The sequence below is a fragment of the Superficieibacter sp. HKU1 genome, from assembly GCF_029319185.1.
Lineage (GTDB): Bacteria > Pseudomonadota > Gammaproteobacteria > Enterobacterales > Enterobacteriaceae > Superficieibacter.
In genome coordinates, this window is the sequence record NZ_CP119754.1 from 3,397,124 (window position 1) to 3,454,794 (window position 57,671).

The following is a 57,671-nucleotide window of genomic DNA, read 5'->3' on the forward strand; positions in this document are numbered from 1 at the left end:
AGTCGACATCGTTTACGGCGTGGACTACCAGGGTATCTAATCCTGTTTGCTCCCCACGCTTTCGCACCTGAGCGTCAGTCTTTGTCCAGGGGGCCGCCTTCGCCACCGGTATTCCTCCAGATCTCTACGCATTTCACCGCTACACCTGGAATTCTACCCCCCTCTACAAGACTCCAGTCTGACAGTTTCGAATGCAGTTCCCGGGTTGAGCCCGGGGATTTCACATCCGACTTGTCAGACCGCCTGCGTGCGCTTTACGCCCAGTAATTCCGATTAACGCTTGCACCCTCCGTATTACCGCGGCTGCTGGCACGGAGTTAGCCGGTGCTTCTTCTGCGGGTAACGTCAATCAACGTGGTTATTAACCACATCGCCTTCCTCCCCGCTGAAAGTACTTTACAACCCGAAGGCCTTCTTCATACACGCGGCATGGCTGCATCAGGCTTGCGCCCATTGTGCAATATTCCCCACTGCTGCCTCCCGTAGGAGTCTGGACCGTGTCTCAGTTCCAGTGTGGCTGGTCATCCTCTCAGACCAGCTAGGGATCGTCGCCTTGGTGAGCCGTTACCCCACCAACCAGCTAATCCCATCTGGGCACATCCGATGGCAAGAGGCCCGAAGGTCCCCCTCTTTGGTCCGAAGACGTTATGCGGTATTAGCTACCGTTTCCAGTAGTTATCCCCCTCCATCAGGCAGTTTCCCAGACATTACTCACCCGTCCGCCACTCGTCAGCGAAGCAGCAAGCTGCTTCCTGTTACCGTTCGACTTGCATGTGTTAGGCCTGCCGCCAGCGTTCAATCTGAGCCATGATCAAACTCTTCAATTTAAGTTTGATGCTCAAAGAATTAAACTTCGTAATGAATTACGTGTTCACTCTGAGACTTGGTATTTCTTTTTGCCTTTCGGCATTTAAGAATCCGTATCTTCGAGTGCCCACACAGATTGTCTGATAAATTGTTAAAGAGCAGTTGCGACGCGGCTTACAGCTCACCGTCGCGAGGTGGCGTATATTACGCTTTCCTCTTTCAGAGTCAAGCATTTATTTTTGCTTTTCTTTGTCGGCGTTCTCAGTTGAACCCCGCTGACCCGGCGGCTTGCGTGCCGTTGTTCCGTGTCAGTGGAGGCGCATTATAGGGAGTTATTCCGGGCTGACAAGTATAAACTTCGAAAAAATTACCGTTTGCTTATTTTCCAGGCAAGAACAGCTTAAAAGCTCTTTAATTGCGGTTTATTTAAACAAAAACGGGCCCAAAGGGCCCGTTTTCTCTTTTTCTACTACTTACTGTACGGCAGCGATACGCTCATCCTGTACCACCAGCTTGATAGCCTTACCCGGTATTAACGCCCCGGAAAGGATCTGCTGCGCCAGCGGGTTTTCGATCTGCTGCTGAATAGCACGTTTTAAAGGACGTGCACCATACACCGGATCGTAACCATTCTGGCTAAGCAATTGCAGCGCCTCGTCAGAGATGTGAACTTCATAGCCACGCTCCTCCAGACGTTTATACAAACGTTGCAGCTGGATCTGCGCAATCGACGCGATGTGTTTTTCACCTAATGGATGGAACACAACCACTTCATCGATACGGTTAATGAATTCCGGCCGGAAGTTATGGCTGACCACCCCAAGCACCAGTTCCTTCATGCTGCCATAGTCCAGATCGCCAAAGCGTTCCTGAATCAGGTCGGATCCCAGGTTTGACGTCATAATCACTACCGTATTACGGAAGTCGACCGTTCTCCCCTGCCCGTCAGTCAGACGTCCATCGTCAAGTACCTGTAGCAGAATGTTGAATACGTCCGGATGCGCCTTCTCTACTTCATCCAGCAGGATGACGGAATAAGGACGACGACGCACCGCTTCCGTCAGATACCCACCCTCTTCATAGCCGACGTATCCCGGAGGCGCACCGACCAGCCGTGAAACAGAGTGTTTCTCCATAAACTCGGACATATCGATACGCACCATTGCGTCATCGCTGTCGAACATAAAGTTAGCCAGCGCTTTACACAGCTCCGTTTTACCCACGCCGGTCGGCCCCAGAAACAGGAACGAACCAATCGGACGGTTTGGATCGGACAGGCCTGCACGGCTACGGCGAATGGCGTTCGACACAGCCTCAACGGCTTCATTCTGCCCAATCACACGGCTATGCAGCTCCTGCTCCATACGCAGCAGTTTCTCACGCTCGCCTTCGAGCATTCTGGCGACGGGGATTCCCGTCCAGCGCGCCAGCACCTCGGCAATTTCTGCATCGGTGACTTTATTACGCAGCAGGCGCATGGTTCTACCTTCAGACTGGGTCGCTGCCGCCAGCTGTTTTTCCAGTTCGGGAATTTTGCCGTACTGAAGTTCGGACATCCGCGCCAGATCGCCCACGCGCCGCGCCTGTTCGATGGCGATTTTCGCCTGCTCCAGTTCGGCTTTGATGGTCTGGGTTCCGGAAAGAGAGGCTTTCTCCGCTTTCCACTCTTCTTCCAGTTCAGAATACTGACGCTCTTTCTCACTCAACTCTTCGTTAAGCATATCCAGACGCTTCAGACTGGCATCATCTGACTCTTTTTTCAGCGCCTGCTGTTCCAGCTTCAACTGAATGATGCGGCGATCCAGACGGTCCAGCTCTTCGGGCTTCGAGTCGATCTGCATACGAATGCTGGATGCGGCTTCGTCAATCAGGTCGATTGCTTTATCCGGCAGTTGGCGGTCCGCAATATAGCGATGCGATAACGTGGCCGCCGCAACAATTGCCGGGTCGGTGATCTGCACGTGATGGTGCAGTTCATAACGTTCTTTCAGGCCGCGCAGGATCGCGATGGTGTCTTCCACCGACGGCTCGGCAACGAACACCTTCTGGAAACGACGTTCCAGCGCCGCATCTTTTTCAATGTACTGACGATATTCGTCCAGCGTCGTGGCACCCACGCAGTGCAGCTCGCCGCGGGCCAGCGCTGGTTTGAGCATGTTACCGGCGTCCATCGCGCCGTCCGCTTTCCCTGCGCCAACCATGGTGTGCAGTTCGTCGATAAACAGGATCACATTGCCTTCCTGTTTTGACAGATCGTTAAGCACGCCTTTCAACCGCTCTTCGAATTCGCCGCGGTATTTTGCCCCCGCCACCAGCGCACCCATATCCAGCGCCAGCACCCGACGGCCTTTTAAGCCCTCCGGCACTTCGCCGTTAACGATACGCTGCGCCAGTCCTTCCACAATGGCGGTTTTACCGACCCCAGGCTCACCAATCAATACCGGGTTATTTTTGGTACGTCGTTGCAGAACCTGGATCGTACGGCGTATTTCTTCATCGCGGCCAATGACCGGATCAAGTTTGCCCTGCTCGGCACGTTCGGTCAGATCGACGGTATATTTTTTCAGGGCCTGACGCTGGTCTTCGGCCCCCTGATCGTTCACGCTGTCACCTCCGCGCATGTGTTCAATCGCCTGCGTCACATTCGCCGTCGTCGCCCCGGCCGATTTTAGCAGGTCGGTCAGCGTACCGCGTGATTCAAGCGCCGCCAGAACAAACAGTTCCGACGAGATAAAGTTGTCACCCCGTTTTTGCGCCAGCTTGTCGCAAAGATTCAGTACGCGCACCAGATCCTGAGACGGTTGCACGTCGCCGCCGGTGCCTTCCACCTGCGGTAAACGGCTTAACGCCTGATCGATAGCCGTACGAAGCTGACCGGCATTTACGCCAGCCGAAGTGAGTAAAGGACGCACCGATCCCCCTTCCTGATTCAGCAAGGCGCTCATTAAGTGCAGGGGTTCGATAAACTGGTTGTCTTGCCCAAGTGCAAGAGACTGGGCATCGGCAAGAGCAAGCTGGAATTTGTTGGTAAGACGATCCAGACGCATGATTCCTCCCATAACAGGTCAAATTTGCTACTGGAGATTAAATGAGGTCATCCCTCAATTATTCAAGGTTAAAGACCTGAATATGTGAAAAAAAAGTTACGTCTGGATCGTCTTGATTCTATAGGTTATCTCAGCCAAATGAAACTTGCCATTCGGCCCGTTGTTTTGTCGCGTCGATAAGAGAAAAATTTCTGCTTTTCATTAAACGTGCAGCGGTCCCCGCCATAGAGGTGAGTCACCCCGGCGCGAGCCAGCCGCTGGCGGGCCAGCAGGTATATATCGGCGAAATATTTCTCACCGGCGGGACGAAATGCACTGTCGGCTTCAGCCGCTTTTGCCATAAAAGCCTCACGCACTTCTGCGCCGACTTCAAACGCCTCAGGACCGATAGCCGGCCCAAGCCAGGCCAGAATATTTTCTGGCTTGTCACGAAAGCATGCAATGGTCTCTTCCAGCACGCCTTCACATAACCCGCGCCACCCTGCATGCGCCGCGGCCACTTCGGTTCCTGCCCGATTACAGAACAAAACAGGCAGGCAATCCGCAGTCATGACCGCACACACGGTGCCGGGCGTCGCGCTATACGACGCGTCAGCACGTTTAGAAGGATATGGCCCGCCGGTCAGCGGCAACACCGCCGTACCGTGACCCTGTTCAAGCCAGACGGGCTTTGAAGGCAGACCGCCCGCAGCGAACAGCCGTCTGCGATTCTCCTCAACGTGTTCCGGGTTGTCGCCACAGTGAGCGCCCAGATTCAGAGAGTCATACGGCGGCAGGCTGACGCCGCCGATGCGCGTAGAGCTACAGGCCCCCACGCCTTCCGGCGCGGGCCATTGCGGGACGATCACATTTGTCATAGCCAGGCAACATCATCCTTATGTTCTTCAAAATCGGCGCGCATAGCGGCAATAAGATCGATCATATCCTGCGGGATCGGCGCATGCCATTCCATCTCAATCCCGCTGATGGGATGATACAGACGCAACATGGTCGCGTGCAGCGCCTGACGATCGAATTTGCGCAGTTCGCTAATAAATGCGTCCGAGGCGCCTTTCGGCGGACGCGGGCGACCACCGTAGAGCTGATCGCCGACCAGTGGATGTGTGATGTGCGACATATGCACGCGGATCTGGTGAGTACGGCCGGTTTCCAGACGCAAACGCAGGCGCGTATGAATGCGGAAATGTTCCATGATGCGATAGTGCGTGACCGCTGGTTTGCCCATCGGATGAACGGACATATGGGTACGTTTCGTCGGGTGACGGCTGATCGGCTCGCTTACCGTCCCGCCCGCCGTCATATGGCCAATCGCCACCGCTTCGTATTCGCGGGTAATTTCCCGCAGCTGCAGCGACTCCACCAGCCGGGTTTGCGCCGGGACCGTTTTTGCCACTACCATCAGACCGGTAGTGTCTTTATCCAGACGGTGAACGATACCCGCACGCGGAACATCGACAATCGGCGGATAGTAATGCAGCAGCGCATTCAGTACTGTCCCATCCGGGTTGCCCGCGCCAGGGTGGACCACGAAATCGCGCGGTTTATTAATAACAAGGATGTCGTCGTCTTCGTAGACGATATTCAGCGGGATATCCTGCGGCTCGAAGCGGGCTTCCTCTTCAATTTCAGCATTGATGGCGACGCTTTCGCCACCCAACACTTTTTCTTTCGGTTTGTCGCAAATTTTGCCGTTGACCTGCACTTGTTGACCGAGGATCCAATCTTTTATTCGCGATCGCGAATAATCAGGGAACAATTCGGCCAAAGCCTGATCTAAGCGTTGACCGAGTTGAGTTTCGGACACCGTTGCGGTGAGTTGTACTAGTTGTGCCATAGACAGCTTCTTCGTTTAACGTTGGGTTTTACGGCTTTGCCGTATAATATAGTGTGCTATTGTAGCTGGTCTTAATCGGGAGCAGGAACAGTTAATCTCCCGCATAAACATTCTGAGGAAGTCAAAACGTCATGACGCGCATGAAATATCTGGTGGCAGCAGCCACACTGAGCCTGGCTTTGGTGGGGTGCTCCGGCTCAAAGGAAGAGGTACCTGATAATCCGCCAGCGGAAATCTACGCGACTGCTCAGCAAAAACTGCAGGACGGTAACTGGAAACAAGCAATAACGCAACTGGAAGCGCTGGATAATCGTTATCCCTTCGGTCCTTACTCTCAGCAAGTGCAGTTGGATCTGATCTACGCATATTATAAGAATGCGGATCTGCCGCTGGCCCAGGCCTCTATCGATCGCTTTATGCGTCTGAATCCAACCCATCCTAACATCGACTATGTGATGTATATGCGTGGATTAACCAATATGGCGCTGGACGATAGCGCACTTCAGGGCTTCTTCGGCGTCGATCGTAGCGATCGCGATCCGCTGCATGCCCGCGATGCGTTTAACGATTTCTCTAAACTGGTGCGTGGTTACCCGAACAGCCAGTATGTGACCGATGCCACTAAGCGTCTGGTGTTCCTGAAAGATCGTCTGTCTAAGTATGAATACTCCGTTGCGGAATATTATACCCAGCGTGGCGCGTGGGTCGCCGTCGTTAACCGTGTGGAGGGTATGCTGCGCGACTATCCTGATACCCAGGCCACTCGCGACGCTCTGCCGTTGATGGAAAACGCTTACCGTGAAATGCAGATGAATACTCAGGCTGAGAAAGTGGCGAAAATTATTGCCGCCAACAGCAGCAACACCTGATTTCCCCCGGAAAGACAAAACGGCAGCCCGGAGGCTGCCGTTTTTTTTACCGTTTGCTGAGCGTTTCCACTCAAATCATCCCATCAAATATGGCGGGTAATTTACGTGACTTCAAGCAAAAAAACGCCTCTCCATGTTCTGCCTCACAAAAAGTCGTCGTTGACAAAAAGTGACAAAAAAATGTGATTTTAATCACGCAAATTGCAATTAGGAACGTTATGCTGAAGTTACCAAGACGGAAAGACAAGAGGTAAAATTTATGACAGTGAACATTACCAGCAAGCAAATGGAAATCACCCCGGCAATACGCCAACATGTCGCCGACCGTCTCGCCAAACTTGATAAATGGCAAACTCACCTGATAAACCCGCACATTATTCTGTCAAAAGAACCGCAGGGGTTTACTGCTGATGCAACAATGAATACGCCTAATGGACACCTTGTTGCCAGCGCCAAACATGGAGATATGTACGCCGCCATTAACGAATTGATCAACAAGCTGGAACGGCAGCTCAATAAAGTGCAGCACAAAGGCGAAGCGCGCCGTGCCACCACGTCGGTGAGAGACGCCAACTTCGTTGAAGAAGAAGTTGAAGAAGAAGAGAAGTAATCCCTTATATTGAGTGTATCGCCAACGCGCCTCCGGGCGCGTTTTTTGTTGACAGAGTGAAAACAGAGCGGGTACTTTACGTAAACCGACATCAGGAATTCACTATGAAAATCATCCCGTTTTTCTTCGCATTCTTTTTTACCTTCCCCTGAACGGGAGGCGTTTCGTCGTATGATAAAGAATGCGAAGACGAACAATAAGGCCTCCCACTCCGGGGGGCCTTTTTTATGGACATGAGACAGGCGAGATTATGACTGAGGAAAACCCGTTACTGACCCTGCGCGATAAAATCAGCGCGCTGGATGAACAATTACTGGCATTACTGGCCGAGCGCCGTGGGCTGGCCGTGGAAGTGGGCAAAGCGAAGCTTACTTCCCATCGCCCGGTGCGTGATATCGACCGCGAGCGTGCGTTGCTGGAGAGGCTCATTCAGCTTGGAAAAACCCACCAACTTGACGCCCATTACATTACCCGTCTGTTCCATCTGATTATTGAAGATTCCGTCCTGACTCAGCAGGCTCTCCTTCAGCAGCACCTGAATAAAACCAATCCGCATTCGGCACGTGTTGCCTTTCTGGGTCCCAAAGGCTCTTATTCTCATCTGGCGGCGCGTCAGTATGCCGCGCGCCACTTTGCTCAGTTTATTGAAAGCGGCTGTGCGAAATTCGCCGACATTTTTAATCAGGTCGAAACCGGGCAAGCTGATTACGCGGTGGTGCCGATTGAAAATACCAGCTCCGGCTCGATCAACGATGTTTACGATCTGCTCCAGCACACTTCGCTCTCTATTGTCGGGGAAATGACGGTGACTATCGATCACTGCCTGCTGGTTTCGGCCACCACTGACGTTAATAAAATCAAGACGGTTTACAGCCATCCGCAGCCGTTCCAGCAGTGCAGTCAATTTATTAATCGCTATCCACACTGGAAGATTGAATATACCGAAAGCACGTCGGCAGCAATGGAGAAAGTGGCGCAGGCGGCATCCGGTGAGGCGGCCGCACTCGGTAGCGAAGCGGGCGGCGCGCTTTACGGTTTGCAGGTGCTGGAGCGTATCCAGGCTAATCAGAGCCAGAATTTCACCCGCTTTGTGGTACTGGCGCGCAAGGCCATCGACGTTTCAGAGCAGGTGCCGGCGAAAACCACGCTGCTGATCGCCACCGGCCAGCAGGCTGGCGCGCTGGTGGAGGCGTTACTGGTGCTGCGCAACCACAATTTGATCATGACCAAACTGGAATCGCGGCCGATTTACGGCAACCCGTGGGAAGAGATGTTTTATCTGGATATCCAGGCCAATCTCGAATCACGGCCGATGCAGGACGCGCTTAAAGAGCTGGCTGCAATCACCCGTTCTATGAAAGTGTTAGGCTGCTATCCGAGTGAAAACGTGGTGCCGGTCGATCCGGTTTAACCTTCAATAAACGGCCGTTTCTTCACCCCTGCCACATTCACAGGCAGGGTGAAGATCGCGCCGGAGAGCGGATATTGCGCCACTTCCTGCGCGTCCATATTTTCCCGCGTGGTGGTAATAAACAGCGTTTTCATCTCCGGACCGCCAAAGCAGATCATCGTCGGACAGCGCACAGGTAGCCGGTACTCCTCCAGCTGTTCGCCCTGCGGTGAAAAGCGGGCAATGCGCCAGCCGTCAAACATCGCACTCCAGTAGCAACCCTCAACATCTACCGCCGCGCCGTCCGGACTCCCCTCCCCCTCCGCGAACTGACGGAAGATTTCACGCTGCCCCGGCCTACCCTGGTGGTCCAGCGGCGTACGGTAAATAACGTTATTGGGCGTATCGGAGCTGTACATCCACTTTTCATCTTCGCTAAAAGCAAGTCCGTTGGCACCCCGAATATCGCTCTGGATCACATGCGGGGTGAGATCGTTATCCACTCTCACCAGCAGCGCACCGTTATAATCGCCGGGAGACCAGAACGTGCCCGCATAAAAACGCCCGTTCCGATCGGTGCCACCGTCATTGAAACGCGCCAGTTGGGGGTTGGATGGGTTATCACACACCTTGTGCGTCAGCAGGCCGCGCGCATCCGTCAGCCAGATAGCATTGCGTAACGCAACGATGAAACCACCCTTCTCCCTGAGCGCAAAACAGCCCACTTCTTCAGGAAAGCAAAGCACCTGATGATCACCACTTTGCGGGTGAAAACGATGAATTTCGCCTTCAATAATATCGGCCCAGTAGAGCGCCTGTTCCTCTTCGCTCCAGGTCGGGCATTCCGGCAGATGCCCGGTATATTCAAACAGTGGTTGCAGTACAGCCATGTCTTCTCCCTAATAAAAAAGCCAGCGGGTCTCCCCTCTGGCTTTTGAGTATATACAGGATTTTTAATTACTGACGGCTATCATTCGCCTGGCGCAGTAGACCCCGGCTTTCGCTCTGGAAACGCTGCGCGTAATCGCCGAACCAGTGTTCAACTTTGCGAAAGCTGTCGATAAAGGCTTGCTTGTCGCCATGTTCCAGAAGCTGAATGGCATCGCCAAAGCGCTGGTAGTAACGCTTGATGAGCGCAAGGTTATCGCCTGACGCCATAATAATGTCGGCGTAAAGCTGCGGGTCCTGGGCAAACAGGCGTCCCACCATAGCCAGTTCCAGACGATAAATCGGCGAAGAGAGCGCGAGAAGCTGCTCCAGCTGCACGTTCTCTTCCGCCAGATGCAGCCCATAGGCGAACGTCGCAAAGTGGCGCAGCGCCTGGATAAACGCCATGTTCTGATCGTGTTCCACCGCGCTGATACGGTGCAATCGCGCGCCCCAGACCTGGATTTGCTCAAGGAACCACTGGTAGGCTTCCGGCTGACGGCCATCGCACCACACCACCACCTGCTTGGCAAGGCTACCGCTGTCCGGGCCAAACATTGGATGCAGCCCGAGCACCGGACCTTTATGCGCGGCGAGCATCGCCTGCAACGGCCCGTTTTTCACCGAGGCCAGGTCCACCAGGATACAGTCTTCCGGCAGCGTCGGCAGCTGGTGAATAATCTGCTCCGTCGCATGGATTGGCACGCTGACAATCACCATTCCCGCATCGGCGACAATCTCCTCCGCCCGCGCCCAGTCCTCTTTTTCAAGGATTTTTACCCGGTAGCCGGAGAGGGTGAGCATTTTTTCAAACAGGCGTCCCATTTGACCCGCGCCGCCGACGATGACTACCGGCCGCAGCGTCGGACAGAGCGTTTTGAAGCCTTTGTCGTTTTCGCTGGAATAGGATTCCCGCATCACGCGGCGCAGCACATCTTCGATCAAATCCGGCGGCACGCCCAGCGTCTCAGCTTCTTTACGCCGCGAGGCGAGCATGGAGGCTTCACGCTCAGGAACATAAATCGGCAGGCCGAACTGGCTTTTTACTTCACCCACTTCGGCTACCAGCGCCAGACGCTTAGCCAGCAGCCCCAGCAGCGCCTTATCCACTTCATCAATTTGATCGCGTAACGCGGTCAACTCAGCAACCATAACCAACCTCTTATGCCAGACGCGCCGCCATGTGGCCCTTCAAATCGCGATCGATTTCGCGCAGTAACGCATCGGTCGTTTCCCAACTGATGCAGGCATCGGTGACGGAAACGCCGTATTGCATTGCGCTACGCGGCTGCTCAGAAGACTGGTTCCCTTCATGAATATTACTTTCAATCATCAGGCCGATGATGGAACGGTTACCATCTTTGATTTGTGCAACCGCGGATTCCGCAACTGCGGGCTGACGGCGGTAGTCCTTATTAGAATTCCCATGGCTGCAATCTATCATCAGAGAGGGCTTGAGTCCCGCCTGAGCCATCTCTTTTTCACACTGCGCCACGTCTGCCGGACTGTAGTTCGGCGCTTTGCCGCCGCGCAGGATCACGTGACCATCCGGGTTGCCCTGGGTTTGCAGCAGACAGACCTGGCCCGCCTGGTTAATCCCGACAAAGCGGTGGGATTGCGCCGCAGCACGCATCGCGTTAATGGCGGTTGCCAGACTGCCGTCGGTGCCGTTCTTAAAGCCCACCGGCATGGATAAACCAGACGCCATTTCGCGGTGAGTTTGCGATTCGGTCGTGCGTGCGCCGATGGCTGACCAGCTAAACAGATCGCCCAGGTACTGCGGGCTATTAGGATCCAGCGCTTCGGTTGCCAGCGGCAGCCCCATATTGACCAGATCCACCAGCAGGTGACGCGCAATTTTCAGACCGGCTTCAACATCAAACGAACCATCCATGTGTGGATCGTTAATCAATCCTTTCCAGCCGACGGTGGTACGGGGTTTCTCAAAATAGACGCGCATTACCAGGTAGAGGCTATCGCTGACCTCTGCGGCAAGGGTTTTAAATCGACGAGCGTATTCCAGTGCCGTTTCCGGATCGTGAATAGAACAGGGGCCGCACACTACCAGTAAACGAGGATCGCGTCCGGCAATGATGTCGGAGATGGTTTTACGCGATTGCGCGATCTGCGCTTCCTGCGCTGCGCTGAGCGGGAACTCGGCTTTCAGCTGATCCGGGGTAATTAAAATCTGTTCGTCGGCGATATGTACGTTGTTCAGCGCGTCTTTTTGCATGATGGCAATCCTGTCTGGCTCGTTTGCGATAAAAGGATCCTCAGCAGAGGAGAAATTCACGATACCACAAACGGTAAAGAATTCAATACAAAATACGTACACTTTAGTTTACACAAGTAAAATAATCTCCTTTTCAGGCTATCAATACTGTAACCAATACTTTACATCATTAATGTGCAAAAGCCTGAGCCGGTCTCTCAGGCTTCGCACATCAGAAGTCTTATACGCTTTGACTGGCTATCCGTTGACTGCTTTTTCTCCAGCGCAGATAGTCAATCAACACAAAAATCAGCAAACTGGCGCCCATTACCGGCATCGCCGTTCCCAGCGCAAGCGCGCCGATCAGCATACACACCCGCCCCGCTATGGATAGCTGCGCCACGCTTTGCCATAGTGGGGTTAATGCACCAGCAGCCGGACGGCGGATCCACCATAAGCGGTAGCCAACAACAATGCTCACGCACAGCGCGATGCCAAAGGCGATCAGCAGCAGCTGGTTAGGCAGACCAAATAAAATACCCATATGAAAATCCACGCCCCAGCGCGTCAGCTTCGCCATCAGCGGGAAGTCAGAAAAATGGGTACTGTCGACGATCTGCATGGTTCCACTGTCCACCGCGACGGCGTCTACCTGCGTCGGCCAGCGACGGTCAATTTCGGTGACGGTCCACGCACGATCGGCGCTACGGGCCGGACGAATTTCGACGTTATTAGCCTCGATCCCGGCGGACTGCGCGACATGCAGTACCGCATCAAAATTAGCCAGAGAAGGTTTATCATCCGCCATGACCATTCCACCGTGATGCATATGGTGTTCCGCATGCGGATCGTGAACGTCGGCCTTTCCCTGAAGCTGAGTATTCACCTGCGGCGTCAGCCAGTTAAACGCAGCACGCATTTTATCGACGTTTGCTCCCGCCCACTGCGACCATGTCAGGCCAGTCGCAGAGAACAGCAGCATGCCCGCCAGTAGCAACCAGCCAAGCGTGACATGCAGGCGGCGAGTGTTCTGGACCCGATTGTTGAGTCGACGTTTAGGACGGGTAAAAAACCACAGCGTGATCCCTCCCAGCGCTGCAATCCACATCCACGATGCGGCCAGCTCGCTGTAGTTTCTGCCGATATCGCCGAGCAGCAACGAGCGGTGCGCGTAGTCGATCCACTGACGGAACGGTAAAATGCCGCTGGTGCCGTAAACCGTCATATCCCCTTTCACCGCAAGCGTCACCGGATCGATAAAAATCGCCCGGCTTTCAGACACGCCTGATGCAGGATCGACATACATCACCCGGGTCGTTTCGCCCGCCTCCAGCCCGGGTCGCACTGCCTGGATGGGCAAATGTCCGCCTGTCACCTGCTCTGCAATCGCAATCTGCTGCGCAAGCGACTGTTTGTCGCCCTGCACAGTCCCGTGTAGCGCATCGGCATAGATCCACGCCTCAAGCTGAGGCGTGGCGACGTAGAGCGTTCCGGTTAAGGCCGCAACAAAAATAAAGGGGCCGACAAACAGGCCAATATAGAAATGAAGACGCCGCAGCAGGGTGATCCATACCGCGCGTGGGGTGCAGGTTGTCATACTTTTCCTCAGATAAAGTCAAAAAGCGCTATACGCAGGCGCGCATAAACGTCAGATCAGAATTGGGGTAAAGCAGACGCACGCGGCGGCGCGCGGGTATCGGGATACAACCAGGGAAAGAAATACCAGTGTTTAACGGTCGGGCGCGGCGGTTGCGTCTTCTGTCTGAGCAGCACAGCGCACAGCAGGATGGTCAGCGCCAGAAGCAGCCCAGGAACGTGCGCCAGCAGCACACAGTAGCCGCAGGCTTCGCCATGATCGACAGGCATCGTTGTCGGCGCATTATGCTCACCATGGTCGGCCATCATGCTCATATCATGATGCATTCCTGGCATGGCACTCATGGGATCCTGTTGCAGAGAGACGGAAATCAGCGGAGCGACGACGATCAGCAGGATCGCAAACAGCGCGAGCCATGCCGCTGTGCGTGTCTTACCTGGCTGACGTAGTGCGTTGTTAATCACTTACCCTCCCGCTGCGAGCGGACATTGTAAATGATTTATGTCGAAACAGTTAACGCAATGCGTTCTCAATGGATGAAAAAAGGGCCAGCCCACTGGCCAGCCCTTTTATATGGATGTCGCGAAAGCGATATCTTAGTTAAGACGCTCTTTGATACGAGCAGACTTACCAGTACGCTCACGCAGGTAGTACAGTTTAGCTTTACGTACAGCACCACGACGTTTAACAGCAATGCTGTCAACTACCGGAGAGTGAGTCTGGAAGACACGCTCAACGCCTTCGCCGTTGGAGATTTTGCGAACAGTGAATGCAGAGTGCAGACCGCGGCTACGAATAGCGATAACCACGCCCTCAAATGCCTGCAGACGTTTTTTGGAACCTTCAACAACCCATACTTTCACTTCCACGGTATCACCCGGACGGAAGGAAGGTACGTCCTGCTTCATCTGCTCTTGTTCAAGTTGCTTAATAATGTTGCTCATAATTTAATCTCTTATCCTGGGTAAACTGATATTTGGGGGCTTACGCCTGCCCATCATGTCTATGTTGCCGTTACGCGTGCTCTTTTTTGAACTCCGCCAGCAACCTTGCTTGCTCTTCAGTCAGAGCCAGGTTTTCCAGAAGTTCAGGTCTTCTAAGCCAGGTGCGGCCCAGCGACTGTTTCAAACGCCAGCGACGTATCTCAGCATGGTTTCCCGACAGTAAAACCGGCGGTACTTCCATCCCTTCTAACACTTCAGGACGCGTGTAGTGGGGGCAATCCAGCAACCCGTCAGCAAAGGAATCTTCCGTTGCTGATGCTTCATGACCCAGAACCCCCGGAATAAACCGGGCGACCGAATCAATCAGCGTCATTGCGGGTAACTCACCACCGCTGAGAACGTAATCGCCGATAGACCATTCTTCGTCAATCTCGGTTTGAATTACGCGCTCATCTACGCCTTCGTAGCGACCACACACCAGAATCAGTTTCTGATTCGTTGCCAGTTCGCTGACGCCCGCTTGATCAAGCTTGCGTCCCTGAGGTGACAGATAAATTACCTTAGCGCCTTCCCCTGCCGCTTCTTTTGCTGCATGAATGGCATCCCGTAAAGGTTGCACCATCATTAACATCCCCGGTCCGCCGCCGTAAGGACGTTCGTCCACGGTACGGTGCCGGTCATGCGCGAAATCGCGAGGACTCCAGCTCTGGATGTTCAGCAGGCCATTTTTTACAGCCCGGCCAGTTACCCCGTAATCGGTAATTGCGCGAAACATTTCAGGAAACAGGCTAACAATACCTATAAACACAAGCCTATCCCCACTACGCCGTCATTTACCGTTTATCCGGTGGTTTAAAAACCAGGATCCCAATCTACTTCAATAGTACGAGTAGCGAGATCGACTTTCTTGATAACCTGTCCATCGAGGAACGGTACGAGACGTTCCTTGATACCAAACGCATCTTTCAGGTTTGCCTTAATGACGATCACGTCATTTGAGCCGGTTTCCATCATATCGACGACTTTACCCAGCTCATAGCCTTCAGTGGTGACTACCTGGCAACCCATAAGGTCTTTCCAGTAGTAGCTACCGTCTTCAAGCGCAGGCAACTGCGAGGAATCTACGACAATTTCACAATTAGTCAGTACATTCGCGGCATCACGATCGTCAATGCCTTGCAGCTTGATGATCAAATCCTGATTGTGGTGCTTCCAGCTTTCCAGCTGTATTTGCTGCCACTGACCCGCCTTCTGGATAAACCAGGGCTGATAGTCAAAAATGCTTTCGGCCTCTTCGGTGGAAGAAAACACTCTGAGCCAACCACGAATTCCGTAGGGAGAACCCATTTTTCCCAGTACAACCGGTTCAACGGGAACTTGTGCGGCAAGTTGTTTGCTCATCATGACCACCGTGACAGATTAAGCTGCTTTTTTTGCTTCTTTGATCAGCGCAGCAACGCGATCGGAAAGGGTCGCGCCCAGACCAACCCAGTGAGCGATGCGATCCAGATCCAGGCGAGTGCCTTCTTCTTTTTCGCTGGCGATCGGGTTGAAGAAGCCAACGCGCTCGATGAAGCGACCGTTGCGTGCATTACGGCTGTCGGTGACAACAACCTGGTAGAACGGACGCTTTTTAGCGCCGTGACGAGCTAAACGAATAGTTACCATAACATCCTCTTGTGTGAATAAAACACCGGGTCCCATCGAGGGAAGGGACCCGGTGTTATATTAAAAGCCCGAAAATTTTACTGATTTTTGGGGAAATTGCAATCAACAGTTGAAACTCTATTGCAGAAGGCCGTCTGCGGTGTAGGCGTGCGCGCAGCTACCGGAGCGTACACGAAGTACGTGAGGGTGGCGAGCACACCCCGGAGCCACTATGACAAACAAGCCAGCCCGGTTAACGACCCGGGAAACCTGGCGGCATCATCCCTTTCATCCCGCGCATCATCCCTTTCATCCCACCCTTCTTCATCTTCTTCATCATGCGCTGCATGTCGTCGAACTGTTTCAGAAGGCGGTTAACGTCCTGCACCTGCATACCGCAGCCCTGAGCGATACGGCGTTTACGGGAACCTTTAATGATCTCCGGCTTCGCACGCTCTTTCAGGGTCATTGAGTTAATGATGGCTTCCATACGCACCAGGACTTTATCGTCCATCTGCGACTTAACGTTGTCCGGAATTTGCCCCATGCCTGGCAGCTTGCCCATCAGGCTTGCCATGCCGCCCATGTTTTTCATCTGCTTAAGCTGTTCAAGGAAGTCGTTCAGGTCGAAACCGTCACCTTTCTTCAGCTTGCTGGCTAATTTCTCGGCTTGCGCACGGTCGACTTTGCTTTCGATATCTTCAATCAGCGACAGCACGTCGCCCATACCGAGAATACGGGAGGCGATACGATCCGGATGGAACGGCTCCAGCGCTTCGGTCTTCTCGCCGACGCCGAGGAATTTAATTGGTTTACCGGTGATATGACGAATCGAGAGCGCCGCACCGCCACGGGCATCACCGTCGACTTTGGTCAGCACCACGCCGGTTAACGGCAGCGCTTCGTTAAACGCTTTCGCGGTATTGGCCGCATCCTGACCGGTCATGGCGTCGACGACAAACAGCGTTTCTACCGGATTGATAGAAGCGTGAACCTGCTTGATCTCATCCATCATCGCTTCGTCTACGTGCAGACGACCAGCGGTATCCACCAGCAGCACATCGTAGAATTTCAGCTTCGCTTCTTTCAGCGCGGCATTGACGATGTCGACAGGCTTCTGCCCGACGTCAGACGGGAAGAAATCGACGCCGACCTGCTGGGCCAGCGTTTCCAGCTGTTTGATGGCCGCCGGACGATAAACGTCGGCAGAAACGACCAGCACTTTCTTCTTGTGCTTCTCGCGCAGGAACTTACCCAGCTTACCGACGCTGGTGGTTTTACCGGCCCCTTGCAGGCCAGCCATCAGCACCACGGCGGGCGGCTGCGCGGCCAGATTCAGCACCTGGTTTTCTTCGCCCATCGCCGCAACCAGCTCGTTGCGCACGATCTTGACGAACTCCTGACCCGGCGTCAGGCTTTTATTGACTTCATGACCAACCGCTTTCTCTTTTACGCGATTGATGAACTCACGCACTACCGGCAGCGCAACGTCAGCCTCCAGCAGCGCCATACGCACTTCACGCAGCGTCTCTTTAACGTTCTCTTCAGTAAGGCGTCCACGGCCACTGATATTGCGCAGCGTGCGCGACAAACGATCGGTTAAATTATCAAACATTGTCTCTCGCCTGAGGTGGAAACGGTCGGTCGCTCACGCGACACGTCTACAGAATTTTGCCGCAGTATAACATGAAGCCGCCTTTGTTGTTATGCAACGGTTGGAGCGGAGGTCACGTAACGTTATACTGACGTTCTTTCTTCCCAGTGAACCGTCAATACACCTATGCCTGTTTTTGCGCTGCTCGCTCTTGTTGCCTATTCATTCAGCCTGGCGCTGATTATCCCCGGCCTGCTTCAGAAAAATAGCGGCTGGCGGCGCATGGCGATGCTTTCAGCGGTTATCGCGCTGGTTTGTCACGCTTTTGCTCTGGAAGCGCGCATTTTCCCTGATGGAAACGGTGGCCAGAATCTTAGCCTGCTAAACGTGGGGTCGTTGGTCAGCCTGATGATTTGTACGGTGATGACCATTGTCGCCTCGCGTAATCGCGGCTGGCTGCTGCTGCCCATTGTGTATGCGTTTGCGTTTATCAATCTCGCTTTCGCCACCTTCGTACCGAACGAATTCATCACCCATCTGGAGACGACCCCGGGGATGATGATCCACATTGGGATGTCGCTGTTTTCCTACGCCACGCTGATTATTGCCGCGCTGTATGCACTACAGCTGGCCTGGATCGATTACCAGTTAAAAAATAAGAAGCTGGTCTTCAACAGTGAAATGCCGCCGCTGATGAGTATTGAGCGCAAAATGTTCCACATTACCCAAATTGGCGTCGTGCTGCTCACCCTGACGCTGTGTACAGGGTTGTTCTACATGCATAACCTTTTCAGCGTGGAGAATATCGACAAAGCGGTGCTTTCCATTATTGCGTGGTTTGTTTATATCGTTCTGTTGTGGGGCCACTATCATAAAGGATGGCGCGGCCGTCGCGTTGTCTGGTTTAACGTTGCGGGCGCGTGCATTCTGACCCTGGCCTACTTTGGTAGCCGTGTCGTGCAGCAGTTCGTAAGCTAAGGAGTCCCTTCTGGAACACATCTCTACCACCACGCTGATCGTTACCCTGATCGTCATGGTGGTCATCTCCGCTTATTTCTCCGGTTCTGAAACCGGCATGATGACGCTGAACCGCTATCGTCTGAGGCATCTGGCGAAAAAAGGTTATCGCCCGGCAAAGCGCGTGGAAGCCCTTTTACGCAAACCTGACCGACTGATAAGCCTGGTGTTGATTGGTAACAATTTGGTCAATATCCTGGCCTCTGCACTGGGAACCATTGTCGGGATGCGTCTTTATGGTGACGCAGGCGTAGCAATTGCCACCGGTATCCTCACGTTCGTGGTGCTGGTATTTGCTGAGGTGCTGCCTAAAACCATCGCCGCGCTCTACCCTGAAAAAGTGGCTTACCCGAGTAGCGTCCTGCTGGCCCCCTTACAGATCCTGATGATGCCATTGGTCTGGCTTCTCAACACCATTACCCGACTACTGATGCGCATGATGGGTATCAAAACGGATGTGGTGATTAGCGGTTCGCTCAGCAAAGATGAACTGCGCACGCTGGTCAACGAATCCCGCTCGCAGATCTCACGGCGTAATCAGGACATGCTACTGTCGATACTGGATCTGGAGAAGATCAGCGTGGACGACATTATGGTCCCGCGCAACGAGATCGTTGGCATCGACATTAACGACGACTGGAAATCCATCGTCCGTCAGCTTACCCACTCTCCTCACGGACGAATCGTGCTGTATCGCGATTCACTGGATGACACCATCAGCATGCTGCGGGTACGCGAGGCCTGGCGGCTGATGCAGGAAAAGAAAGAGTTCACCAAAGAGGTCATGCTGCGCGCGGCAGATGAAATCTACTACGTGCCGGAAGGTACCCCGCTCAGCACGCAACTGGTTAAATTCCAGCGCAATAAAAAGAAAGTGGGCCTGGTGGTAGATGAATACGGCGATATTCAGGGGCTGGTGACGGTTGAAGATATTCTCGAAGAGATCGTCGGCGATTTCACCACCTCGATGTCGCCGACGCTGGCGGAAGAAGTCACCCCACAAAACGACGGTTCGGTGATCATCGACGGCAGCGCCAACGTGCGCGAACTCAATAAAGCCTTTAACTGGCATCTGCCGGAAGAGGATGCGCGTACTGTAAACGGCATGTTGCTGGAAGCGCTGGAGGAGATCCCGGCGGCTGAAACACGGGTACGCATTGGTCAGTACGATATTGATATTCTGGACGTGCAGGACAATATGATTAAGCAGGTGCGGGTGATCCCGGTGAAGCCGCTGCGCGAGAGTGTGAAAGAATAGTGTGAATAAATGGGCCGGGTAAACCCGGCCCGCAAGGTTACGCTTTCGCTTTCGCGACCGTCACCATCGCTGCACGAATTGTACGACCGTTCAGCGTATAACCTTTCTGCATCACCATCAGCACGTTACCGGCAGCAACTTCTTCAGATTCTACCATCGCAATCGCCTGGTGTACGTTCGGGTCCAGCGGTACGTTAGTATCAGCGATAACTTCAACGCCGAACTTACGCACGACATCCAGCATCGACTTCAGCGTCAGCTCAATACCTTCAACCATCGGAGCCAGATCCGGGTTCGCTTTGTCTGCCACTTCCAGCGCGCGATCCAGACTATCCACCACCGGCAGCAGTTCGTTGACAAATTTTTCCAGCGCGAATTTGTGCGCTTTCTCAATGTCCAGTTCAGTACGACGACGCAGGTTTTCCATTTCCGCTTTGCTGCGCAGCAAACTTTCGCGTTCGCGCGTCTGCGCTTCTGCTAACTGCGCTTCAAGGCTCGCAATTTTTTCATCGCGCGGATCCACCTGCTCAGCAGAAGCCTCTGGTTCAACGGCCTCAACGTCTTCGTGCTGATCCATGATAATTTCTTCCGGGGCTTGCCCCTCAGGCGTTTTCTGTTCTTTACTACTCATGAATTTCTCCGCGTTTTTTTCGCATTCATCTCGCTAACTTCGCTTATTATGGGGATCGGTTTCCCGGTTTCAAGGGAAGCACTCACATTGTCATCAATCATTGGCACAAGGACCACCAGAAAATGAACACTCATTTCAAGTGCATTGGTATTGTCGGACATCCGCGTCACCCTACCGCGCTCACCACACATGAAATGCTCTATCGCTGGCTTTGCTCCCGGGGCTATGAGGTCATTATCGAGCAGCAAATTGCCCGTGAACTTAAATTAAGTGAAGTACGCACGGGAACGCTGGCGGAAATCGGTCAACAGGCGGACCTGGCGGTGGTGGTCGGCGGCGATGGCAATATGCTGGGCGCGGCGCGCACGCTGGCGCGTTACGACATCAAGGTCATCGGTATCAACCGTGGCAATCTGGGCTTTCTTACCGATCTTGACCCGGATAACGCCCATCAGCAACTGGCCGATGTGCTGGAAGGCGATTACATTACCGAGAAACGCTTTCTGCTCGAAGCGCAGGTATGCCAGAAAGCGTGCCAGAAGCGGATCAGCACGGCGATTAATGAGGTGGTCCTGCACCCTGGTAAGGTTGCCCATATGATTGAGTTCGAAGTGTATATTGATGAAGTGTTTGCCTTCTCGCAACGCTCGGACGGTCTGATTATTTCTACGCCTACCGGCTCCACGGCCTACTCACTTTCCGCCGGAGGCCCCATTTTAACCCCGTCACTGGACGCGATAACGCTGGTGCCGATGTTTCCCCATACGCTTTCCGCCCGCCCGCTGGTTATTAACAGCAGTAGCACTATTCGCCTGCGCTTTTCACAGCATGGCAGCGATCTTGAAATCAGCTGCGATAGCCAAATCGCGCTGCCGATTCAGGAAGATGAAGATGTGTTAATCCGCCGTAGCGATTACCATCTCAACCTAATCCATCCTAAAGATTACAATTATTTCAATACGCTAAGCACCAAACTCGGCTGGTCAAAAAAATTATTCTGATTTCGCGCTGCGGATCTTTACTGGATAAAAAACCAGTTTATACTGTACGTAAACACAGTTATGGTTTTTCATACAGGAAGGCAGCTATGTTGGCACAACTTACCATCAGCAATTTTGCCATCGTTCGTGAGCTTGAAATCGATTTTCACAGCGGGATGACCGCTATCACCGGTGAGACCGGCGCGGGTAAATCTATTGCGATTGATGCGTTAGGATTGTGCCTTGGTGGCCGCGCCGAGGCCGACATGGTCCGCGCAGGGGCCAGCCGCGCTGATCTCTGCGCCCGTTTTTCCCTGAAAGACACCCCTGCTGCACTGCGCTGGCTCGAAGCAAACCAGCTTGAAGATGGCCGCGAGTGCTTACTGCGTCGCGTTATCAGCAGCGACGGGCGCTCACGTGGTTTCATTAACGGTACTGCCGTTCCCCTGTCACAGCTGCGTGAACTGGGTCAACTTCTGATCCAAATTCACGGCCAGCACGCCCATCAGCTTCTGATTAAGCCCGATCATCAAAAAAATCTGCTGGATGGTTACGCAGGCGAGGTTGAGCTCACCCAGCGGATGACAGAGCATTATCGTCAGTGGCACCAAAGCTGCCGCGCGCTGGCGCAGCACCAGCAACAAAGCCATGACCGCGCCGCGCGTGCGGAACTGCTTCAGTATCAGCTTAAAGAGCTTAATGAATTTCATCCGCAGGCGGGTGAATTCGAACAGATCGATGAAGAGTACAAGCGCCTCGCCAACAGCGGTCAACTGCTCAGCACCAGCCAGCAGGCCCTGAATCTGCTGGCAGACGGTGAAGATACCAATCTGCAAAGCCAGCTGTACGCGGCAAAGCAGCTGGTTAGCGAGCTGGTCAGCATGGATAACAAGCTCTCAGGCATACTGGATATGCTTGAAGAAGCCACCATCCAGATCGGCGAAGCCAGCGAAGAACTGCGTCACTACAGCGACCGTCTGGATCTCGACCCTAATCGTCTGTTTGAGCTGGAACAACGTCTCTCCCGGCAAATTAACCTGGCGCGCAAACATCACGTCAGCCCGGAAGAACTGCCAGCGTTTCATCAGTCGCTGCTTGATGAACAGCAACAGCTCGACGATCAGGCTGACTCGCTGGAGACATTGACCCTGGCGGTTAATAAGCATCATCAACTAGCACTGGAAACCGCCCGGCAGCTCCATCAGCGCAGAATAGTCAGCGCGCAGGAACTGGCAACGCTTATCACGGACAGCATGCATACCCTTTCAATGCCGCACGGTCAGTTTACTATCGACGTGAGTTTTGATGAGCATCACCTGACGGCTGACGGCGCGGATCGGATTGAATTCCGGGTCACCACCAACCCCGGTCAGCCACTGCAATCTATTGCGAAAGTGGCCTCCGGTGGCGAGTTGTCACGTATCGCCTTAGCCATTCAGGTGATCACGGCGCGTAAAATGGAAACCCCGGCGCTGATTTTCGATGAAGTTGATGTCGGTATCAGCGGTCCTACCGCAGCCGTGGTCGGTAAACTTCTGCGCCAGCTGGGCGAATCCACCCAGGTAATGTGCGTGACTCACCTGCCGCAGGTCGCGGGCTGTGGACATCACCACTTCGTCGTCAGCAAAGAAACCGATGGCGAAATGACCGAAACTCATATGCAGCCGCTGGATAAACGCGCTCGTTTGCAGGAACTGGCGCGCCTGCTGGGGGGTAGCGAAGTCACGCGCAATACCCTGGCAAATGCGAAAGAACTGCTGGCAGCGTAAACTTTTTTGATATCCGGGAGTCTGAGTTCACGATAAAATCGCCGTATGACCAGGTATCAAAGGTTTTAAAGTGGTTAAAGGTCTATTATCATCGGCATATTACATATGAGCCGCGTACTGCTCGGGCCCGAAAAGGAATCAAATCACTATGCGCTGTAAAACGCTGACTGCTGCCGCAGCGGTTCTTCTGATGTTGACCGCAGGCTGTTCCACTCTGGAGCGAGTGGTTTACCGCCCTGACATCAACCAGGGAAACTATCTGGCACCTAACGATGTATCAAAAATTCGTGTCGGTATGATGCAACAGCAGGTTGCTTATGCACTGGGTACACCGATGATGTCCGATCCGTTTGGCACTAACACCTGGTTCTACGTATTCCGCCAGCAGCCAGGACATGAAGATGTGACTCAGCAGACGCTGACCCTGACCTTTAACAGCAGCGGCACGTTGACGAATATCGACAATAAACCCGCGCTTACGAACGACAAATAAAGCGAAAAAAGGTGCCTTTCGGCACCTTTTTGTTAAAACCGCTGGCACTCATTATTTAACGCTATTTATTCGCCGCCGACTTATCCGCACGCTGACGACGCAGTTCTTTAGGATCGGCAATCAGCGGACGATAAACCTCAACGCGATCGCCATCGTGGACAGGGTCCTGTAATTTTACCGGACGGCTGTATATCCCCACTTTACTCTGACTGAGATCGATCTCAGTGCGCAGCGCCAGCAGGCCTGAAGCGCGGATAGCGTCTTCTACCGTAGCGCCTTCTTCCAGCGTCACCTTCAGCAAGTACTGCTTCTCAGGAAAGCCGTAGGCAACAGCCACCTCGATCTTACCCGGCACTGTAAACCTCTTTCGCGCGCGTCGTAAAAGCCTGCACCATGCTGGCCGCCAGCTCTTTGAAAATACGGCCGAACGCCAGTTCAATCAGCATATTGGTAAACTCAAAATCGAGCTGAAACTCAATTTTGCAGGCATCCTGACCGAGCGGCGTAAACTTCCAGCCGCCGATAAGTTTTTTGAACGGCCCATCAACCAGATGCATCAGAATACTTTGATTGCTGTTAAGCGTATTACGGGTAGTAAAGGTTTTGCTGATCCCGGCTTTCGAGACATCAACGGCCGCCGTCATTTGCGTTGGCCCGGACTCAAGCACCCGGCTACCGGTACACCCCGGAATAAACTCAGGATATGAGTCCACATCATTTACTAGCTTGTACATCTGCTCCGCGCTGAAAGGGACCAGAGCAGTACGATTAATCTGTGGCATAGCGATTCCCAGGAACTTACACACCAGAATAATAACATTTATCACACGTTAAAAAAAACGCTCTGCCGCAACTCGTGCTAAGATACCTCATTACGCCTCGAAGGAGAGTTGAGGCCGATTAAGATCAGATTAGCGATGTTCAGGATACTATGACCAAGAAAAAATCCCACAAACCTGGATCAGCCACCATTGCGCTGAATAAACGCGCCCGTCACGAATATTTTATCGAAGATGAATTTGAAGCGGGCCTGGCGCTACAAGGCTGGGAAGTAAAATCCCTGCGTGCAGGCAAGGCTAACATCAGCGATAGCTATGTTATTTTGAAAGAGGGCGAAGCGTACCTGTTTGGTGCGAACTTTACGCCGTTGATGGTTGCCTCATCACACGTCGTCTGCGATCCGACACGCACCCGTAAACTGCTGCTGAACCAGCGCGAACTGGATACATTGTATGGCCGGGTGAATCGGGAAGGTCACACGGTCGTTGCGCTCTCGTTGTACTGGAAAAATGCCTGGTGCAAAGTCAAAATCGGCGTAGCGAAAGGTAAGAAACAGCATGATAAGCGTTCGGATATCAAAGAGCGTGAATGGCAGGTCGACAAAGCCCGCATCATGAAACATGCAGGACGTTAAGTCCGTCACCCGGTCGTCAGGGCTTTACGACCGGGTCGACTTTTGTACCGTTATGCCACGTCCTTAAATCCTTTTATCTTTGTTAAATCTGCGCTTATCTCTTTGTAACCTCTACTTTTTGTACACTTATTAAGCAAAAATAAATGCTTATAAACCACGTGACAGAGACTGGCATCAAACGTCACAAATCTGTTATACTCAACGTAACACATTGGGGCTGATTCTGGATTCGACGGGATTTGCGAAACCCAAGGTGCATGCCGAGGGGCGGTTGGCCTCGTAAAAAGCCGCAAAAAAATAGTCGCAAACGACGAAAACTACGCTTTAGCAGCTTAATAACCTGCTAAGAGCCCTCTCTCCCTAGCTTCCGCTCTTAAGACGGGGATCAAAGAGAGGTCAAACCCAAAAGAGATCGCGTGGATGCCTTGCCTGGGGTTGAAGCGTTAAAACTAATCAGGCTAGTCTGGTAGTGGCGTGTCTGTCCGCAGGTGCCTGGCGAATGTAAAGACTGACTAAGCATGTAGTACCGAGGATGTAGGAATTTCGGACGCGGGTTCAACTCCCGCCAGCTCCACCACTTTTGATAGGACTGCACCCGGACAGTGACTTTATAAACAGGCACTTACGGACACTGACCAGACAGTAAGCAGACCGAGAAAAGACAAAAACATGCACGTGAAATGCACGTGCACTTAGATAAACGCCTCATGATTCACGTCTGGGGCGTTTCTATTTGTAACAAATGGTAACTTTTAAACAGCTTTGACAACGGGTAAATCGCTTATGCGCGTTGTATAGCAAGGTGATAACATCTCCCGCTTCATCTTCCAGGCCTGCTGGATGCCCTGCCCGGCAAAATAAAGTGTCCCGCGCCCCTGTTTGTTCAACTTGTCCATCAGCGCCATTAATGCGTCGCTGTCCGCGCGCGGGGCGATATCATCGAACAAGTTCAACTGAGCCACACCCTGACTGAAGAAATCACCAAGCATGATCCCGGCTTTCTGATACCGATGTCCGTCCCGCCAGATGGCATCAAGACAGCGCGTCGCGGCGGCGATGATGTCGCGGGTATCCTGCGTCGGCGTCAGCAGCTTCATGCCCGCGCTGTTCCCGTAATATGGCTGGCTGGCGAATGGCGACGTTTTGACGAACGCTGAAACGTACCGGCAGTACTGATGCTCTTCCCGCAGCTTTTCCGCGGCGCGGGCCGCGTAACTGCATATTGCCTGGCGCATCGCTTCATAGTCAGTAATTTTCTCACCGAAAGAACGGCTGCACACTAGTTCCTGTTTTGCGGGTGCGAACTCTTCAAGCTCCAGACATGGCTCGCCGCGCAGTTCCCGCACCGTGCGTTCCAGGACAACATTGAAATGCTTTCTGATAAAGCGGATGTCAGCATCAGCCAGTTGCAGGACATTTTTGATGCCCATCGCCTCGAGCTTTTTTCCAATGCGCCTACCCACGCCCCACACTTCGTCGATCGGCATAATCGCCATGAGGCGTCGCTGGCGCGCCTCGTTCGACAAATCCACTACACCGCCCGTCTTATGCCATTGCTTCGCCGCATGATTTGCAAGCTTCGCCAGCGTCTTTGTCGGCGCGATGCCGACGCCGACGGTCAGCCTGGTGTTTCGCCTGATGGTCTCGCGGATCTCCTTCCCAAAGTCTTCCAGGTTGCGACAATTCCTGACGCCGGTTAGATCACAAAATGCTTCATCAATGCTATACACCTCGACGCGCGGGCATAGCATTTCCAGCGTATCCATAACCCGCTGGCTCATATCGCCGTAAAGCTCATAGTTGCTGGAGAAAGCGATTACCCGTTCAGGAAACTGCATTTCGCGCAACTGAAACCAGGGCAACCCCATTTTGATTCCCAGCTTTTTGGCTTCCGCGCTGCGCGCAATAACGCATCCATCGTTATTTGACAGCACAACCACCGGACGGCCGGCAAGATCCGGACGCCAGGCAGTTTCGCAGCTCGCGTAAAACGAATTAACATCAACGAGGGCGAACATTTCGATTCAGCGTGTTAATAACAGTGATCACCACGCCGACGATCTTAAGATCTTCGCCGTCATGAATAGGAATTGAGGGATAGGCGGGATTTTCTGCCCTGAGCTGGGCGTAAGGATGGGTGACAAGCCGCTTTACGGTGAATTCGCCGCCAATATTGGCAACGACAATATCGTTATGCTGTGCGTGAAGACTGAAATCCACCAGCAGAAAGGAGCCATCAAGGATACCCGCATTCACCATAGAATCACCAGCCACTTTTAATGCGTAAGTCGATGACGGTCGGGCAATTAAATACGAAACAAGATCTATTCCGCTGTCTATATAATCAGCAGCCGGACTCGGGAAACCTGCGGAAACGACATCATTATAAACTGGGATGCCAGCCGGTTTTATCGGCTGGCTAATTGGTTGGAATTGCATCATATGCCTCCTTCTTATTATTACTGTGTATACATACAGTAGTTTTTAAACAAAAGGAGATCAATACGGCGGCGGCTATTAATTCTCAGCACTGAAGCATGTCACTATGCATAAGTTAACGGTCAGCCATGACCCCGGAAGTGCGTATCAACCTTGTGATTTCGGCAAAGAGAGTTACTCTTAAAATTCCTGCCAGGCTTTCGAGAAATGTCGTTAGTAAAACAGATGTCTGCATGGACATCCTGACAGTCTTAAGTGAAGCCACAGACAGATACCTATCTGCCCAAACTTTTCTTCCTGAGTTCACCGTATTACACCTAATAAGTGGCTGTTATGTATAAAGAAGACAAAAAGCTTACTGACATTATTCTTGGCGAAGCTGTGATTAATATACTGGATTCTGACGCGCCGGTTAGTTTTGAAGCTCTTCTGACTGAACTGGAATCCATGTTGATGGCTGAAAGAATTGCTGAAAGGAAAAAAGCAATCCTTTCGGCCATTAACTTAGTAAAGGCTAATCTGCCAAAAACTGATGCATCAACATCCAGAAGGATGAGTATAGGGAAGGAGATTGTGTTTTTTTCTACATATTTACCCACAAATATACCAGTGTAATAGCCAGCTTTTAACAACTCCCGATTTGCCATGGATGGCTGGAGTATTTTAAAAGTGGATGATTTATTTGGAGTAAGATATCGACGAGTTTACTGCCGGGAATCAAGCTGAGTTTTCAAATCGTTAACGGTGTTTTGCAGGTCGATAATCTGGTCTTCCATCGCCTGCATCGCTAACGTCATTTTTGCCATCATTGCCACGGTGTCCAGGCTAAACGCTTTTGTCGGGTCGAGTTCATCACCTTCTGCCAGCCCTTCACCTTCGACACACTCCGGGCTGACTTCTTTCAGGTCGTTAGCGATGAAGCCCAGTTTAGTGTCCGATTCAGGGATGAGACCATCGCCGCGCGCCTTGAATTTAAAAGTGGCCGTGGCCCACTGCATTAGTTCACCCAGCGCCACCAGTCGAGCTTTTTTCGGCGTGTATTTGATGAGCTTCTTAAGCTGCCGATCCGATGAGGATTGCATAGCAAGGAAGCCGATAGTCGAGCTATCAACGTATAGCCCCATCTTTGCGGTGCTTTCCCACCCGAAAGAATAAAGGTTCCCGGTTACGGCGCTATTTTGTCCTACACCTTTTCGTGACGCGTAACCACGAACGCAATCTATTCGTCCGTTGTTATAAAGTCCGTCGCCGTCGAGTTGAATTGCGTCAAAATTCCCGCCAACCGTAAACGTCATGCTGTTTTCGGTATTAGAGGTGATTTTCGCTTTTCCGTCACGGATATGAATCTGGTTAGGGAAAACGACTTTCCCGGTAAATACCGGGTCGTTGGTAAAGGCCAGCTTTTGCCAGGTCGTCCATGATGCGATCCCGCTGGCGTTTGCGTTGCCAGTCCTGACCCATACATTTTGGTTGTTAAAGGGGAAATATAGCTGAGTGCATCCAGCGAGGCCGTTTGCAGCGTTCTGCATAACCAGAAGGTTACCTGCGACGTATTCAGGGTAATTTCGCGCCGCGGTCGCATTGGCTGAAGCAGGCTGAATCCAGAACCCTTCGTTCCTGCCGTCAACTTCGTTAAGCAGCCGGGTCCCAAGATTACCATTTTGCTTAATGGTCCCGACAGTTGCGGCCATCATTTTTGCCCACGTTGACGCCGCGAACGTGGAACCGTCGGCGCGAGTTAACGTTACGTCGGTCTGAGCGCTGGAAAACATCTTGTCCTGATTCTGTAAATCAAGCTGAGCGAGCTGAAGAATCTTTGTCAGCCCTGCAGCCAGTTCATCGGAAATAGTTGCCATTTTTTATTCCTCAAAAAAGGGAGGCAAGAGCCTCCCGTTAAATGGTTTATTTAACTGAAATATTTATCAGCTTTTCACTACCAGAAAGGTGTAATTCTGAGGAAAGCCGGACGGCCCCACGCCACCGCTGGCACGATAGGTCACTTCATAGTAAACACCCGCGTTAAGGAGCCAGGTTCCTTCTGCAACGTCAAAAACGGTCTGGTTTGAGTTGCTGGCGGATATATGCTTTTCAAAAATATTGGCGGTCCCGCCGTCACCCGCAAAAAGTTGCAGGGTCATATGCGCCTGGCCATACAGGTAAGTAACCGTACTGTTTTCAATCCTGGTCGCTGTGGCTGCCATCATGGGTGCGCTTATCGCAACGATCCTGCGCGGATAAGGCGCGGCTTCGATTTTAGCGATTCCGTTTATGCCTATAGTGAACGACTTAACGACATCCCCTTCCAGCTTCTCCGCATAAACGGTTCCCTTAAACCAGCCGTCATTGGCTTCAATACGGCCCTGAACGGTGCAGGTCTCTTTGATGAGGATATTATTCATCTCGCCGGCATTCGCGTAAACCGTACCGCGAATGGTGACATTGTTCAGTTCAGCATTGCCGTTCTTTGGCAGGTTCCACCCCTGCTGTCCCGAAACAAAGTTTGTGGAGCGCAGCGTGTCACTGATTTTGCCGAAATCGATGCTTAAATCCTGAATCATTGCCGCACGAAGGTATGCGGTCGCACCACTCACAGCAAATGCCAGTACGCGTCCGCCATCTGCATTCGGGTTGTAAATCCCGAACGTGTCAGCATCGATGAGAAACGCGGAGGTGCCTCCGGAGCCATCAATACCCAGCTGAATACCGGCGGCATAGCGGTTACCGTTCGAATCCACCTGGATTTTAACGCCCCACTGCGCCGACAGTTTGCCGGACACATCCGCCAGCGCGGAGGACGTCACCTGGATAGCGGCAGAATTCTCCCCGACGCTGGCCTGCAACGTGTTCATCTGCTGCGTCAGCGCGCCGGTCTCGTTCGCGATAGTCACGTTGACTTCATTGATGGAAGCGGTGATTTTCGTGTCGTTGCTGACAATTTCGGCATGCTGCTCGTAGAAGCTGCGGAACTGTGCAAGCCCGGCCTGAGCTATGGATTCAAATGTCTGGTTCAGCCCTGCCTCTGCGCCCTCAACGCGCGTTTTCAGGTCACTGACAGATTTGGTCGTGGCGGTAATATCCTTGCCCTGCTGCGTTACCTTCGCAATAGTGTCATTAAGCGCCTTCGCTTCAGCCTTTTCACCCAGGCTGGTATTCAGCCCCTGGATACTTTCAGCCTGAGACGTCAGCGTATCGCCATGCTCCTCAACGGCGGTCTTTAACTGAGTGATGGCGGTTGCAGTATTTTTACTGAACTCGTTCAGCTCTGACTTGAGCTGTGTCGTCGCCGTTGCGTTGGCAACCGTATCCTGCCGGATGGTGGTCGGCACCACGACGGACGACGAGCCAACCTCGAACGTATTTATTGTCTGACTGGAAAGGGTGTAAGCCCCTGTCCGCAGAACCGGCGTCACGTTAAATGGCGTCGAAACGTCATACTGAGATCCGCCGCGCAGATAGATATACTCGGTTGAAGAGTTGGTCATCTGCCCCACGTTCACAACCGGCGCTACACCATCGGTGATCCAGTTCGTCCTGTACTGATACTCGTATACATTACGCTCAATGTCGTTAGCCCCCCAGCCGCTACCAATCACCGTCCATTCCATCGACGCATTGAACCCGTTGGCATGCAAAGCCCAGTCCGGGTTTTTATACGTGCCGTCAGCCTGCTTAATTCCAAAGTCTTTTTGCAGCGGCCGCGCCACCCTGATCCGCGTCGGGCCTTTAGATATTCCGTTTGACGGGATCTGCATCGTCACCGGGTAGTACGTGTTCTGGTCCAGCGCGGTCAGGTCAACGCGGGTTGTTTTCAGATCGATGGTGTCAATCCGCTCGCCCTGTCCTTTGACCGTCGTTTCCAGCGTGCTGAACGCACTGGCGTCAGCTTTATTTTTGAGGCTGTTATCCAGCCCGGTGATCGCCGTCTGCTGGCTTTCAATGTCGCCTTCCGTATCGGTTACACGCTGGGTCAGCTGGCGTAATGCCTGCTGGCTGGCCTTGTCTCCCACATCCGTTTTCAGCTGAGTGATGGCGTCACTCTGGGCACTGATATCCTTCCCGTTCTGCGTCACCTTCGCATCAAGCGCGGTCGTGGCGGAGGCGTTAGCATTGGCAATCGCCGATGCGCCAGCGCCCAGACCAACCATCGTCCCGTTAACGAACTCAATGGCCGCAAAAACGCGTGCGTCGGCTGAACCGCCCACCGGGCTGACGAGTTCCTGCCCGTTGCCTTTGCCGATGCCTTTACAGCCCAGCAGGATGTACGCGCTGCGGGAAACCATCAGATTCATCGCTTCACGATTGCCGCCCAGGCTTTCGATTGCATCATAAATCCGCGACTTGCTGCCGTTTGGCTCGTCGTAAGTAGTCACGGCTACATATGTCCCGTTGGCCAGTGCCGCTACCATATCGTTAAATGCCGCTGACGCTGCTGCCGCGTTGCCATAAAGATCAAAGTTCGTGGCGGTGAATGAAGTGGAACCGTCCGCATTGGTTCTGAAAACTGACAGCATGTATGACCGCGCCGGTGTCGCCAGCTTAGTGCCATCTTCCTTAAAAATACCCGCTGCACCGATGCCACCAGTGCCGCCACTACCGACCGATACGGCACGGTAGACAGTACGGCGGCCGATGCTGGCCTGCACCTGTGTTAACGCGGTGCCCTGAGCATCCACTGTATCGCCGATAGCTTTTACTTTCCCGTCCAGCGTGGATACAGCGCCAGCGTCGGCTTTCGTCTCAATGGCTTTAACATCGGTGATATCCATAACCCGGACGAAATCCACATCCATGGTACCTGCTGAAAGATAGGATGACACCGCAACGCATACTGTTATATCAGCACCGCTGACCGTATATTCCAGGCTTTTTTCTGTCCATACAACCGGCCCTTTGCCTGATGAGTCAAGGAATGCCACGGCTCGCAACAGGTTGTCGTTGTTATTGTCCCTTAAGGATATCTTGGTGTTGTCTGCACCTCCGGTGGCATCAGAGGAGAACTTAAAGACGGCCGACAGACGATATGTTCGTCCTTTCAGCAGCAAAATATTTTTCTGAGTGATACGGGAAGCATTAGCGTTGGCGGCAAAGCGAAGCACTTTGTCACCGCTGTACGCGCCGCCATTGATGATGCTCTGAGCCTGCGGATAATCGCGTTTGTCCCAGAAATCAAAATCAGACTCAAACGAGCCGTTGGTCAACAGATTATCACCGTCGATATTGCTGTATTTCAGCGCGACGTTGATATTGGTGATCGCTTTCCCCTGGGACGTCTGTGCGTCGGTCAGCGTGGACAGCGACTGCTGCACTGCCGCCTGGTTGTCGTTGAAGTTCGCCTCCAGCGCGACAACATCCTCCGCGATCGCTTTCTCGGCACTAATGCGCACCTGGCGTTCGTTGTAAATCAGACCGCCGGTCAGTTTCGACGGATCGGTGCCGTCGGTACCGCCGCGCAGTTGCGCCGCCAGGGTGCTGCGTGCTGTGGCTTCGGCAGAGTCTGCCGCGATACGCGCCGTTGACTCATCCTGAAGCGCCGCGGTGCTGGCACCCGGTGCCGGGCGACCGACCGCTATCCAGTCAATAAGAAAATAATCACTGGCCGTCTGTGTTGCACCAATATCCAGGCGGATCTGTGCCACGTTCGCCAGGGCATTCCATTTGATATCGCTGAAATCGATTGTCGCCACGCCACTGGCATCAAAAGCAGGTTCCGGCAGCGTCACCATATTCGTGTCGTTAAAGGCCGCCGTATCGCGCCAGCGCAACTGGCCCCGCCAGGCTGGTTTGCCCACCTTTCTGATACGCATCTTAACGAAACGATAAGACGCCGCATCTACCGCCAGCGACGCCGGAGAGACGACATAAGGGTTATTCGCGTGGTTCGCCGGACGCAGGCAGTTATCGACTACCGCCGGCGCGCCGTTGCCTGTCCACCCCTCCAAGCTCGCAGAGTTGAAATGCCAGATTTTCAGGGAATCGAACTGCGTGCCGCTGCCAGCCGCAACTTGCGCGATCGACTGCGCCAGCGAGTCCGTTTTGTTCTGAATGATCAGGTTGGTTTCAGTAATCGCCGCTTCACGAGTCAGTTGCTCGTTAAGCAGGGCATTGGCGGCATCAGCCGCTACCTTCTGATCCTGCTGGGCGCGCGTTGTTGCCTCCGCCGCGATTGCCGCAGTGCGATCAGTGGCTTCTTTAGTCAGCGCCTGGCTGCGGGCGGTCGTCTCTTTTGAAATAGCCGCGGCACGGTCAGATGCCTCTTTGGTGAGGGCGGCCGAGCGGTCAGAAACTTCTTTCTGAATGGCGTTAACGTTGTCCTGAATCGACTTGTCCAGCTCTTTGTACGTGTCGGTATCGCGGATCGCCTCGTCCATGTTGTCGATGTAGTCAGCGACGTTATCGGCAGGCATGCCACTGACCCAGCCGGTCCAGGCGCTCTGGTTGCCGGTTTTGTCCACCAGTCGCGCACGGTACCAGAAGGTGACGCCGAATTTCAGGCCGAGCTGCTGGTATGTCTTTTGCGGGTACGGCACATCGGCCAGCAACAGCGGATTTGTGCCGGTGGCCGCTGCGCTGTACTGGATCTCGGTTTTGAGCGTGTCCCCGGTACCGGACGGAAAATCCCAGTTCAGCACGACACCAAAGACGATACCCTGTGTGCGCAGTCCTTCCGGTTTCGGTGGTGCCCCGGTTTTACCCGTGAGGATGGTTTCCGGGCTGGCAGCCCAGACCGACGACACATCGCTGGCATTCACTGCCCGCACACGGACCAGATAGCGGCCCGAATAAATCGCAGGCACTTCAAAGCCCAGCGAGGATGTGCGCGGCATGCTGACCCAGTTCCCTGAATCCTTACGCCACTCGGCTTCATAGGCCACCGCACAGGTTACAGCCTCCCAGGAGGCGCGCAGGGTGGTAATGGCAATGCCCTGGCTGACGCTGGAATAGCTGTCGACCGTCACATTTACTGGCGGACCCTGAACGCCCGGCGGAATGACACTGATCGGGCGCTCATCCAGACGGGTGCCGTGATCGATGGCAGGATACGTGTCAGGGTTGTAGGTGGTGCCGGTGATGGCATACGTGCCGTCATTGTTATCGCTGACCCCCGTCACGCGGAACAGGGCAATATACAGATCGTCGGCTTCAACCGCCCAGTTGGTTTCCGCTTCCGGCGTCTCGCTCCAGCCGGTAGTCACGGTCACGGTTTTACCGTTTACCGCCTGAACCGTGCGCGCCTGCGCCGGACCGGACGGCAGGTTCACGAACAGCCGATCGCCTGGTTTGATGTCAGCGATGCGATCGAGGGTAACATTCCGCCCGTTCACTGCGCTGACGCGCCCGCCGATGATCCGCCCGGCCAGTTCGTTCGCCGCGATGCCGATAACCTCGCCCACCGGCGGCACGTCCAGCCCGGTGGCAAAGGACACAACTTCCCCGGCCCCGTTCGTCAGCAGTATCCAGCGCCCGCGGCGGTTCGCCTCGGACTGGCGGTCACAGCCAATCGCCGTCATTTCCATCTGGCGGAAGTCATACCGCATCGCCAGATCGTTGTCGTACACCACTTCCGGCGTGTCTTTGTAATGGTTTTTCGGATCGGACCAGTTGACCATGGCCGAGGTATAGCGGGTGGTTTCGCTCGGATCGGAGAAGGTAAATTTACCTTCGACCACACTGGCATGGTTATAAACGTGCCAGATGTCGCGCGGCATGTCCGCCAGCACATACAGGCGGTTGTCTCCCCAGTAGGTCATCCCCCGGAAAATACCGGCCAGGTCGCGCAACACCGTCCAGGCTTCAGCACGATCCTGAATATAAACGTTGCAACGGAAGCGCGGCTCCGTGCCGGTACCGCCCTTGCCGTCCGGCACCAGCTGATCGCAGTATTGTGCAATGCGGTACAGTTCCCAGCGGTCGACCTGATCGGCGGTGATACGCTGGCCGAGACCAAAGCGCTCGTTGAGGATCAGATCGTAAAAAATCCATGCCGGGTTGTCGGTCCATGCCCACTTAAATGTCCCGGTCCAGGTGCCGCTATAACCGCGTGTTTCCGGATCGTAGGTGTCCGGCACACGGATGATACGTCCCTTCGGGCAGCACACCACCTGCGGAATACCGTTCGGAAACTGTTTTGCATCAAACTCGATATACAGCAGCGCGGTATGCGGGTAACGCAGTTTTGCATCGATGATTTCGGTGATGGCCTGAACCTTCATCGTGTCCACGATGTTCACGGAGGTGGCATCAGGCGTGACGCGGCGGATGCGAAGCTGCCAGCCGGTCGTGGCTTTGGGCAGGTTAATGCGGTGGCTGCGCTCGTAAAGCGTGGTGGACTTGTCGTCCACAATGCCATTCACTATGGTCCCGTACGCGCCGCCGTCAACAGACAGATCGATGGCGTACTCAACGCGGGTTCCGACTTTATCGCCGTTGTCTTTCTGCCAGAGCAGGGTTTCCCAGCCGACGCGCACGCGCACAGCGGAAAGCTGTGTATTGGAGATGGCGCGCACATACGGCACATTCTGCTTCAGTACCTGGGAGACCTGAAGTTCGTTTTCAATGCCCGGAAAACCCTGGATATAGGTCTGGTCCTGCGTGCCGGAACGAAACTCCCACACCACACCGGGAAAGTTTTCTGAACCGTCGGCGTTCAGCAGCGGCGTGTATGAGGTGCCGTCACCGAGAAAAATTGTTTTTCCGTCAAGCCCGCCCGCATATTCCCCTTCGCCCAGGGCGATGAGCATTTTTGCGCGGGCGATGGACTGAATGCTGTCCGGGGATTCAACCGGCGTACGCCCCTGCTTACTGCCACCCTTTGCACCAATAATCGTTGCCATATCGCATCCATAAAAAAAGCCGCCATGAGGCGGCCGGGGGTTACCGAAAAATTTATTGCTGGTCTTCGGCGTAAATGCCCGCTGAAATAATCGCGCCGCCGATATCGCGCTGACCGTAGAGAAGCGGAACCGGATTCCCGGCAGCCGTGGTATTTACAGGACCACCAAACGCATAGGACGGTTTATTATCCGGGTCCTGCCGCATACGCAGCCCGGCGGGTTGTGGAGAAAGCATCTGGACAACGCCGCCCGCCATCATCGAGCCGCCTGCGTACATGACATTGACACCCCACGGCTGCTCAAAAACAAAGGTGGCGATCGCGCCCACAGCGACAACCACCGCGCCGAGGATAGTCTGAAATACCCCCGCCCGCTTGCTACCCCGAATAACAGGTATGATCCGCAGTTCACTCCCGGCGCTGACCATTTCAAATTCGTCCTGCCCGATGTTCCGGCGGTCGCGGAAGATGACAAAGTCCAGTCCTTTTGCGCGAGCCTCCCGCAGCCAGGCATCAAAGCCGTCAAGGGTGGCCGACAGCGCGCGAAAGACCTCCCGCGACGAATCAAGAACGCGGTAATGCGTGCGGCCAAAGCGCTGTGCCATTGAGCCGCTGAGTTTAATCACTGTCGTGTTGTGCATTTAACAGCTCCTTATGGCGCACAATTTTGATGGTGCGATCGAGATAATAGCCGCCATATGGCACCCGCTGACTAAGCTGACCGTACATGTGGTGCAGCAACATGTTGCCTTCCAGCAGGACCCCGGCATGATTAGGTACAGGTGACTGGACCTGCATGATCACCACATCGCCGGGTTGCGGCGGGCCATCGAACTCGCGAAAGCCGCAGTCATGCCAGTTATCCATATAGAGATTTTCGCCCTGCTCCCACCAGTGGCGCTCAACGCTGTAGTTGGGGAGGGCGATGCCGTGCTCGGTGCGGAAATAATCCATCAACAGCGACCAGCAGTCGGCGTGACCCAGCACGAACTGACGGCCCGTAAGCGGACGATCACCGCGCGGCATGACCGTTCTGATATCGCCTTCCGGCCAGGAAACAATGACCCAGGGTATTTCCGTGGCATCGCACATCAGCATATCCAGCTCGCTCGGCTGGGTGGTGGCGCCGTCGCCGGGGTGGCTGTGCACCACCGCAACCACGGTACCCTGATCCTCTGCACCGGCGTAATCCTCCGGGGCGATCTCAAACTGTTCATCAGGTGACGCGGCGCGGTTTTCACAGGCAATGTACTTCTCGACGCGGCCCTTCTGAATAACCAGCCCGCAGCATTCATCAGGGAAAACCGCCTCAGCGTGCGCCAGGATGGCACTGATCGTTTTATCTTTCATCATCAGCTCCTGAGCAGGGAAGCGCCGGGGAAGCCGCCAAAGTCCAGCGGTTCGTTCTCGCCAAAGCGCGGTTTACAGCCGGTTGACAGCAGGCCGGAACAGACATCCAGTGCGGGATCGTCCACCGGTTTACCGTCCTTATCGAACCAGCCGTTCTGCCCGGCGTAGGCGCAACCGTTCCCGGTTTTGTACCACCCCCGCATGCACCAGGTGCAGAGCGGCTGGATCTGGCGCGTCGGGATTTGCTGGCCGCGCAGGTCCGCGGGGCTGGAGAGTTCGAACTCCACGGTTTCATCATCACCGCCGGATTTGCGATCCACATAAAACACCTGCTTACGCTCTTCCAGCGGATTTGCATCCGCATTGCCTTCAGGGAAATTACGCGCATCGAGATAATGCACAAAGGTGTCGTGAATAATCACCTTCGCCCGCGCCATACCCTGAAAACGGCGGCACAGCGCGCCGATCGTGCCTTTGATGTTGGCGACTGTCAGCTTTGGCCGGGCGCTCTGCCCGTCGCTGCTGACGGAAATCCCTTCCAGCTCAAACGGCCAGGCCCCGTATTCCTCGCCCTGCCACCAGACGGACTTTGCCTCCAGCTGCGACTCATCGCCGCCTGCTGCTGCCAGCTCAGCTTCAGTGTGCGGGATGTTCTCCTTATGAAAGCGCAGGATGCCCGCGCCGAAGGCGGAGCCGTCCACTTCGATCAGCTGAATGCGGCTGCCCGGCTCAAGTTTCTGAACGTCAGATGAAATACTCATGGGTGATATGCCTGTATGAAAGTACTGCTGAGGGTATGAATGTTATTGCCGTGGGACGAAAGCTGGAGGGTTTCTGCGCGGTACAGCCCTTCCGGCTCGAGCGGGGGTTTCCAGCGGAAAGATTTCCACCCGCCGTGCCGTTCGATGAATGCCTTTATCGCCAGGATATAGTCTTCATCACCGGTAAAGCTTACGCTCCACTGCGCCAGCTTAGGATTAATGCCGTCCCCGGCCACCTGCGCGTAAGCGTCCCCGAACTGCGCCTTACGCGTGCGCAGGGTGATATCAACCTGCGACGTGATGCGCGGACACCATTCAAATATTTCTGTCGCCACGCTTAAACTCCTTTAATGGCCCGCCACAGCGGCGTGCCTGGCCGGCTGACCTCTTCATTCACCGTGCGCAGGATGGCATCCGTGAGCTGACGACCGGCCGCGCTGGCCGCGCCCTGGCTGACCGGCTGCTGTGACTGTGAGTTGATATGGATATCGCCGATGTTGATGGAGGGCGCGGCGCGTTCGGTCTGTACCCCACCCATCGCACGCACACCGAGGGAGCCGTCCGCCGCGCGCGTAAGCGGCATAATGGCTTCAGGCCCGGCCTCGCCAAACACGCCCGCGCCTTTGGCAAACGCAAAATACTGCGGCGTGCTGTACACCCCGTTGGTGTAGGCGCTGAGCGACGGGGAATCGTACACATCACCTTTCGCGTTAAATTTGAAATTAGCCGCGGCACTCTGAATGGCGGTTCCGCTGCTGCCTGCCGCAGAGGATGCGCCAAAGCTGAACAGCGACCCGATGGAGCTGGCGGCATTCGCCATCGCCATGTTTACCAGCACGTTCTGGACAATCTTCAGCACGCTGACGCCCCAGTCTTTCCAGCCCGACACGTTGCCGTTGAGCATATCGGTTACGCTGGAAACGGCACCATCCATCGCCTGCCTCATGCCATCGGCCGCCAGAGCGGAATAGTTAGTCGCTTCATCTGCCCAGTTGGCATAACCTTCGCTCAGTCCGCTGAACCAGTCGTTACGCTGTGCATCTGAGGCGCTGTAAAAGCCCTGCTGGTCGCGCAGGCGTTCATCCAGGTAGCGTTTATTGAGCGCCAGCTCCTGCTGATACGTCTCTTCTTCAATGTCGCCTGCCTGCCGCTGCCGGAGCAAATCGGTATTTTTCTGCTCAAATTCCTTACGGATATTGAACTGCTCCTGCATACGTTCACGGAACCGGGTTCCCTGTCCGTAGCCGGTTAGCTGGGCCTCATTCGCGGCGCGCGCGCTGGCATTGCTGTCGGCCAGTTGCGCTTCGTAGTTGCGGAGTTGCTCGCGTAATTTAACCTGATCGATAAGTGCAGCGTTACGCATCAGATCGGCTTTCTGCGCCTGGCTTAACGTTGCCAGCTCACCCTGACTGACCTGGTATTTCACTTTAGCCAGCTCGGTATTCTGGCCGGACAGCGCGATCTGCTCTTTCTGCTGTTTGATCAATCGGTCATAGGTATCAACCGCTTTTTCAGCATCAGATTTTGGGCCTTTTTTTGCTGGCTTATTGGCTTCAATATTTCTCCATTCTTTAAGACCATTATCAATAAGCTCTTGCCGCGCTGTCTGATATTGCGCATCGTTCTTAAGCCCAAGATCATCAGCAGCATATCCAAGCCTGGTTCTTTCTTTTTCCTCGCCCTTTAATTTGGATAAAGCTAAATCCCGACGGCTTTTTTCGAGGGCATCGCTTTGCTTCTGATCGAGATCCGCCTGAGGAAGGCGCATTGGAGTATTGACTAGACCCTGACGGGCCATTAATAAATTATTACCTAACCCAAGCAGGCGATTAAATTCTGTATGTTCCCCGTTCATTAATAAAAGAGATTGGTAAGCAGCATTTTGTTCAGCCGCCTGTTGGCGGATTAATGCCACTCGCTGATGCTCAATACCTTCAAGAACATCTTGAATCGATTGGGATTTAGCCTGCATTTGCCATAAGCGCTCCTGCTCTACAGCTAAAGCTTGAGTTGCATTTGACAGGCCGAGAGTTGCATCATCAAGGCTTTTGAGGTGGTTAATCATATACCCACCCACTGTTGGCCCAGGATTAGCCAACATATATTGATATCCGGAAATTTCTTCCTTTAAACCCCTGACTTTTTTTGCTTGTTCATCTACCAGTCGATTTTGTTCATCCAGAGCCTTACGCGTTTGAGATTCATTATCTGATGCCTCAGTGAGGCTCATTGATTTAGTTTTTGCGCGTATATCATCCAGCGTATTGGCATATTCAAGCGCTGACTTTCTGACCTGTTCTTGATTTTTGTACCACGTATACCAGGCCCCGGCACCCAGGAGAATTATACCAGGAAATCCCCCAACCAAACTCAGCGCGCCGCCCATCATGCGAGAACCAATTGACGTCACATTATTTAAAGCAGTTTGAGCTGAACTTCTCGCTGCAATATTTCTTGTTAATGATTGTTGAGCTGCACTTAGTCTTTTCTCTGCGGCCGCCTGAGCATCCGTTCCTCGGGCTGCAACTAAAGCTTGTTGAGCCCTGTATACTGCTGCCCTGGCTCTGGCAGTGGAGATCTGAGTACCTCTGACCTGCGCATCTGCGAGTGCAATTTCCCTTTTGGCTGCGCCAATGAGACCTGTACTGGCTGAAATTGCCCCAGAAGCCATCCCGCCTAAATACCTTGCGAGACCAATTGAAACCAGAACACCTGCGGCAGTGGCGACACTGTCAATATTTTTTGAAACGTCATCCATAACACCAGAAATTGTAGCCGTCGCACCACTCGCATTATTGGCTCCTCCAACCCAGTCCATGAAGGCGTTCTGAATACGTGTGGATGCGGCGCTGACGCTATTCGGCATCGAGTCAAATTCAGATTTTAGCTTGTCAAGCTGACTGATTAGCGCTGGTACAATTTTGTCTGTTGTTAATTGGCCCGTATCAGCCATACCTTTAAGGTCTTTCTGGGCAACGCCCATGCCATCAGCCAGCGCTTTCATAATTCGCTGCCCGGACTGTGCAACGGAGTTAAAATCCTGCCCACGCAGCACACCTCGCCCTAATGCCTGCGACAACTGAACGATAAGAGAAGATGTCTCTTCGGCGGACGCACCCGAAACCTGAAGCCCGTTAGCCAGGGCATCGGTCAGTTTTAATATGTCTTGTGTTCCGAATCCCCATTCGCGCAATGATGTGGAGGCACGGCTAAAAAGCGCGGCATTATCAGCAAACGCTGAGCCAGTACGCTGACTTATATCCATCAGACCTTTTTGGGCGGTGGAAAAATCACTTGCATCATTTGTTGCGAGTTTTACCCTGGCCGATAAAGAATTGTATGAATCCGCCAGTCGAATAAGATTTGCCGTGGCAAATGCACCAGCAAATGCGCCAGTTAAACCTAATGCAGCAGTCCGAGTGGTATTTAATTGTGCCGTTACAGAAGCTAAAGCCCGCTGTGTTTCTCGCTGCGCTGAAGCCGCTTGCCTCCCGCCATTCTGCATAGTACGGTGATAGTCCTGCCCCATACGAGAAGCACGAGAAATTTCTGACTGGAAAGATTGAGAGTTAGCGGAAATTTTAATTATTAGTTCGCGCAGCGTAGCCATAACAAGCTCCAGAAACAAAAAAACCGCCGAAGCGGTTTTCTTTATCATTCATTTATTCCAGCCTTTCGCCTGGCCTCTTTTAAATATTCTTCATCAGACTTTGTCGGGGTCTGATGCCGATTATTTTCACTGAGATCACTACCACAGTGTTTACATTTTATTGCCTCAGCCTTGATCATCTCTGCACAAAAAGGACATTTTTTCATTCCATCGAAGGCAATCATTTCTTTTTCTTCAGCCTTAACATCTTTGCGAATGACTAATGAGTGAACGAGCGCAATAATGAATAATAAGGCACCATAAATCCACCAAGCGAAGAACGAACGGCCTTTGCTTTGTGCAATTAGTGCCGGGATAATCCCTAACACAGCAGAGATAAGCAGTAATTCCATGTAACCCCCTATTAACTATATGGGGCAAATCCTAATACCTTATTTCAAAAAAGTCACTGTGCTGCTACGTCTAACGCAGCCTCAAGGCTGGCAAAAGGATCTTCCGCCTCTGCGTTTTCATCCCCAGACCATTGCAGAATTGCATCGTTCAGAGGCACTTTCACCCCCTGTGCGCCATAAACAGCAGATGTTATCTGCGCCGCCTGTATGTCGCCGCGAACATCACCAATCGGATTGTGTCGGTCATACTCGATCCACATCATCAACTCGCTGGCCGTCATGCTCTGACGCAGTTCAGCCAGCGTTCGCCCCAGTCGGAGCGCCAGCGACATCAGGAATTTTACGCCGGGGGTTGCGACTTTTCCCGCGCATCGTCCGCAGTGCTGATGAGATCAAGGCCTTGCTTCAGCAGGCGCGCATGAATTGGGCCGTAAATCGCCCGCACCTGCTCTAAATCTTCTGGTCCGAATACCGGTTGCTTGTCCGTATCGCAGAGGACATCAATAAACAGCACGACATCCGCGCATAGGTTACGGTGCGCCCGTTCAGATACTGAAATTTCCTCGTCGTCACTGCCTGAACTGATGATCTCCTGCCAGCGTAACCAGCCTTCGCCGGAGGGCTCACGCAGCACCACTTTGGCGTTATCCCACTCAGGCACGGTGGTTTCTTTAAAGCGAAAGCCCGAGTCTTTAGCCAGGGCGCGTTCTTTAAGCGATGTCATGTTTTTCCTTACGAGCCGGACTCGATGTTTTCAGGTTTGCCTTTCAGGCGCAGGGAGAACGTGGCGGCCACCACGCCATTAGTACCGGACGACCAGGTATGCTGGCGCACTTCGGCCAGAAACTTATACCCTTTGCCGGACGGGAAAATGACCTGAAAGCCATATGTCGTGTCATTGTCATAGGCCGTCCGCAGTGCATCCTGCGCCGGGTTTCGGTAGAAGTTACCCGACATGGAAATTTCAGACGGTGCTGGCAGACCGTTGGTATTTTCCTGCTCTTCTGAACAGAACGTCGTCGTGTCGATATCCTGTTTCTGACCGCCAGTAAACTGCACCTCTTTAAGCGTGCAACTCAAATCGAGAAATTTGGCGGTTTTCAGCGTGTCTTTGGTTGCGGGGACTTCAGTGATCAGGATTTTGGTATTTTGCGATTTTTCATACAAAGAGGACATGGTTGTCTCCATAAAAGCAAAAACCCGCCGGAGCGGGTTGTTCATGGTTGATTAACGTTTCAGGATGTGACCCGAAATTCGAGCGTGGCGCGATAAAGCCGAAAATCTGGTTCATAGCCAGGGATATTCGTTATTTCAGTCGGGGTCAGGGGCTTAACCGCTTCCAGCGCCTGATCACGAATGGATCTGGCTTCCTCAATGGTCAGTGAGTAAACATCGATCTGCACTGATGCGCGGGATTCCGCCTGACCGCACAGCACATCGGTCGAAATATCAGAGACCAGGGAGAAGATCACCCACGGAGGAGAAATGGACGGCTGGCCATCGTCGCTTAACGGTGCGACATAGGGATAAACCTGCCCGTCGGCCAGGTGCGATAACAACGGGTAAAGATCGGCTTCCGTCATTTGCTCAGCACCTTATCGATGGCGCTGTTCATCCTGGCAATAGCGGCTTCGGCGGCCTCTTCCTGCCGGGTATCAAACGCCGGTCGCACAAACGGATGCGCAGGCATATTCACCGTACCCAGTTCAACGAAGCGCCAGTAGAACGCATTACGCGGATTGCTGGCTTTCATGGTGTTATCACTGTTGCCGGTCCGGGGGTTAACGCCACGAATATGCACGCCGGACGAAATTTCCCCGCGGCGGCGGCTTTTTTGGGTTACCACCACCACGTTTTTTTTCATTTTCCCGGTGCGGACCGGAGCCCGGTTAATGACTTCAGTTTTCAGCACGTCAGCACCCGCACGCGTGGCATCGCGAAGCACTTTGTTATTTTCGGCCCGGCTCAGGGTTTCAAGGTCGCGGGCAATATCCTCCAGCCCGGAGAAATCGAGATTAACATCAATCACTTTTCGCTCCCCTGTTTGCAGAGAATCTCCAGCTGGCTGCCTTTTGCATCCGGGATCGGCATCCCGGTCACGTTCAGCACAGCGTCTTTAAAGGGTCCCGTCAGCACTTTCAGACGGGATGCCGCAGTGACGTCCCGCCGGAAGCGTATCCAGACCCGGACAGTCGCTTCAGCCGTTTCCGCACCGGCGGACATCTGCTCCCGCCCGCTGATACCTTTGACCTCTGCCCAGACTGTTGGACCGTCAGACCAGGATTTCACCGGCTGGCCGGTCGGTGATCGTGTTGTTGTGGGATTCTGAACAACGAGACGATCGCGTAAGCGCCCTGCCTGCATAATTCCTCCTGCTCAGATGATGGTTGGCAGGCGAAGATCGTAAATAAGCATCGTCACGGAGAACGGCAGCTCTCCCTGTTTCAGCTTGTCTTCTTCTTCGCCGCCACGGTTTCTGTCCAGCCAGCCAAGCAGCATAAGTAGCGCCGTTTGCGTACGCCGCAGTGGCTCGCCTTCGATCAGCACACCATTACTGCCAACGATTCGCTCACGACTTCCCTGAACGTAAGCGAGAATAGCCGCGCTGCCCGCCTGAATTTTGAGAGTCAGGTCCGCATCACCGTCATCGCCATCAATACGCAGATGCTCTTTAGCCTGCCCGAGGTTTACAAGCTCGATCACGTTTTGTCCCTCCCGTCACGCCCGCGTTTGGTGGCAAGCGTCCAGCCTTTTGAACCCGTTTCGCCAGGTTTGTCCTGCGTCTGTTCGTCGCAGTGCCAGAGCGAACCGCCCCATGTCACCGTGTCGCCGGGCAGGTAGTCCTGTCCGGATTTGTACACGCCCTGGTAAATCATGACCGGAACGTCAAACGACCTGGATTCGCAGGCTCCGCTCGCGCGGTTTACAGTGAGGGTAAAGCAGCGCTGCCCGGAGCGGGTAACATCCACCCCCGCCACGCCATCGACAACGCATTCCCACCCGCGCATGCCGTGCGTTTTTTCATAGGCACGCCACAGCCCGCCGCTATGCGTTGCGTAAGAACCCCGGGGGTAACTCTTCCCTTCATCAATAAAGGGAAGCAGCTCCAGCGCCAGCGCATCACGACCGTCCTCGCCATCCTTCGCTGGCCCGGGCGCAGGTAGTGCAGCAACAGCCTCACTGACCAGGATTTTGACGTCAGGCAGAACCGGCATTGATCGGGCAACAAGCTCCTGCAGCATGGGCTGCACATCCTCAGGTGTGAGGCTTTTGCCGTCCTGCGGTACCGGGATTGCCGCTACGGCCTCGCTCACTGCCGCCTCAACAGCTTGTTTCAGTGCTTCAGGATCGTAATCTTTACCGTCGCGTGGTACAGGAATTGCGTTGACGGCCTCATCCACCATCTGCTGCAGCATGGGCTGCACGTCCTCAGGCGTCAGGCTTTTGCCGTCCTGCGCAGGCGGGAGCTCAGCTACCGCATCACTGACCATTGAAGCAATATCCGGCAACTGAGGCAGTTCAGGCGCGGGAAGCTCTGACACAGCATTCTTTATCATCGCCGCGAAATCCGGCAGCGGTGCGCTTTTGTTATCCGCTATCTGCTCCTCAAGCCGGGTCAGTTTTTCTTCAAATGCCAGGCGTTGCTGCTCAAGGCTTTTACTGAACCTTGTGCGCATGTCGTCTAGAACAAGCCCGAACTCCTCGCCAAGCGCTTTTATGAGTGTTAATTCGCGTTCATTCATTTGGTTAGCAATCCTCTGAGCATCGCTTTCGCCGCTGCCTGCTCAGCGTCAGACAAAGCCTTTCCATCATCACTGTCTGCCTGTGGGCGCGGTGAACTCTGTTTCCCGAAGGGATCGTCGGAGGCATCCCGCCTGGCCAGTGCGCCCAGGCTGTAATTCTGCTGCTGCAGGTAGAGTTCATCACCGCCCGTCACAGGTGGCAGGTTTTCGCTGCGCCTCGCCTCATTGGGCGTGAGGATGGTGTTTTTAACCCCTTCACCCAGCGTTTTGATGCGGCGTTCGCTGTCCATACGCAGCAGTGCGCTCACGTCAAACTCGGTACCGGTATCGCCTTCCATTTCGAACGCCTCATCCAGCAGAAGCTCAATCGACTCAATAAGCGTCTGCAGACACTGTGAGTAATACTGCTGCTCCAGCGCCTCAATGTTGTCGTAAGAAGGAAGTTCACCGACGCCGGCTTTATAGGCCGGGACGTGAAACGTTGAGCAGACAATTTTCTCTGACATCTGCAGTTGCTCAACGACCTTTGCATCGTCAGCAGACATTGAGATGGGGTTATACTTGGCACCGTTGCTCAGAATACCCGTTTTGCCCGCATTTTCCCCGGTGTAGCCTGTGTCCCAGTTGGCTTTGAGTTTCCGCGCATTTTCATCATTGATGGTACCGGGCACTTCAATGACCCCGCTCGGTTTACTGCCGTTGCGGAAAAAGTACGCTGAGTTTTCCTGAATATGGTGGCCCTGCATTGCAGCCAGGCCAGCCGCATAAATGGGTGAAAGTCCGATAAGCGGATGAAACAGGCAGTTGAAGCGATCGTGGATCACCTCGCGCGCGGGGGCCGTTACAGGAGCATCCACGCCCGTCATATTATCGGGGTTAATCTGGTAGAAAACAGACCCGTCATCTGCCACCAGTGGCGTCACTTTGTTCCAGTCCAGAATCCGCAGTTCGGTGATTTCACCGCGGGTGTTTCGGATCTTGAGGACAACCGTATTACCGTGGCAAAGCTTCGAGTTGAGCCAGCACTCGAAAAACTGCATCCGGTTCTGAAAAGCATTCGGGCGTCTGTAAATCCTGGCGGGTGTGCCACTGTTATTTTCTTTCCAGATGCCGTTTGAGTCTTTGCGCATCAGCCGCAGAGGCATTTTTGAGATATCGCTTGCGATAAGCGAGATGCAGGAAAACACAGCATGAAAGGACAGTACTGTCGTCTGGTTAATTTCCAGATTGCGCTGCCAGGCACCCGCGAAAGGCTCACGGATAAGGGACATCCATCCGCCGCGATCTGATGGCGGCTGAAGCGCTTTTTCTTTTCTCCGGAAAGGATTCCACATCAGCCATTCCCCGCATTATTTTTCTTTTTTGCCCCACCCGCTCGCCTTGTACTGATGTACTCAGCCATGCCCAGCAGCACCAGCACCCTGGCGCACTGCTCGTCCACGGCCTTTTCATCACCAGGCCTCGCGTCATGGGTGCGCTGAAGATATCTGATTCTGGTCATGCAAACTGGCGGGGTTGCCCCCGCCCTCCTGAGTGGATTAGCTGCCCTGAGTGGTGCCGTAGTTAACGCCAGAAATGACAGCCACCGCAGCGGTACGGCGACGTTTCCAGTTGATCCAGCGCTCGGCGCGGATGGCGACACTGTTGGTCTGGAACATTGATACCAGCTCGGTACCCGTGCCATTCACGCTGTCCCCGGTCGGGTCGCTCTCCATCTCCAGAGACGCTTCGCGCGACATGTCCACCGCCACGCCGCCATCATCGGCCAGATAAATATCAGGCGCATTCAGCAGCGTAAGGTTAGAGCCGGCATACTGCGAAACGATGGCCGGAAGTCCCTGGAAGGTTCCGCCCAGCAGCGTCATTTCCGGGTACATTTTCTGACCCAGCGCGTTTTTCTTCATGGAAAGCGCCAGCGCATTGGTGCTCGACATAATCCATACGCCACCCGTCGGCTGCAGGTTCGCCATTACAAACTGCGCGAAGGCAGCTTCGGCATCTGCATCCGGATCACCGGTAGACGGAACAGCCGGAATGCCGTTGGTTACCGAAGCCGGAGAGACGTTCGCCACTTCAGCTTTCGCCGGGTTGATAAAGTCCGTATCAAGACGGGCAATAACGGCTTCAGCCAGCGCATTACGTACCAGCGCGTCAGCAGCCGGGTTAGAGAAACGGATCAGCTCATCGGTCAGCACTGCAATAGCAGCCACTTTGGCAAAACTGAAGGTGATCGACTCAAAATCAAACTTCGTCAGCGGCTTCGCCTTACCCTGGCCTACCCAGTTCGCTGAGCCGCCCGAGGTCTGCGCAGGGATGCGAATATTAAAGGGTACCTGGCGCAGCGCCGGAATATTGCCCTGACCGAAGCGACCGATAATAGTCTGCGGTCGCAGGAATTCGACGAAATCCTGTGCATATTCCTGATATTCCACCAGCGAGCCAGCCCAGGTCGGGTCAGTAGTGGTACCTGCGCCGACTGCCGCTTTAAGGACGTGATGCAGCTTGGCATCGTCCGGATATTGCTTACGGGCAATTTCCAGCGCTTCCGAACGACTGCCATTTGCGGCCGCCAGCGCTTTGGCGAACCGGGCAAACGCGATACCTTTTTCCAGCTTCTGCTCAACGCGGATGATGCCCGGCGCGCTGGTAGTCACCACATTCAGATCACCACCGGCGGCTTTACTGACCGGTTTGGCTGTCTGGGCAATGCTGGATTCCATGTCGCGCAGGCGTTTCAGGTGCGCATCCACGGATTTGATTTCAGCGGAGGTGTTGTCATAGCTCTCCTCTTCTTCGACATCCAGTGTCCGGCCGTCTTCGGCGGCCTTCGCCATAATGTCTGAGAGAGAAGCCGCCAGCGCCGCACGCTTCGCTTCAAAGCTTTTGATTTGTTCTGCGATATTCATCGAACTGTTTCCTTTTCTGGTATTGGTTTCGGGTGCTGTAGCGCCAGCGGGTTGAGTTGCTTTAACTACCGGTTTCTCATTGCCGGACGCGGCGAGTAACTGGCGGTCATAAGATTTAACGGTGTTGATTGAGCATTCGGCGTTTGCCGGAATGGTCACCGCTGAAACTTCAAGAAGATCCCAGGACAGAAAGCGGATACCGCCTTCATCCAGGAACGAATATTCAATGGGGCGGAAGCCGATCGAGAGGCCGCGCACCAGCCCCGCCTTAATGGATGTCCAGGCCTCATCGAGCCGGGCAACCAGCTGGGAGGGCATATCCGGGGTTGGCTTCACCAGTTTTGCGGTGATTTGCAGCCCTTCCTTCACCATTTTTGGTGTACAGGTGCCGATGGGCTGCGACCGGTCGTGCTGCCAGAGAAACGGCGTGTCGCTGCGAAACTTCGCGCCCTCCGGCTCCATAATGTCCCCGTCACGATCCGGCGATGGCGTGGAGGCGATGCCGGTAATTATCCGCTCATCCTCGTTTACCGCTTTCACCGTCATGAGGGTGCATGCGCGCTTAAGCGTCATTTTGCTGCCTCCTGAAACGAAAAAACCCGCCGGGGCGGGTCGTTGACTGATATAGCTGTCATATGAAATGCACCTGATAATCCTGCTTTTTCGCCTCAGGGTTCAGCGCCATAAGCGAAACGGCATTAAACAACGCCATCAGCGGGTCAATTTTTCCTTTGCCGCTGGCCTGTTTGGTAATGAGGATCGCATTACCTTTCGGTTCGACACGGGCATTGCCCACGCACCAGGCCATCATGGGCTGACCCGCATGCACCAGCACACCTTCGGCAAGCTTGCGTTCGGTGGTTTTAATCGCGCCACCAAGCCGCCAGCCCTGACTGACGCCCACCACCGCATCGGCGGGAATATCCGCCTCGATCAACGCGTCCAGGATCTGCCCGACACCGGAGGGGTCAATGCCAATCTTGTCGAGCAGTTCGGCGGTATGGATACGGCTGACGTACTCCGCCACCTCTTCCGTATCCTGCCCGACACGCTTCACGATGGTCATGTCTCCTGCTTTAACAAAGTCGTTAAACCGGGATTCTTCGCTTTTACGCCGTCGTATCGCGATTTCATGCGCCCAGGCATGGCACCAGCAGAGCCATTCCCGCGTCTCAGTATCACGCCCGACAGCACTGAACCCCAGCAGGTCATCAAGCCCGCCGCCATCAATGCCGACGGCAATCACCTCGGCGCGCTGAAGCAAATCGTCAAAGCTCACTCGCCTGGCCTGCTGCTCCCAGAAATCGACACCCGCCCAGCGGTCGCTGCGCAGGTTGAGACCAATTTCGATGTTGAGATGTTTAGCCAGAAACTGCTGCAGGGTGCCGTCCGTTTTAGCCTGATTTTTTCGCAGGTTATCGGCAATCCACTCAGGGCTGACGGAAAGCCCGATGTTCGGGTTGGTGATATAGAAGTTTTCAGGACTGAGATAAGCCTTACTCTGGATCATGCTGTCCGGGAACTCGTAGAGAATTCCCAGCGTTTTCGGATCGCTGATTTTTCCGTCACGCACATCACGCCAGTAATCGAGGCGCTCCTTAAACACACCCGCCGGGGGATCATCACTCTGGGTGGTGAGATAAATCACCCAGCCCTCATTGCGCGATACCTGGCCGCCGAGTGCCTCCATGAACATCGCCTCTGCGTTGGCGCGCTTGCCAAACAGCCAGAGCTCGTCAACGAGAACCCGACCGGATTTTTTGCCCGAGACGGTATCGGTATCGGCTGCCACCACTTTCAGCGTGTTTCGCGTCACGCGGTGGGTGATGGTGCGGATATGATCCTGAATCTGGAACATATCAGTCAGTTCATCATCAGCCCGTATCATGCCGGCGGCTGGTTTGAAGCTGTTGTCGGCCACCTCTTTTGTCGGTGCCAGGATCAGATGTTCCTCGTCCTCGCGCCAGCACAGGATCAGTGCGGTCAGCATGATGCCTGCCGCGATAGTCGATTTGGTGTTCTTTTTGGATATCAGCAGGCCGTATTCACGGATCAACTGATTACCGGTCCGGGCGTCGTAACCACCAAAGATGACTTTTACAAAGTCGAAAACCCACTCTTCCGAGCACTCGCCGAATGTCGGCTTACCCGGCAGGTCGGAGACACGGAGTTCGCGGAAAATACTCAGCGCCTGTTCAGCCTGGTCAGCGAAAATCGGCGGCGGAATGATAGAATCACCGTCGATGAGGCGGTTTTCCCAGTCGGTGCAGGCCGTGGACCAGTGCGCCATGGATTACCCCTCTTTGTTATTCACCACCAGCTTTGGCGGTGCCATAGATCCGAACCTGCTGGCACCCGCAGCCACTTTCGCCGCAGCGTTGCGCGCGTCTTTTTTACCCGTTTCCCCTTTTTTAGGGTGGATATAAGGCAGCATGGCCTTTGCCGCATCCTTTCTGATGTCAATGTCTTCCCCGGTATCGTTCATTACTGCCATCAGAAACTTGAGCGGATCGTCATACTGACCGGGCACCGGCGGCGCTTCCGGCAGAGGAATGTTTTCCGCCGTGTTTACCGCTGGGGTATAAACATTTTTCCGGCAGGATGGCACCTCATCCACGGTGACTATTTCTTTCTTTTTGCGTTCAGTAAAAGCGATGACTTCCGGATCTTTTGCAAGCTGCGACCCCTTTGACCGCGCGGATTTCTCCGAGTAGCCCGCCTTTACTGCCGCATCTTTCTGAGACATGCCGGACATCAGCGCCACCGCGAATTTTCGCTTTTGCGCTGTTAACATGTTTATACCCTCCAGAAGGGAATTTTTTCTGTACGTGAGGGAGGCTGCGGTGTCCGGCGCTTTCGATGTTTACTTCCGGACCCACCCCCCCCGGTAAATGAGAATTGATATCATTACATCTGAAATGGTTTCATCTGAAATCAATTTTATTGCAATTGATATCTATTCGCATTTGATTTAAAGCACCACGATGTCATCGCCTCGACTGGCTGACGGCACCTCATGTTTCAGGGCTTCAGTGTCAGGCTGACCAGATGCTGCTTCGCGTGCTGACTTCCCGGCATGACATTCAGTGCAAAGGGTCCAGAGGTTACGCTCCGAGTTGTCGCCGCCGAACTGTAATGCGGTGCGGTGATCAAGTTCGCTTTCGTGCAGGTCAACTATCCTGGCGCACATGCAACAATGACCACCGTCTCTCACCCAGATACGATGCTTGAGACCAACCCTTGCGCTTCCACTAACCCTGCGATGCTCGCCAGATACAGGCTTGATACGACGCGTATCAATAACCTTCAGTCGGGGCTTAAGGGTTGTCAGCTTAACCATACAACCTCCACGCCCTACGGCGTTCAGTCCTTGGCGCTGCGTCGGGATGACGCTCAACAGTTTCGCCGTCGGCATGGTCCACCAGCGACCAGCATGGGTAGATGACATCGCCGCCATACGCATCACCCACTGCATAATCAGCAGGCTTGCTGCTGTCCCAGCGAGTCAGCACCCTTTCAATATGCTGCGGCGGTACGCTGTAGCAGACGCCATGGATCAGGCGCGGTAGCGTGATGTAGTCAGCCCGCGTCTTGTCGGCAATGATCAATCGCTCGGCGATCTGCATCTGGTACTGCGGCGGGCGGCCTGTGCCGAGATAGAACGAGCAGAGGCTGTCCGGAAAGCGGTTCAACCATTCGCCAGCCAGATCAATAAAGCGGGCTACAGGCAGCGCATCGTCTTCACAAATCACCACCCGGCATTGCTGCCTGGCGGCCCATTCAAGCGCTCGCCGGTGGTTCCATGCAGCGCCATGATTTTCAGGGTCGGTCATCACGTGGGCATCCGGTCCGAGCTGGTAAGCCAGTGCTCTCGCCTGCGGCTCCCTTGAGTGATGACAGACCACTACAAACTTAATTTCCATCAGTGTCTTACCTTTGGCTTCGGCCTGCACTCGCTACAAAATTTGGAGGGAGGCTTTACATAACTGCCACAGCGATGGCACTGGAAAGGACTTCGGGCGCTGCCAGGTGTGAAGACAATAATGAAAATAGCCAGTGCAGCCAGGATGAAGAAAATTAATGTTCCCACTTCTACCTCACTTATGCCGCCAGAATGCGAACTCCTTACCGATCCCGTTCGACTTGAAAACTGTGTGGATCTGCGGACCGGTGACCAGCCTGTTACCGAAAGACTTCGCCACAATGCCGAAAGCCAGCATATCGCCCACCGCAGCACCAGTGCGTTCTGTCTGCCAGAAGCGGTTACTCTCAATGCGGTAATACAGACGCACGATCGCATGGGCGAACGCCATAACATCTTCACGCGTGCCGCCCAGCAGCCCGGCGTTGAGCATGGCTTCGTGGCGGTACTCATCGAGAAAATCCTGATAGGGTTTCTCCGGGTGATTCTGCCGGGCCCAGACGTCGGCGTAGGTTTTAGGCTCGGAGCCGACATAGACCTGACCGGCTTCCATCTCTGCCCACGGCGTGTGCAGCATCTCAACGTCGGTACCATCGGTGCACCAGACGAAATGGTATTCAGGGTGATCGCGCAGATACTGGTAGATGTGCAGCCAGCGCCGGAAATAAACATTCATCGCCACGTCAGGAACACTCACCAGCTGTGCGCCTGGTGGCGCTTCAGTCAGTTCGTCGGCAAGCACAACCGCATCAGCGCCACTGATTGACATTGCCCAGGCGCGCAGAAGGTCCGGTTCAGCCCGCATCTTCACGCCACGCTGCGGATCAGGCTGGCTGGTTAACAGGGTGGTGATCACCACGTTACGACGCGGGTGGTATTCTACATAACCGGTATAACCGGCATCCCGGCGCTCATTGTGGATCTTCACGTTGCGCGCCACCAGCGCCTCGCGATCGGGACGGGAAACAGAGCGCGTGACCTCTTCGTGCTCATCCATCGAGTGAATCAGCCTTTCCGAGCCAGAAACATCAGCGTAAGCCCACGTTGTCAGCCCCGCATTATGGATACGCAGCGCCAGATCTGAATGCTCATACATGCCGCGACCGTAAACCGGATCAAAGCCCCCTACGGTCTCAATGGCGCTGCGGTGGTAATAGAGCATCACGCCACGCTGCCCGGTATAGGCCACATGCTGATCGTCACGGTAGAGCACCGCCAGATCGTTCAGCTTGCGCGGCCCGGCGAGATCAAGAAACTGATAAGCAAGGTGCGGTTCGGGCGATTCGATATAGGGCAAATGCCAGTTATCGGCGATCGGCCAGGCATCATCATCCCACAGAAACAGATGCTCACATTCGGCATCCATCAGCGCGGTCAGGCTGGCATTCTTCGATGCGACGATACCCAATGAAGCATCATGCCTCATCAGTTGTACGCCATCAGTGACTGTTGCAGCCGGCGCTGAACCATCATCGATCACCACCACCAGCGCACCGGCGGGTAAATGCCGCAGATGTTTGTCCAGCGCCCTGCTGAGAACATCAGCACGATTATGCGTCGTAATGGCAATACCTATACGGGTAGATGAAGCGCAGGCAGGAACATACGGGACACCATCAATAGTGACCTGCATAACATCTCCAAGAAAAAAGCCCCGCATATGCAGGGCTGCTATCGTTTAGCCTGGGTTGACCAAACCATGCTCATTTTTTACTGTAAAAAGATTCTCTTCCAGGAGGACGGGTCTTAAATCGACGATGCAGCCACATATACTGCTCCGGTGCTAACCTGATTGCCTCTTCAATCGTCTGATTCATTCTCGTGGCGACAAATTCCTTTTCCCTGCCAGCCAGTTCTTCACTGATATCCGGTAAAATAATCAGCTCATATCCTTTCTGGTCTGGCAGGCGTCGAGGAACAAATGGAACTACCGCCGGACGAGCACCTCTGACAAGCATGTAGCTACCTGCTGTCGTTGCAGCATCAGGGACCTGGAAAAATGGCACAAATACACTGTTGTGCGCACCATAGTCATGGTCTGGCGCATACCAGATGATTTCATCCTGCTTAAGGGCTCGAATCATTCCCTTCAGATCATAGCGGTCCAGCATCGTTTTATTAGAACGCAGACGACCGCGTGTCTGTAACCAGTCAAACAACGCATTATTGTTTGGCCTGTAAACACCAATTCCAGGATTAAGCATACCGAAAATACGTGCACCAAGCTCAAGCGTCAGGAAGTGCATACCAATAAGAAGCACTCCATGCTGACCCGACCGGGCTTTTTCCATATGCTCATAGCCCGTTACCGTAAACCACTTACGTATTCTTACATCTGACCAGAACCAGGCCATACCTGTTTCAATGACCCCCATACCGACTGACTCAAAATTTTTGATAAGCAGTTTTTCCTGTTCATCTTTTGCCAGCTCGGGAAAGCAAAGCTCCAGGTTTCTGCGCGCAATGTTTACGCGGCGTGACATTATTCGCAGACCCAGTCTACCCAGACCACATCCGATCCGGCATAAAAGAGGGTATGGAAGCAGAACAAGACAGCGAAGGATGAGTATTCCAAGCCATAACAGCCAGTAGCGGGGGTGAAAGAAAGAAAGCGAAAATTCTGGCAATCTGGTCATTGAGTTAAGCGAGTCCCTTTTATCAACAATCGCGACTGTATGGAGCATCTTTCTGATTGTAATGAACTATGTGAAATTATTGCATCATTGCAATTCAGTTATCTTATAAAAAGTCGGGAGATGTCGTTTATCTTTTTTTGCGATGTGGTTAACGTATCGCTGATTTTATACAGTCCCTCAAGCACTTTTCCCGGAATGCTCATTAAAGTATCTTTTGGATGCTCGCATACTCTGCGCATAAAAAAGCCCCGTTAATGCGAGGCTTGATGGATGGATGAATTCTGCCTGTGGCAAATACATTAAGAAGAAAGACGGCTCCGGTTCAGCAGTTTCTCACTGACCGTCAGCACCTCATGCCATACAGGATCTGTTTGCCACCACCGCGGCGTAACCAGTCTCAGCAGGGCTATCCACGTATCCTCTCTTTGTTCGTACGGCATGCTTTTAACCTGCTCGCCCACACTCACAGAAATTTCAATCACTGAAGCCAGTATCAGGTTAACGTTTTTACCTGATTTATATTCGCTTTCAATATGCTTCATTTCAGAAGCATAAAAAGCTATTACTTCATTCTTAATAATCACCCGCTCCCCGCAGATAGTTTCGGTTTTCACTTAAGAATGAGTTAAATACAAAAACGAATCTTTTTTTTAACATAAAGAGCCAGACAAGACCTCAGTAATCGTCGTCAGGCTTCGCTGCCGAGCGGCACGCAGACATACATGCCTTCTGCATCTCAGCTTTTGCCATTGCCACCCAGCGAGGATCCGCACGAGTTTCTTTGGCGGTGTCCAGTAGGTTCAAGAATGATGCGTGAGTTCACTCACAGGTATATTAGCAAGCCATTGATTAGCATGCTTGTAGTGTCATATACGATAAATCAAAAGAACCGGCATAACAAAAAAATTGCGTTATCAAGTTCAGTGAATATGAGCTATAACTCACGCAGTCAGGAAGACTTAAATAAAATTTTTCAGCTGCATTATCTGGCGATTTCGTGATGTCACTATCGCCAGAGCTTTTAACACTTGCCACACTCTCGCAGTGGCTGCGCTCATGCCCTTGAGTCGCTGTCGCTCAATAGCCGCTAATAACCGGTACGCGTCTGGCGTTCGCGCTGCTTTACCGGCACACCCATTTCTTCATTAACCCTCACCAGCGGTATGTTGCAGTTTGGACTTGCATCTGGCTCTCTAATCGGAGACTCGGGGCCGCATCATGACTGCGTCTTGCATGAACGGTCTCACCGCTTTACTGCTTCATGGGATCACCTCATACATTGTTGGAGGACATACTGCTGTAACCCAGTCAGTTGCTTTGTGACGGTTTCGATTCGCTCTCTGAGGGTGAAATAATCCCGTTCAGCGGCGTCAGTAAGTCGGGGGCTGGTGCCATCATCCACGCTGGTGGTGCCGGGCGTTCCGTTCGCTCTGCAGGTGGCGTTGAGTTGCAGCCGCTTACGCCCAGCAGCAACATCACGTTCAAGCTGGTCAATAGTCGCTTTGGCATCTGCCAGTTCTCCGTAATATTTCGCATCGAGCGCTGCGACGTCGCGCTGGCGCACTTTCATATCGTTAATGGTGTCGTTCGCCAGCACCAGGTCGCCCTTCGCTTTATCGCGCTGCTCTTTATAGGCAATGGCATTATCGCGGTAGTGATTGACCGCCCAGCCAAGCGCCACAAGCAGGCCAGCAACCAGCAGCGCACCGATAAGTTTTGCTTTAAAGGTCATTTTCACCTTCCGCCAGGCACATGGAGCGCTCCATCTCGCGCCGGTTCTGCAGTCCCTTCCACTTCATGCCACCAGCGTAAACCCAGCGGCGCATCTCTTCACAGGCACCGGCATGGTCGCCCTTATTGAGTTTCCGCAGCAGGGTGGATTTAGAGAACGCATCGGAGCCGACATTAAAGACGAAGCTGTAGAGCGCCGCGCGCTGATACTCGCCCACCGGCACCTTTACCAGCTGGTCAACGGTGCGCTTTGCCGGCTGCAGGTCTTTCCACAACAGGGCATCACATTCCCGGTCGGTATAGGTTTTGAG

At 53.8% G+C, this 57,671-nt stretch carries 55 protein-coding genes, 1 rRNA gene, 1 other RNA gene, 1 pseudogene and 1 other annotated feature (2 of these 59 running past the window's edge); of the genes and pseudogenes, 12 read left to right on the forward strand and 46 right to left on the reverse strand.

Annotated features, from left to right (window positions below):
- From P0H77_RS16140 to rluD, 4 genes are all read right to left on the reverse strand, one after another.
- Positions 1–827 (reverse strand): 16S ribosomal RNA (locus P0H77_RS16140) (it extends 715 nt beyond the left edge of the window).
- Positions 828–1,280: 453 nt separating this feature from the next.
- The gene (gene clpB / locus P0H77_RS16145) at positions 1,281–3,854 is read right to left on the reverse strand and encodes an ATP-dependent chaperone ClpB (RefSeq protein ID WP_276158141.1); all 2,574 of its coding nucleotides are present in this window, start codon (positions 3,852–3,854) and stop codon (positions 1,281–1,283) included.
- Positions 3,855–3,979: 125 nt separating this feature from the next.
- Positions 3,980–4,711: a purine nucleoside phosphorylase YfiH gene (gene yfiH / locus P0H77_RS16150; protein ID WP_276158143.1), complete on the reverse strand. Its 732-nt coding sequence runs from the start codon at positions 4,709–4,711 to the stop codon at positions 3,980–3,982.
- Entirely contained in the window at positions 4,708–5,688 is a 981-nt protein-coding gene (rluD, locus tag P0H77_RS16155; protein WP_276158145.1) for a 23S rRNA pseudouridine(1911/1915/1917) synthase RluD, read from the reverse strand. The genes yfiH and rluD overlap by 4 nt, the downstream gene beginning before the upstream one ends.
- A 131-nt stretch (positions 5,689–5,819) precedes the next feature.
- On the opposite strand from rluD, the gene bamD reads away from it, so the two are divergent.
- The 4 genes from bamD to pheA all read left to right on the forward strand — a co-directional run bounded on the left by bamD (position 5,820) and on the right by pheA (position 8,578).
- Positions 5,820–6,557: an outer membrane protein assembly factor BamD gene (gene bamD, locus P0H77_RS16160; protein ID WP_276158147.1), complete on the forward strand. Its 738-nt coding sequence runs from the start codon at positions 5,820–5,822 to the stop codon at positions 6,555–6,557.
- Between the two features lie 259 nt (positions 6,558–6,816).
- A complete protein-coding gene (gene raiA, locus P0H77_RS16165; protein ID WP_276158149.1) occupies positions 6,817–7,167 on the forward strand; it encodes a ribosome-associated translation inhibitor RaiA in 351 nt (116 codons plus the stop codon).
- Between the two features lie 103 nt (positions 7,168–7,270).
- Positions 7,271–7,396 (forward strand) — a sequence feature (Phe leader region).
- Positions 7,272–7,319 carry a pheA operon leader peptide PheL gene (pheL, locus tag P0H77_RS16170; protein WP_103678196.1) on the forward strand — a complete coding sequence of 16 codons (48 nt, stop codon included), beginning with the start codon at positions 7,272–7,274 and terminating at the stop codon, positions 7,317–7,319. Its footprint overlaps the feature before it by 48 nt.
- A 21-nt stretch (positions 7,397–7,417) precedes the next feature.
- Entirely contained in the window at positions 7,418–8,578 is a 1,161-nt protein-coding gene (gene pheA / locus P0H77_RS16175; protein WP_276158151.1) for a bifunctional chorismate mutase/prephenate dehydratase, read from the forward strand.
- Here the strand turns inward: pheA and P0H77_RS16180 are convergent.
- The 10 genes from P0H77_RS16180 to ffh form a co-directional block, all read right to left on the reverse strand.
- A complete protein-coding gene (locus P0H77_RS16180) occupies positions 8,575–9,447 on the reverse strand; it encodes an SMP-30/gluconolactonase/LRE family protein (RefSeq protein ID WP_276158153.1) in 873 nt (290 codons plus the stop codon). The genes pheA and P0H77_RS16180 overlap by 4 nt on opposite strands.
- Positions 9,448–9,514: 67 nt before the next feature.
- The gene (tyrA, locus tag P0H77_RS16185; RefSeq protein WP_276158154.1) at positions 9,515–10,636 is read right to left on the reverse strand and encodes a bifunctional chorismate mutase/prephenate dehydrogenase; all 1,122 of its coding nucleotides are present in this window, start codon (positions 10,634–10,636) and stop codon (positions 9,515–9,517) included.
- A gap of 10 nt (positions 10,637–10,646) precedes the next feature.
- Positions 10,647–11,717, reverse strand: coding sequence for a 3-deoxy-7-phosphoheptulonate synthase AroF (gene aroF, locus P0H77_RS16190; RefSeq protein WP_194208105.1), 1,071 nt, complete (start codon positions 11,715–11,717; stop codon positions 10,647–10,649).
- A gap of 220 nt (positions 11,718–11,937) precedes the next feature.
- The gene (locus tag P0H77_RS16195) at positions 11,938–13,293 is read right to left on the reverse strand and encodes a PepSY-associated TM helix domain-containing protein (RefSeq protein WP_276158158.1); all 1,356 of its coding nucleotides are present in this window, start codon (positions 13,291–13,293) and stop codon (positions 11,938–11,940) included.
- A gap of 56 nt (positions 13,294–13,349) precedes the next feature.
- Entirely contained in the window at positions 13,350–13,754 is a 405-nt protein-coding gene (locus tag P0H77_RS16200) for a DUF2946 domain-containing protein (protein WP_276165155.1), read from the reverse strand.
- A 135-nt stretch (positions 13,755–13,889) separates the two neighbouring features.
- The gene (gene rplS, locus P0H77_RS16205) at positions 13,890–14,237 is read right to left on the reverse strand and encodes a 50S ribosomal protein L19 (RefSeq protein WP_006687325.1); all 348 of its coding nucleotides are present in this window, start codon (positions 14,235–14,237) and stop codon (positions 13,890–13,892) included.
- 70 nt (positions 14,238–14,307) lie between these two features.
- On the reverse strand, positions 14,308–15,045 hold the full coding sequence (gene trmD / locus P0H77_RS16210) for a tRNA (guanosine(37)-N1)-methyltransferase TrmD (RefSeq protein ID WP_176916906.1): 738 nt from the start codon (positions 15,043–15,045) through the stop codon (positions 14,308–14,310).
- Positions 15,046–15,089: 44 nt separating this feature from the next.
- Positions 15,090–15,638 (reverse strand): ribosome maturation factor RimM, encoded by a 549-nt coding sequence (rimM, locus tag P0H77_RS16215; protein WP_176916918.1) that lies wholly within the window; start codon positions 15,636–15,638, stop codon positions 15,090–15,092.
- An 18-nt stretch (positions 15,639–15,656) separates the two neighbouring features.
- On the reverse strand, positions 15,657–15,905 hold the full coding sequence (rpsP, locus tag P0H77_RS16220) for a 30S ribosomal protein S16 (protein WP_176916907.1): 249 nt from the start codon (positions 15,903–15,905) through the stop codon (positions 15,657–15,659).
- Positions 15,906–16,137: 232 nt separating this feature from the next.
- On the reverse strand, positions 16,138–17,499 hold the full coding sequence (gene ffh, locus P0H77_RS16225; RefSeq protein WP_176916908.1) for a signal recognition particle protein: 1,362 nt from the start codon (positions 17,497–17,499) through the stop codon (positions 16,138–16,140).
- Between the two features lie 165 nt (positions 17,500–17,664).
- Between ffh and P0H77_RS16230 the strand changes: the two genes are divergently transcribed.
- Complete coding sequence (locus tag P0H77_RS16230; protein WP_276158174.1) at positions 17,665–18,456, forward strand: inner membrane protein YpjD; 792 nt, start codon at positions 17,665–17,667, stop codon at positions 18,454–18,456.
- Positions 18,457–18,466: 10 nt separating this feature from the next.
- A complete protein-coding gene (locus P0H77_RS16235; protein WP_276165156.1) occupies positions 18,467–19,753 on the forward strand; it encodes an HlyC/CorC family transporter in 1,287 nt (428 codons plus the stop codon).
- A gap of 37 nt (positions 19,754–19,790) precedes the next feature.
- On the opposite strand, the gene grpE is transcribed toward P0H77_RS16235, so the two are convergent.
- Positions 19,791–20,384 (reverse strand): nucleotide exchange factor GrpE, encoded by a 594-nt coding sequence (grpE, locus tag P0H77_RS16240; protein WP_194208108.1) that lies wholly within the window; start codon positions 20,382–20,384, stop codon positions 19,791–19,793.
- A 122-nt stretch (positions 20,385–20,506) separates the two neighbouring features.
- On the opposite strand from grpE, the gene nadK reads away from it, so the two are divergent.
- From nadK to bamE, 3 genes are all read left to right on the forward strand, one after another.
- A complete protein-coding gene (gene nadK, locus P0H77_RS16245; protein ID WP_176916912.1) occupies positions 20,507–21,385 on the forward strand; it encodes an NAD(+) kinase in 879 nt (292 codons plus the stop codon).
- An 86-nt stretch (positions 21,386–21,471) separates the two neighbouring features.
- Complete coding sequence (gene recN, locus P0H77_RS16250; protein WP_276158176.1) at positions 21,472–23,133, forward strand: DNA repair protein RecN; 1,662 nt, start codon at positions 21,472–21,474, stop codon at positions 23,131–23,133.
- 148 nt (positions 23,134–23,281) lie between these two features.
- Positions 23,282–23,626 carry an outer membrane protein assembly factor BamE gene (bamE, locus tag P0H77_RS16255; RefSeq protein ID WP_276158178.1) on the forward strand — a complete coding sequence of 115 codons (345 nt, stop codon included), beginning with the start codon at positions 23,282–23,284 and terminating at the stop codon, positions 23,624–23,626.
- A gap of 61 nt (positions 23,627–23,687) precedes the next feature.
- Here bamE and P0H77_RS16260 read toward each other — a convergent pair whose 3' ends face one another.
- Together P0H77_RS16260 and P0H77_RS16265 are read right to left on the reverse strand one after the other, a co-directional pair.
- Positions 23,688–23,981 (reverse strand): RnfH family protein, encoded by a 294-nt coding sequence (locus P0H77_RS16260; protein WP_276158180.1) that lies wholly within the window; start codon positions 23,979–23,981, stop codon positions 23,688–23,690.
- Entirely contained in the window at positions 23,971–24,408 is a 438-nt protein-coding gene (locus P0H77_RS16265; RefSeq protein ID WP_276158182.1) for a type II toxin-antitoxin system RatA family toxin, read from the reverse strand. The genes P0H77_RS16260 and P0H77_RS16265 overlap by 11 nt, the downstream gene beginning before the upstream one ends.
- 149 nt (positions 24,409–24,557) lie before the next feature.
- Here P0H77_RS16265 and smpB point away from each other — a divergent pair, with 149 nt between their 5' ends.
- Both smpB and ssrA read left to right on the forward strand, forming a co-directional pair.
- The gene (gene smpB, locus P0H77_RS16270; protein ID WP_276158183.1) at positions 24,558–25,040 is read left to right on the forward strand and encodes an SsrA-binding protein SmpB; all 483 of its coding nucleotides are present in this window, start codon (positions 24,558–24,560) and stop codon (positions 25,038–25,040) included.
- A 213-nt stretch (positions 25,041–25,253) separates the two neighbouring features.
- Positions 25,254–25,617: a transfer-messenger RNA gene (ssrA, locus tag P0H77_RS16275) on the forward strand.
- A 175-nt stretch (positions 25,618–25,792) separates the two neighbouring features.
- Here ssrA and P0H77_RS16280 read toward each other — a convergent pair.
- Both P0H77_RS16280 and umuD read right to left on the reverse strand, forming a co-directional pair.
- A complete protein-coding gene (locus P0H77_RS16280; RefSeq protein WP_276158185.1) occupies positions 25,793–27,058 on the reverse strand; it encodes a Y-family DNA polymerase in 1,266 nt (421 codons plus the stop codon).
- Positions 27,042–27,479: a translesion error-prone DNA polymerase V autoproteolytic subunit gene (gene umuD / locus P0H77_RS16285; protein WP_276165157.1), complete on the reverse strand. Its 438-nt coding sequence runs from the start codon at positions 27,477–27,479 to the stop codon at positions 27,042–27,044. Before umuD ends, P0H77_RS16280 begins: the two co-directional genes overlap by 17 nt.
- Positions 27,480–27,812: 333 nt before the next feature.
- On the opposite strand from umuD, the gene P0H77_RS16290 reads away from it, so the two are divergent.
- Positions 27,813–28,094: a hypothetical protein gene (locus P0H77_RS16290; RefSeq protein WP_276158187.1), complete on the forward strand. Its 282-nt coding sequence runs from the start codon at positions 27,813–27,815 to the stop codon at positions 28,092–28,094.
- 89 nt (positions 28,095–28,183) lie between these two features.
- On the opposite strand, the gene P0H77_RS16295 is transcribed toward P0H77_RS16290, so the two are convergent.
- The 27 genes and pseudogenes from P0H77_RS16295 to P0H77_RS16430 form a co-directional block, all read right to left on the reverse strand.
- Positions 28,184–29,335 (reverse strand): pyocin knob domain-containing protein, encoded by a 1,152-nt coding sequence (locus P0H77_RS16295; protein ID WP_276158189.1) that lies wholly within the window; start codon positions 29,333–29,335, stop codon positions 28,184–28,186.
- A 66-nt stretch (positions 29,336–29,401) separates the two neighbouring features.
- Positions 29,402–36,310 (reverse strand): DUF1983 domain-containing protein, encoded by a 6,909-nt coding sequence (locus P0H77_RS16300; protein WP_276158191.1) that lies wholly within the window; start codon positions 36,308–36,310, stop codon positions 29,402–29,404.
- Between the two features lie 52 nt (positions 36,311–36,362).
- Positions 36,363–36,950 (reverse strand): tail assembly protein, encoded by a 588-nt coding sequence (locus P0H77_RS16305; RefSeq protein ID WP_276158193.1) that lies wholly within the window; start codon positions 36,948–36,950, stop codon positions 36,363–36,365.
- A complete protein-coding gene (locus P0H77_RS16310; RefSeq protein WP_276165158.1) occupies positions 36,928–37,659 on the reverse strand; it encodes a C40 family peptidase in 732 nt (243 codons plus the stop codon). Before P0H77_RS16310 ends, P0H77_RS16305 begins: the two co-directional genes overlap by 23 nt.
- A gap of 2 nt (positions 37,660–37,661) precedes the next feature.
- Positions 37,662–38,420, reverse strand: coding sequence for a phage minor tail protein L (locus tag P0H77_RS16315; protein ID WP_276158195.1), 759 nt, complete (start codon positions 38,418–38,420; stop codon positions 37,662–37,664).
- Complete coding sequence (locus P0H77_RS16320; RefSeq protein ID WP_194205818.1) at positions 38,417–38,755, reverse strand: phage tail protein; 339 nt, start codon at positions 38,753–38,755, stop codon at positions 38,417–38,419. Before P0H77_RS16320 ends, P0H77_RS16315 begins: the two co-directional genes overlap by 4 nt.
- 2 nt (positions 38,756–38,757) lie before the next feature.
- Complete coding sequence (locus P0H77_RS16325; RefSeq protein ID WP_276165159.1) at positions 38,758–42,030, reverse strand: phage tail tape measure protein; 3,273 nt, start codon at positions 42,028–42,030, stop codon at positions 38,758–38,760.
- A 44-nt stretch (positions 42,031–42,074) separates the two neighbouring features.
- On the reverse strand, positions 42,075–42,422 hold the full coding sequence (locus P0H77_RS16330; protein WP_276158198.1) for a zinc ribbon domain-containing protein: 348 nt from the start codon (positions 42,420–42,422) through the stop codon (positions 42,075–42,077).
- A 53-nt stretch (positions 42,423–42,475) separates the two neighbouring features.
- Entirely contained in the window at positions 42,476–42,754 is a 279-nt protein-coding gene (locus P0H77_RS16335) for a DUF4035 domain-containing protein (RefSeq protein WP_276158199.1), read from the reverse strand.
- An 8-nt stretch (positions 42,755–42,762) separates the two neighbouring features.
- Positions 42,763–43,146 (reverse strand): phage tail assembly chaperone, encoded by a 384-nt coding sequence (locus tag P0H77_RS16340; RefSeq protein ID WP_276158201.1) that lies wholly within the window; start codon positions 43,144–43,146, stop codon positions 42,763–42,765.
- Positions 43,147–43,178: 32 nt separating this feature from the next.
- Positions 43,179–43,598 (reverse strand): annotated as a pseudogene (locus P0H77_RS16345) (hypothetical protein); the annotation flags it as partial.
- A gap of 59 nt (positions 43,599–43,657) precedes the next feature.
- Positions 43,658–44,005 (reverse strand): hypothetical protein, encoded by a 348-nt coding sequence (locus P0H77_RS16350; RefSeq protein ID WP_276158203.1) that lies wholly within the window; start codon positions 44,003–44,005, stop codon positions 43,658–43,660.
- The gene (locus P0H77_RS16355; protein WP_276158205.1) at positions 44,002–44,451 is read right to left on the reverse strand and encodes an HK97-gp10 family putative phage morphogenesis protein; all 450 of its coding nucleotides are present in this window, start codon (positions 44,449–44,451) and stop codon (positions 44,002–44,004) included. Before P0H77_RS16355 ends, P0H77_RS16350 begins: the two co-directional genes overlap by 4 nt.
- On the reverse strand, positions 44,448–44,786 hold the full coding sequence (locus P0H77_RS16360; RefSeq protein WP_276158207.1) for a phage head closure protein: 339 nt from the start codon (positions 44,784–44,786) through the stop codon (positions 44,448–44,450). Before P0H77_RS16360 ends, P0H77_RS16355 begins: the two co-directional genes overlap by 4 nt.
- A gap of 12 nt (positions 44,787–44,798) precedes the next feature.
- On the reverse strand, positions 44,799–45,125 hold the full coding sequence (locus P0H77_RS16365) for a head-tail connector protein (protein ID WP_276158209.1): 327 nt from the start codon (positions 45,123–45,125) through the stop codon (positions 44,799–44,801).
- Positions 45,122–46,165, reverse strand: a complete 1,044-nt coding sequence (locus P0H77_RS16370; protein WP_276158211.1) for a phage gp6-like head-tail connector protein — start codon at positions 46,163–46,165, stop codon at positions 45,122–45,124. Before P0H77_RS16370 ends, P0H77_RS16365 begins: the two co-directional genes overlap by 4 nt.
- The gene (locus P0H77_RS16375) at positions 46,162–47,499 is read right to left on the reverse strand and encodes a phage portal protein (protein WP_276158212.1); all 1,338 of its coding nucleotides are present in this window, start codon (positions 47,497–47,499) and stop codon (positions 46,162–46,164) included. Before P0H77_RS16375 ends, P0H77_RS16370 begins: the two co-directional genes overlap by 4 nt.
- Positions 47,500–47,703: 204 nt before the next feature.
- Complete coding sequence (locus tag P0H77_RS16385; RefSeq protein WP_276158216.1) at positions 47,704–49,644, reverse strand: phage major capsid protein; 1,941 nt, start codon at positions 49,642–49,644, stop codon at positions 47,704–47,706.
- A gap of 58 nt (positions 49,645–49,702) precedes the next feature.
- Positions 49,703–51,361, reverse strand: coding sequence for a terminase large subunit (locus P0H77_RS16390; protein ID WP_276158218.1), 1,659 nt, complete (start codon positions 51,359–51,361; stop codon positions 49,703–49,705).
- A gap of 3 nt (positions 51,362–51,364) precedes the next feature.
- A complete protein-coding gene (locus P0H77_RS16395; RefSeq protein WP_276158220.1) occupies positions 51,365–51,865 on the reverse strand; it encodes a terminase small subunit in 501 nt (166 codons plus the stop codon).
- Between the two features lie 177 nt (positions 51,866–52,042).
- The gene (locus P0H77_RS16400) at positions 52,043–52,411 is read right to left on the reverse strand and encodes an HNH endonuclease (protein WP_276158221.1); all 369 of its coding nucleotides are present in this window, start codon (positions 52,409–52,411) and stop codon (positions 52,043–52,045) included.
- Positions 52,404–52,994, reverse strand: coding sequence for a hypothetical protein (locus P0H77_RS16405; protein ID WP_276158223.1), 591 nt, complete (start codon positions 52,992–52,994; stop codon positions 52,404–52,406). Before P0H77_RS16405 ends, P0H77_RS16400 begins: the two co-directional genes overlap by 8 nt.
- 174 nt (positions 52,995–53,168) lie before the next feature.
- Positions 53,169–54,626: a glycosyltransferase family 2 protein gene (locus P0H77_RS16410; protein WP_276158225.1), complete on the reverse strand. Its 1,458-nt coding sequence runs from the start codon at positions 54,624–54,626 to the stop codon at positions 53,169–53,171.
- Positions 54,627–54,696: 70 nt separating this feature from the next.
- On the reverse strand, positions 54,697–55,629 hold the full coding sequence (gene lpxL / locus P0H77_RS16415) for an LpxL/LpxP family Kdo(2)-lipid IV(A) lauroyl/palmitoleoyl acyltransferase (RefSeq protein WP_276158227.1): 933 nt from the start codon (positions 55,627–55,629) through the stop codon (positions 54,697–54,699).
- 299 nt (positions 55,630–55,928) lie between these two features.
- Complete coding sequence (locus P0H77_RS16420) at positions 55,929–56,243, reverse strand: hypothetical protein (RefSeq protein ID WP_276158228.1); 315 nt, start codon at positions 56,241–56,243, stop codon at positions 55,929–55,931.
- Between the two features lie 653 nt (positions 56,244–56,896).
- The gene (locus P0H77_RS16425) at positions 56,897–57,361 is read right to left on the reverse strand and encodes a lysis protein (RefSeq protein ID WP_276158230.1); all 465 of its coding nucleotides are present in this window, start codon (positions 57,359–57,361) and stop codon (positions 56,897–56,899) included.
- Positions 57,351–57,671: the 3' portion of a lysozyme gene (locus P0H77_RS16430; protein ID WP_276165160.1), read on the reverse strand. It continues 183 nt past the right edge of the window; 321 of the gene's 504 nt are visible here — the last part of the coding sequence; its start codon lies beyond the right edge, outside the window; it ends in the stop codon at positions 57,351–57,353. The genes P0H77_RS16425 and P0H77_RS16430 overlap by 11 nt, the downstream gene beginning before the upstream one ends.

Coding starts and splice junctions, on each gene's coding strand:
- clpB (WP_276158141.1), bottom strand. CDS start 3,854: ATGCGTCTGGATCGTCTTACCAACAAATTCCAGCTTGCTCTTGCCGAT.
- yfiH (WP_276158143.1), bottom strand. CDS start 4,711: ATGACAAATGTGATCGTCCCGCAATGGCCCGCGCCGGAAGGCGTGGGG.
- rluD (WP_276158145.1), bottom strand. CDS start 5,688: ATGGCACAACTAGTACAACTCACCGCAACGGTGTCCGAAACTCAACTC.
- bamD (WP_276158147.1), top strand. CDS start 5,820: ATGACGCGCATGAAATATCTGGTGGCAGCAGCCACACTGAGCCTGGCT.
- raiA (WP_276158149.1), top strand. CDS start 6,817: ATGACAGTGAACATTACCAGCAAGCAAATGGAAATCACCCCGGCAATA.
- pheA (WP_276158151.1), top strand. CDS start 7,418: ATGACTGAGGAAAACCCGTTACTGACCCTGCGCGATAAAATCAGCGCG.
- P0H77_RS16180 (WP_276158153.1), bottom strand. CDS start 9,447: ATGGCTGTACTGCAACCACTGTTTGAATATACCGGGCATCTGCCGGAA.
- tyrA (WP_276158154.1), bottom strand. CDS start 10,636: ATGGTTGCTGAGTTGACCGCGTTACGCGATCAAATTGATGAAGTGGAT.
- aroF (WP_194208105.1), bottom strand. CDS start 11,717: ATGCAAAAAGACGCGCTGAACAACGTACATATCGCCGACGAACAGATT.
- P0H77_RS16195 (WP_276158158.1), bottom strand. CDS start 13,293: ATGACAACCTGCACCCCACGCGCGGTATGGATCACCCTGCTGCGGCGT.
- rplS (WP_006687325.1), bottom strand. CDS start 14,237: ATGAGCAACATTATTAAGCAACTTGAACAAGAGCAGATGAAGCAGGAC.
- rimM (WP_176916918.1), bottom strand. CDS start 15,638: ATGAGCAAACAACTTGCCGCACAAGTTCCCGTTGAACCGGTTGTACTG.
- rpsP (WP_176916907.1), bottom strand. CDS start 15,905: ATGGTAACTATTCGTTTAGCTCGTCACGGCGCTAAAAAGCGTCCGTTC.
- ffh (WP_176916908.1), bottom strand. CDS start 17,499: ATGTTTGATAATTTAACCGATCGTTTGTCGCGCACGCTGCGCAATATC.
- P0H77_RS16230 (WP_276158174.1), top strand. CDS start 17,665: ATGCCTGTTTTTGCGCTGCTCGCTCTTGTTGCCTATTCATTCAGCCTG.
- grpE (WP_194208108.1), bottom strand. CDS start 20,384: ATGAGTAGTAAAGAACAGAAAACGCCTGAGGGGCAAGCCCCGGAAGAA.
- nadK (WP_176916912.1), top strand. CDS start 20,507: ATGAACACTCATTTCAAGTGCATTGGTATTGTCGGACATCCGCGTCAC.
- recN (WP_276158176.1), top strand. CDS start 21,472: ATGTTGGCACAACTTACCATCAGCAATTTTGCCATCGTTCGTGAGCTT.
- bamE (WP_276158178.1), top strand. CDS start 23,282: ATGCGCTGTAAAACGCTGACTGCTGCCGCAGCGGTTCTTCTGATGTTG.
- P0H77_RS16265 (WP_276158182.1), bottom strand. CDS start 24,408: ATGCCACAGATTAATCGTACTGCTCTGGTCCCTTTCAGCGCGGAGCAG.
- smpB (WP_276158183.1), top strand. CDS start 24,558: ATGACCAAGAAAAAATCCCACAAACCTGGATCAGCCACCATTGCGCTG.
- P0H77_RS16280 (WP_276158185.1), bottom strand. CDS start 27,058: ATGTTCGCCCTCGTTGATGTTAATTCGTTTTACGCGAGCTGCGAAACT.
- umuD (WP_276165157.1), bottom strand. CDS start 27,479: ATGCAATTCCAACCAATTAGCCAGCCGATAAAACCGGCTGGCATCCCA.
- P0H77_RS16290 (WP_276158187.1), top strand. CDS start 27,813: ATGTATAAAGAAGACAAAAAGCTTACTGACATTATTCTTGGCGAAGCT.
- P0H77_RS16295 (WP_276158189.1), bottom strand. CDS start 29,335: ATGGCAACTATTTCCGATGAACTGGCTGCAGGGCTGACAAAGATTCTT.
- P0H77_RS16300 (WP_276158191.1), bottom strand. CDS start 36,310: ATGGCAACGATTATTGGTGCAAAGGGTGGCAGTAAGCAGGGGCGTACG.
- P0H77_RS16305 (WP_276158193.1), bottom strand. CDS start 36,950: ATGCACAACACGACAGTGATTAAACTCAGCGGCTCAATGGCACAGCGC.
- P0H77_RS16310 (WP_276165158.1), bottom strand. CDS start 37,659: ATGAAAGATAAAACGATCAGTGCCATCCTGGCGCACGCTGAGGCGGTT.
- P0H77_RS16315 (WP_276158195.1), bottom strand. CDS start 38,420: ATGAGTATTTCATCTGACGTTCAGAAACTTGAGCCGGGCAGCCGCATT.
- P0H77_RS16325 (WP_276165159.1), bottom strand. CDS start 42,030: ATGGCTACGCTGCGCGAACTAATAATTAAAATTTCCGCTAACTCTCAA.
- P0H77_RS16330 (WP_276158198.1), bottom strand. CDS start 42,422: ATGGAATTACTGCTTATCTCTGCTGTGTTAGGGATTATCCCGGCACTA.
- P0H77_RS16335 (WP_276158199.1), bottom strand. CDS start 42,754: ATGTCGCTGGCGCTCCGACTGGGGCGAACGCTGGCTGAACTGCGTCAG.
- P0H77_RS16340 (WP_276158201.1), bottom strand. CDS start 43,146: ATGACATCGCTTAAAGAACGCGCCCTGGCTAAAGACTCGGGCTTTCGC.
- P0H77_RS16350 (WP_276158203.1), bottom strand. CDS start 44,005: ATGACGGAAGCCGATCTTTACCCGTTGTTATCGCACCTGGCCGACGGG.
- P0H77_RS16360 (WP_276158207.1), bottom strand. CDS start 44,786: ATGCAGGCAGGGCGCTTACGCGATCGTCTCGTTGTTCAGAATCCCACA.
- P0H77_RS16370 (WP_276158211.1), bottom strand. CDS start 46,165: ATGAATGAACGCGAATTAACACTCATAAAAGCGCTTGGCGAGGAGTTC.
- P0H77_RS16375 (WP_276158212.1), bottom strand. CDS start 47,499: ATGTGGAATCCTTTCCGGAGAAAAGAAAAAGCGCTTCAGCCGCCATCA.
- P0H77_RS16385 (WP_276158216.1), bottom strand. CDS start 49,644: ATGACGCTTAAGCGCGCATGCACCCTCATGACGGTGAAAGCGGTAAAC.
- P0H77_RS16390 (WP_276158218.1), bottom strand. CDS start 51,361: ATGGCGCACTGGTCCACGGCCTGCACCGACTGGGAAAACCGCCTCATC.
- P0H77_RS16395 (WP_276158220.1), bottom strand. CDS start 51,865: ATGTTAACAGCGCAAAAGCGAAAATTCGCGGTGGCGCTGATGTCCGGC.
- P0H77_RS16400 (WP_276158221.1), bottom strand. CDS start 52,411: ATGGTTAAGCTGACAACCCTTAAGCCCCGACTGAAGGTTATTGATACG.
- P0H77_RS16405 (WP_276158223.1), bottom strand. CDS start 52,994: ATGGAAATTAAGTTTGTAGTGGTCTGTCATCACTCAAGGGAGCCGCAG.
- P0H77_RS16410 (WP_276158225.1), bottom strand. CDS start 54,626: ATGCAGGTCACTATTGATGGTGTCCCGTATGTTCCTGCCTGCGCTTCA.
- lpxL (WP_276158227.1), bottom strand. CDS start 55,629: ATGACCAGATTGCCAGAATTTTCGCTTTCTTTCTTTCACCCCCGCTAC.
- P0H77_RS16425 (WP_276158230.1), bottom strand. CDS start 57,361: ATGACCTTTAAAGCAAAACTTATCGGTGCGCTGCTGGTTGCTGGCCTG.